At 40.9% G+C, this 57671-nt stretch carries 48 protein-coding genes and 1 pseudogene (1 of these 49 only partly in view); 18 read left to right on the top strand and 31 right to left on the bottom strand.

All coding sequences use genetic code 11. From position 1 onward, the window contains the following. A protein-coding gene (locus tag KV40_RS06475) for an NB-ARC domain-containing protein (protein WP_036479077.1) crosses the window boundary here: on the top strand, window positions 1-242 show its 3' end. 3319 nt of this gene lie to the left of the window's left edge; 242 of the gene's 3561 nt are visible here — the last part of the coding sequence; its start codon lies beyond the left edge, outside the window; the stop codon is at window positions 240-242. Window positions 243-784: 542 nt separating this feature from the next. Here KV40_RS06475 and KV40_RS06470 read toward each other — a convergent pair. After that, the gene (locus KV40_RS06470; protein ID WP_052055423.1) at window positions 785-4432 is read right to left on the bottom strand and encodes a hypothetical protein; all 3648 of its coding nucleotides are present in this window, start codon (window positions 4430-4432) and stop codon (window positions 785-787) included. 344 nt (window positions 4433-4776) lie between these two features. On the opposite strand from KV40_RS06470, the pseudogene KV40_RS36600 reads away from it, so the two are divergent. From KV40_RS36600 to KV40_RS06450, 3 genes and pseudogenes are all read left to right on the top strand, one after another. Further along, window positions 4777-5175 (top strand): annotated as a pseudogene (locus KV40_RS36600) (IS6 family transposase). A 127-nt stretch (window positions 5176-5302) separates the two neighbouring features. Then, entirely contained in the window at window positions 5303-5725 is a 423-nt protein-coding gene (locus KV40_RS06455) for a plasmid pRiA4b ORF-3 family protein (RefSeq protein ID WP_052055421.1), read from the top strand. A gap of 174 nt (window positions 5726-5899) precedes the next feature. Next, complete coding sequence (locus KV40_RS06450; protein ID WP_036479075.1) at window positions 5900-6787, top strand: UTP--glucose-1-phosphate uridylyltransferase; 888 nt, start codon at window positions 5900-5902, stop codon at window positions 6785-6787. A 183-nt stretch (window positions 6788-6970) separates the two neighbouring features. Here KV40_RS06450 and KV40_RS06445 read toward each other — a convergent pair whose 3' ends face one another. From KV40_RS06445 to KV40_RS06435, 3 genes are all read right to left on the bottom strand, one after another. Further along, window positions 6971-8458, bottom strand: coding sequence for an ATP-binding protein (locus tag KV40_RS06445; RefSeq protein WP_036479073.1), 1488 nt, complete (start codon window positions 8456-8458; stop codon window positions 6971-6973). 80 nt (window positions 8459-8538) lie between these two features. Continuing rightward, a complete protein-coding gene (locus KV40_RS06440; RefSeq protein ID WP_036479071.1) occupies window positions 8539-9072 on the bottom strand; it encodes a hypothetical protein in 534 nt (177 codons plus the stop codon). Between the two features lie 22 nt (window positions 9073-9094). Continuing rightward, on the bottom strand, window positions 9095-9925 hold the full coding sequence (locus KV40_RS06435) for a tetratricopeptide repeat protein (protein ID WP_036479069.1): 831 nt from the start codon (window positions 9923-9925) through the stop codon (window positions 9095-9097). A gap of 261 nt (window positions 9926-10186) precedes the next feature. Here KV40_RS06435 and msrP point away from each other — a divergent pair, with 261 nt between their 5' ends. Beyond that, window positions 10187-11185: a protein-methionine-sulfoxide reductase catalytic subunit MsrP gene (gene msrP, locus KV40_RS06430; protein ID WP_036479067.1), complete on the top strand. Its 999-nt coding sequence runs from the start codon at window positions 10187-10189 to the stop codon at window positions 11183-11185. 125 nt (window positions 11186-11310) lie between these two features. On the opposite strand, the gene KV40_RS06425 is transcribed toward msrP, so the two are convergent. Both KV40_RS06425 and KV40_RS06420 read right to left on the bottom strand, forming a co-directional pair. Further along, the gene (locus KV40_RS06425) at window positions 11311-11733 is read right to left on the bottom strand and encodes a hypothetical protein (RefSeq protein WP_052055420.1); all 423 of its coding nucleotides are present in this window, start codon (window positions 11731-11733) and stop codon (window positions 11311-11313) included. Window positions 11734-12222: 489 nt separating this feature from the next. Further along, complete coding sequence (locus KV40_RS06420) at window positions 12223-12630, bottom strand: hypothetical protein (RefSeq protein WP_052055419.1); 408 nt, start codon at window positions 12628-12630, stop codon at window positions 12223-12225. Between the two features lie 525 nt (window positions 12631-13155). On the opposite strand from KV40_RS06420, the gene aroA reads away from it, so the two are divergent. After that, window positions 13156-14499, top strand: a complete 1344-nt coding sequence (gene aroA / locus KV40_RS06415) for a 3-phosphoshikimate 1-carboxyvinyltransferase (protein WP_036479063.1) — start codon at window positions 13156-13158, stop codon at window positions 14497-14499. 12 nt (window positions 14500-14511) lie between these two features. Here the strand turns inward: aroA and KV40_RS06410 are convergent, their stop codons facing one another. Then, the gene (locus KV40_RS06410; protein ID WP_036479061.1) at window positions 14512-15426 is read right to left on the bottom strand and encodes a carbonic anhydrase; all 915 of its coding nucleotides are present in this window, start codon (window positions 15424-15426) and stop codon (window positions 14512-14514) included. 59 nt (window positions 15427-15485) lie between these two features. Then, a complete protein-coding gene (locus KV40_RS06405) occupies window positions 15486-16463 on the bottom strand; it encodes a phosphoribosyltransferase family protein (protein ID WP_081942785.1) in 978 nt (325 codons plus the stop codon). A gap of 913 nt (window positions 16464-17376) precedes the next feature. Between KV40_RS06405 and KV40_RS06400 the strand changes: the two genes are divergently transcribed. Next, window positions 17377-18321 (top strand): diguanylate cyclase, encoded by a 945-nt coding sequence (locus tag KV40_RS06400; RefSeq protein ID WP_036479057.1) that lies wholly within the window; start codon window positions 17377-17379, stop codon window positions 18319-18321. Between the two features lie 104 nt (window positions 18322-18425). Here the strand turns inward: KV40_RS06400 and rpe are convergent, their stop codons facing one another. The 4 genes from rpe to KV40_RS06380 form a co-directional block, all read right to left on the bottom strand. Further along, a complete protein-coding gene (rpe, locus tag KV40_RS06395; protein ID WP_036479056.1) occupies window positions 18426-19121 on the bottom strand; it encodes a ribulose-phosphate 3-epimerase in 696 nt (231 codons plus the stop codon). 153 nt (window positions 19122-19274) lie between these two features. Next, window positions 19275-19955 carry a uracil-DNA glycosylase family protein gene (locus KV40_RS06390; RefSeq protein ID WP_036479145.1) on the bottom strand — a complete coding sequence of 227 codons (681 nt, stop codon included), beginning with the start codon at window positions 19953-19955 and terminating at the stop codon, window positions 19275-19277. A gap of 155 nt (window positions 19956-20110) precedes the next feature. Continuing rightward, complete coding sequence (locus KV40_RS06385; protein ID WP_036479054.1) at window positions 20111-20698, bottom strand: biopolymer transporter ExbD; 588 nt, start codon at window positions 20696-20698, stop codon at window positions 20111-20113. Window positions 20699-20735: 37 nt separating this feature from the next. Continuing rightward, on the bottom strand, window positions 20736-21455 hold the full coding sequence (locus KV40_RS06380; RefSeq protein ID WP_052055418.1) for a MotA/TolQ/ExbB proton channel family protein: 720 nt from the start codon (window positions 21453-21455) through the stop codon (window positions 20736-20738). 116 nt (window positions 21456-21571) lie between these two features. Between KV40_RS06380 and KV40_RS06375 the strand changes: the two genes are divergently transcribed. The 10 genes from KV40_RS06375 (at window position 21572) to KV40_RS06330 (ending at window position 30207) form a co-directional block, all read left to right on the top strand. After that, on the top strand, window positions 21572-22174 hold the full coding sequence (locus KV40_RS06375) for a hypothetical protein (protein WP_052055417.1): 603 nt from the start codon (window positions 21572-21574) through the stop codon (window positions 22172-22174). A gap of 111 nt (window positions 22175-22285) precedes the next feature. Beyond that, window positions 22286-22444 (top strand): hypothetical protein, encoded by a 159-nt coding sequence (locus KV40_RS34700; protein ID WP_156113961.1) that lies wholly within the window; start codon window positions 22286-22288, stop codon window positions 22442-22444. A gap of 190 nt (window positions 22445-22634) precedes the next feature. Further along, on the top strand, window positions 22635-23723 hold the full coding sequence (locus KV40_RS06365; protein WP_036479048.1) for a 3-deoxy-7-phosphoheptulonate synthase: 1089 nt from the start codon (window positions 22635-22637) through the stop codon (window positions 23721-23723). A gap of 203 nt (window positions 23724-23926) precedes the next feature. Further along, on the top strand, window positions 23927-24340 hold the full coding sequence (locus KV40_RS06360; RefSeq protein WP_036479046.1) for a cytidine deaminase: 414 nt from the start codon (window positions 23927-23929) through the stop codon (window positions 24338-24340). Window positions 24341-24436: 96 nt separating this feature from the next. Continuing rightward, a complete protein-coding gene (locus KV40_RS06355) occupies window positions 24437-25255 on the top strand; it encodes a carbon-nitrogen hydrolase family protein (protein WP_036479044.1) in 819 nt (272 codons plus the stop codon). Between the two features lie 45 nt (window positions 25256-25300). Then, window positions 25301-26116, top strand: a complete 816-nt coding sequence (gene rsmA, locus KV40_RS06350; RefSeq protein WP_036479042.1) for a 16S rRNA (adenine(1518)-N(6)/adenine(1519)-N(6))-dimethyltransferase RsmA — start codon at window positions 25301-25303, stop codon at window positions 26114-26116. 357 nt (window positions 26117-26473) lie between these two features. After that, window positions 26474-26815: a cupin domain-containing protein gene (locus KV40_RS06345; RefSeq protein ID WP_036479138.1), complete on the top strand. Its 342-nt coding sequence runs from the start codon at window positions 26474-26476 to the stop codon at window positions 26813-26815. A 55-nt stretch (window positions 26816-26870) separates the two neighbouring features. Beyond that, complete coding sequence (locus KV40_RS06340; protein WP_036479040.1) at window positions 26871-27251, top strand: hypothetical protein; 381 nt, start codon at window positions 26871-26873, stop codon at window positions 27249-27251. 206 nt (window positions 27252-27457) lie between these two features. Continuing rightward, window positions 27458-28180 (top strand): acyltransferase, encoded by a 723-nt coding sequence (locus KV40_RS37100; RefSeq protein ID WP_036479038.1) that lies wholly within the window; start codon window positions 27458-27460, stop codon window positions 28178-28180. Window positions 28181-28659: 479 nt separating this feature from the next. Next, window positions 28660-30207, top strand: coding sequence for a haloacid dehalogenase-like hydrolase (locus KV40_RS06330; protein WP_052055416.1), 1548 nt, complete (start codon window positions 28660-28662; stop codon window positions 30205-30207). A 19-nt stretch (window positions 30208-30226) separates the two neighbouring features. Here KV40_RS06330 and serS read toward each other — a convergent pair whose 3' ends face one another. Continuing rightward, window positions 30227-31510 (bottom strand): serine--tRNA ligase, encoded by a 1284-nt coding sequence (serS, locus tag KV40_RS06325; protein WP_036479036.1) that lies wholly within the window; start codon window positions 31508-31510, stop codon window positions 30227-30229. A 288-nt stretch (window positions 31511-31798) separates the two neighbouring features. On the opposite strand from serS, the gene KV40_RS06320 reads away from it, so the two are divergent. Next, on the top strand, window positions 31799-32854 hold the full coding sequence (locus KV40_RS06320; RefSeq protein WP_036479034.1) for a TrkA family potassium uptake protein: 1056 nt from the start codon (window positions 31799-31801) through the stop codon (window positions 32852-32854). Window positions 32855-32856: 2 nt separating this feature from the next. Here the strand turns inward: KV40_RS06320 and KV40_RS06315 are convergent, their stop codons facing one another. The 18 genes from KV40_RS06315 to rfbF all read right to left on the bottom strand — a co-directional run bounded on the left by KV40_RS06315 (window position 32857) and on the right by rfbF (window position 57650). Beyond that, window positions 32857-33552 (bottom strand): succinate dehydrogenase cytochrome b subunit, encoded by a 696-nt coding sequence (locus tag KV40_RS06315; protein WP_036479032.1) that lies wholly within the window; start codon window positions 33550-33552, stop codon window positions 32857-32859. A gap of 225 nt (window positions 33553-33777) precedes the next feature. Beyond that, window positions 33778-35274 carry a heparin lyase I family protein gene (locus KV40_RS31920; protein WP_052055415.1) on the bottom strand — a complete coding sequence of 499 codons (1497 nt, stop codon included), beginning with the start codon at window positions 35272-35274 and terminating at the stop codon, window positions 33778-33780. 275 nt (window positions 35275-35549) lie between these two features. Continuing rightward, window positions 35550-37712 carry a GDSL-type esterase/lipase family protein gene (locus KV40_RS37095; RefSeq protein ID WP_052055414.1) on the bottom strand — a complete coding sequence of 721 codons (2163 nt, stop codon included), beginning with the start codon at window positions 37710-37712 and terminating at the stop codon, window positions 35550-35552. 302 nt (window positions 37713-38014) lie between these two features. Next, entirely contained in the window at window positions 38015-39322 is a 1308-nt protein-coding gene (locus KV40_RS06295; protein ID WP_036479031.1) for an NAD(P)H-dependent oxidoreductase, read from the bottom strand. Between the two features lie 7 nt (window positions 39323-39329). Next, window positions 39330-39875 carry a dTDP-4-dehydrorhamnose 3,5-epimerase gene (rfbC, locus tag KV40_RS06290; protein ID WP_036479030.1) on the bottom strand — a complete coding sequence of 182 codons (546 nt, stop codon included), beginning with the start codon at window positions 39873-39875 and terminating at the stop codon, window positions 39330-39332. Between the two features lie 156 nt (window positions 39876-40031). Next, window positions 40032-42635, bottom strand: a complete 2604-nt coding sequence (locus KV40_RS31910; RefSeq protein WP_052055413.1) for a condensation domain-containing protein — start codon at window positions 42633-42635, stop codon at window positions 40032-40034. Window positions 42636-42877: 242 nt separating this feature from the next. Beyond that, window positions 42878-43135: an acyl carrier protein gene (locus KV40_RS06280; RefSeq protein ID WP_253274180.1), complete on the bottom strand. Its 258-nt coding sequence runs from the start codon at window positions 43133-43135 to the stop codon at window positions 42878-42880. A 7-nt stretch (window positions 43136-43142) separates the two neighbouring features. After that, window positions 43143-44270 carry a 3-deoxy-7-phosphoheptulonate synthase gene (locus tag KV40_RS06275; protein WP_036479029.1) on the bottom strand — a complete coding sequence of 376 codons (1128 nt, stop codon included), beginning with the start codon at window positions 44268-44270 and terminating at the stop codon, window positions 43143-43145. 39 nt (window positions 44271-44309) lie between these two features. Next, the gene (locus KV40_RS06270; RefSeq protein WP_036479028.1) at window positions 44310-45836 is read right to left on the bottom strand and encodes a class I adenylate-forming enzyme family protein; all 1527 of its coding nucleotides are present in this window, start codon (window positions 45834-45836) and stop codon (window positions 44310-44312) included. Between the two features lie 82 nt (window positions 45837-45918). Then, on the bottom strand, window positions 45919-46515 hold the full coding sequence (locus KV40_RS06265; RefSeq protein ID WP_036479027.1) for a chorismate pyruvate-lyase family protein: 597 nt from the start codon (window positions 46513-46515) through the stop codon (window positions 45919-45921). Between the two features lie 90 nt (window positions 46516-46605). Beyond that, complete coding sequence (locus KV40_RS06260) at window positions 46606-47424, bottom strand: sulfotransferase family 2 domain-containing protein (protein ID WP_052055412.1); 819 nt, start codon at window positions 47422-47424, stop codon at window positions 46606-46608. A gap of 36 nt (window positions 47425-47460) precedes the next feature. Then, window positions 47461-49824 (bottom strand): YCF48-related protein, encoded by a 2364-nt coding sequence (locus tag KV40_RS06255; RefSeq protein WP_052055411.1) that lies wholly within the window; start codon window positions 49822-49824, stop codon window positions 47461-47463. Window positions 49825-49826: 2 nt separating this feature from the next. Next, on the bottom strand, window positions 49827-52133 hold the full coding sequence (locus tag KV40_RS06250) for a YCF48-related protein (protein ID WP_036479026.1): 2307 nt from the start codon (window positions 52131-52133) through the stop codon (window positions 49827-49829). Between the two features lie 35 nt (window positions 52134-52168). Then, complete coding sequence (locus KV40_RS06245) at window positions 52169-53041, bottom strand: heparin lyase I family protein (protein ID WP_036479023.1); 873 nt, start codon at window positions 53039-53041, stop codon at window positions 52169-52171. 10 nt (window positions 53042-53051) lie between these two features. Next, window positions 53052-54338, bottom strand: coding sequence for a glycosyltransferase family 4 protein (locus tag KV40_RS06240; RefSeq protein ID WP_036479020.1), 1287 nt, complete (start codon window positions 54336-54338; stop codon window positions 53052-53054). A gap of 175 nt (window positions 54339-54513) precedes the next feature. After that, the gene (locus tag KV40_RS06235) at window positions 54514-55590 is read right to left on the bottom strand and encodes an NAD(P)-dependent oxidoreductase (protein ID WP_036479018.1); all 1077 of its coding nucleotides are present in this window, start codon (window positions 55588-55590) and stop codon (window positions 54514-54516) included. Between the two features lie 20 nt (window positions 55591-55610). Next, window positions 55611-56840 (bottom strand): L-2-hydroxyglutarate oxidase, encoded by a 1230-nt coding sequence (gene lhgO, locus KV40_RS06230; protein WP_036479015.1) that lies wholly within the window; start codon window positions 56838-56840, stop codon window positions 55611-55613. Between the two features lie 36 nt (window positions 56841-56876). Continuing rightward, entirely contained in the window at window positions 56877-57650 is a 774-nt protein-coding gene (rfbF, locus tag KV40_RS06225; RefSeq protein ID WP_036479012.1) for a glucose-1-phosphate cytidylyltransferase, read from the bottom strand. Window positions 57651-57671 lie beyond the last annotated feature (21 nt).

Raw genomic sequence — 57671 nt, 5'->3', positions numbered from 1 at the left:
AAACCCTTACAGGACATGACAACAAAGTATGTTCGGTAGCATTTAACGAAGGGGAAATCTTAGGCAGCGGTTCTCAAGATCAATCGATTAAACTTTGGGATATCTCCACGGGAAAATGTCTTAAAACTCTTAGGGTTACTAGACTTTATGAAAAATTAAATATTACTAGCGTGACTGGTTTAACTCTCGCACAGCAAGAAACTCTTAAAGTTTTAGGGGCGATCGCTAATATAAAACATTAAAACCTCTTGTAGCTTGTCTTCAAGCTTACAGGGTAAGAGCGCGCAAGAAAAATGAAGCTGTAATATGCTATCAAAATCCATCTCTCTAACGGTACTCAAACAATTTTAAAAGTCAAAATAAGATAAAATACTTTTATTGACTTTAACATTATTCTCAAGCGCGATCTCCATCATGAAAGAAACAACGGGAGCAGCCATGCCTCCCTGTTTCGATAGATGGTGTAAAAAGTTTGATGATTTACTGAGGGTAATCATGTAAAAGTAATGATATAAGCTGAAGTTTAAAATTAAAAACTTTCTACTCAATGCTTCAATACTTCTATAGCATTACCAAGATACAGTCGATTGAATTAAGTACCAAGGTTTATCTGAGTACTTAACCCAAGAACTCAAAAAACCTTCACAAGTTATGAAATTAGTTTAGTTGTACTGCCCCTATATCTGGTGTATCTGCGTAAGTCCTGTGAATAGAATGTGAGTTTCTTGGGCAATTGCATCGTGAGTAAAAAAAGCGTCTATAATTTTGAATTATATAAATACCGTTAACTTTTACGAACACAATTTTTAGCTGTAGATTCCTGACGCGCTTTATTATTATCAAACTTACTCGCATCCAATCCCGCCACAGGTGAAGCGGTAGTCATGATTTTGGTGCGGCTTTGAGACTTCCAGTATTCGTATTTGAGGAACGGAAACGAAGCTACTTTTTTGGCTAACGCCCAGAAAAATAAATAGCTAGCTAACAATCTTTCCAAAGCACCAAAGCAAGATTCTCTCAACTCTTCAATTTGGTCTTTTTGCTCGATGACCTCGGCATTTCTAAAGTAAATTTCATCATTATTGCTGCCCAAAACCATCGCCTCACTAAAGCCTTTTCTGGCGATCGCAGGATTTTGTCCGACGACATAAATTTCTGCCCCAGCCCAAATATTTCTCACGCCATTAGCCTGCTTTCCCGTCATCAACACCGCATTTTCTGCGGCTGAGGCACGAGCGCTACGTCTGCCGTCGGGTATCCCCAACCAGATTAAAGTACCTCTAACGACGCGATGTCCGTAAGCGTGAAGGAGATGATTCTGAGGGTTAGCACTGTGGACTTCTAAACTGGCAATGCCGTAGCTAAGGGAAAATAATTTGCTAACGTAGGCTTGTAAAAACTGGTTGACCCAAGGCACATCACCAATAACCAAGGTTCTCTTACCCATGCGAGCAAATAGCTGTCTACCTTGACAAGCACGTATGAGTAAAGTCCACAGCCAGGCACCGAAAATATAGACGGCGATATCTGCTAGAGTTACCGCAGGTGCGATCGCCGCTTGCCAACTAGAGGGTAAATTAAAAACTGCAAAAATTAATTCCGACAGAATTTTAACTAAAGAAATTGTATGTCCGAAGGGAATTACCCAGCCCACCGTTACTATGATATACAGCGCATGAATTGCCCAGGCTAGAGGAGTTTCGGTGATATGATTGCTCCAATGACGACCGCCACGAACTAGCTTGTGTCTAATGGCAGATTCGATTGGTTTTCCCTGGGTCGTAGTTCCCATAATCTGCGGTACGTTTTTACTGAGAAAATCTTCCTTCATCATTGCCAAAACCTGCAAACTTTCTTGAGTTAAGGTCATGCCGAAAGGATGCGAATTGGGAAACTTGGTTCTCATTTGTTTAGCAAGATAAAGTAGTAATTCAGTAAGGGTTTGCCAACCAGCAGCCGTAGTTACAGTGCTAGGTTCGGCGGTTCTGCGTCCAGAACCGTTGATAAATACGCGCTCGCGGCGATCGCCGATATTGCCTAAAAAGGTAGAGGAAGTAATGGTGGTAAGTCCCCCACTTCCTTTAGTGGCATCGATAAAGCTGCTCAATTCTCCCGTAAGGATAAAGAGTTCGCCGACAACTCCCTGACCGCATAGATAGTTAAAAGTATCGATCGCCTGGACGGTAGAAAAGGTTTGACCCGATTGAGTAATGGCTAATATTAGAGAGTCTTTATTTAAGTAAAGCTGGCTAAAATCTCGCTCTAGTCGCCCTAAAAGCTGATTGGCATCTATCGTTACCACATTTAAAAAGGGAAACACGGTTCTTAAATCTTTGGCAAATCTCTCACCCAACCAGAGGCTATTTTCCTCTCCCGTAATTAACAAATCTACAGTAGTCATCGGTCTGACTCGACTTACCGAGCCCGATTGAAACATCAGTTGTTGTTTTTTCTCAAAGCGTTGCACTTTTTCAGTCAGGAGATAGGCTAGGTAAGCAGCACTTCTACGGCTGAGAGAATTAGGATCTTGCCAGGATTCTTTGATTTCTGCTAACACCGCAGGAATCGAATTAATGTCCTGGGTTACGGGATCTTCGTCGCCAGCAGCAGCAAAACGAATGTAGGGTAAGTAGGGATGATCTTTTAGGGAAACCCATCTAGTTTTTAATTCTTCGCTTAGCAGTAACTTTTGTTGGCTTAGGGAGTAAACAGCAACATCTTTGGCACTGACTAAGGCAACTTCTCCTGCTTGCCGATCGAGATCCAACCGAAAAGACTGAGGATTGCCCAGCAAAACTCGGTCTACGGCTGCGGGTTCGGAAGCATAGACCATATAGCCCTGCTGCCAGTTAAAACCAATGGTTATCGGTTGTCCTTTAGCACTGAGAACTAGTCTTTTTGCCGACAGCGTTGAAACCGTTACCAAACCAAAACTGCCTTTAGCTTTGGACATGAATATTTTAGTGGCATGAAATAGGTTGTTGTTAAAAAAAGCTTTGATGGCGGTTTGCACGAAGGCGGTTCTTTGTAGCTGACTCCACTGCGCGGTAAAACTGTGAGTGTTTATTTTTGCTAAGATACGTTGCGCCAGACTATTTAAAGATTCTGGTGGTATGGCAGAGTTGTTAACTGGGAGAGAAGATTGCATCTCGACAAATACTCGTTCGAGAATTTCTGCCAAACCCGTCAACTCTGCTACAGAAGGAGCAGTATTCGGCGTGTCTGCATAGGGTTCGAGTCCGCCGAAAGTTTCTTCGAGCGAAGTTACGATCGCCATTTGATATGCCAACCGTACCGAAGGATACCACATTCCATTAGTAATTAATAAATCCATTATCCCCGCAATCTTGGGTGAATCTCCCCTAGTGGCATTGGGGGTATGTAAAATTCTCTCTAGCCACAGTCCCAAAGTGGCACTATCGACATCTTTATTAAACAGCGTCCAACTATCAAAGTCGCCGTTGTGGGTGATACGGTGGTTGACATTTTTAGTTTGACAGTTCCATTCACCATCTTTAAATTGCCAGACTTTTTCTGGACGCGCCGCCATCCATTCATGCCAGTGGGTTTCTATTTCTGAAGGGGCAGTGCCACTGGTGGCATAGCGATAGTGCCATGCCCCCATTAATGTCGATGATAGGGGTTCGATCCCAGAGGCAGTTGCCTTTTGTCTGACGGTTGCAAAGGCTGCTTCTAGAGATTTGGTGAGATTAGCTCGTTTGCGATTGACGATCTTTTTGCCAACCAATACGGCGTTATCTTGGTTACGAGCTACTACTAAACCGCCTCCTGCCTGTTCGCCGCGAATTTCGGTTTCTCTACCCATCTGTAACGCAATTTTTACCAATCTTTCGGGCAAAAGTTTATTGCCATCGTCGGCGTTTCTTTCGGCAATAAAGCCAAAGTTACCGCAGTAAAGATACTCTGCTACTCCCGTTACTGTTGCTTCTAGATCTGAAAGAGAAACTAGAGCAATTATTAGATTTGCCGCGAGCGCAATTTCTCCTAAAAAATTATCGGTATACGAACTAAAGATAATGACTGCTAAAAGATTAAATGCAATTCCGCCAGCAGCTTTAAATCTTAACTGAGTAGAGTTTTCTACTGCTATGTATGGTTGGCTGGAAGACAGTAAAGGAATAAATATCTGGTTAAAAGGTAATAATGACTTAAAAATATCTCGAATACTGCGATGTTCGAGAATGTTATTGAGGTTGATATTATTTAGTTGGCGATTGACGAAAGCGATCGCCAGGGTATGACCCAAACCATGTAAAATAATTGCGCTATTCCAAACTAATCTAAGAAAAATAGAGTAGCAAAAGAACAAATAAATACTAGAAATTCCGCTATTGATACTATTGATAATTATGAATAAAATAGAGATCGCTTCGGGAACTATATTTTGAATAATCAAAAACCAAATTAACATTTGTCACTCTCTTGACTAAATATATACCAACGGTCACGACAGGTTCCAGTCTGCGCATCGCGGGGTCGCTGCTACCTTCTGAAGCCCGAGTAATCCGTGACTTAAAGTATCTCTTAGCTAAGCCAACTGAGGTAAGATCGGTTTTGGATCGGCAAAAACTAGGGCTTGTCAATAGCAGGGAGGGTATTGTCAACTTAACAGAAAGGGCGGTGTGAGATAATGGAAGTATGAGTAGCAATCCCTATCATCGTCATCGCTTCACCCCAGAAATCATCAGTTATTGAGTTTGGCAGGCTCCAGCGTGCAACAGTTTCTCTTTGAGCTATCGAGACATAGAAAAATTGATGCTTTACAAAGGAATAGAAGTAACTTACGAAAATATTCGGAATTGGGTGGCCAAATTCAGCTTGTCCGCAGCGAAAAAAATAAGAAACCAGAGAGCCAAAGCCAGTGACAAATGGCATTTAGATGAAATCAAAATCGTCATCAAGGGTGAAATTCATTGGCTTTGGCGAGCCGTAGATGAGAACGGTTTGGTATTAGACATTTTAATTCAGAAACGGCGCAATGCTTAAGCTGCCAAACGATTGATGAAGAAGCTACTGAAGAAACAGGGATTAACTCCCAGAGTTATTGTTACCGATAAGCTTAAAAGCTACGGAGCAGCGATGAAACAAATAGGTTTAAGTGTAGAACACAGACAGCACAAAAGTTTAAATAATCAAGCCGAGAATTCACATTAATGGACGAGATTACGAGAAAAGAAGATGCGAAGGTTTAAGTCTTCTGGTCAGGCGCAGCGATTTTCGGCAACTTCGGAACTAATCGGAGAGCGAAAAAAAGTGGGGGCAATCATAGTAAAATGACCTAATGTCAGAGACTTCAACTCCCGTCACGTACCAGCTAAAAATAGTGTTAGTCGGCATCAGTCCGATGATTTGGCGACGGATAAAAGTGAGTAGCGATCTTACCATTGCCGATCTTCACTACATAATTCAGATTGTCATGGGCTGGAAAGAGGAACATCTACACCAATTCCTGATTCATGGCGTACATTATGGCATCAATTACCCTGGCACGGGTGGATTCATGGGCAATGCTCATGAAATCAAACTATCCAAATTTGGTTTCAGAGAAAGAGAAAAATTCAGCTACGAATACGACTTTTACAGCAATTGGAAACATCAAATTAGAGTAGAAGCTATTTTGCCTGATGAAAGCGAGCGAGTATTACCAATATGTACCGCTGGCAAAGGAAGCTGCCCTCCCGAAAATTGTGATTTAGTCAAGTAGATAAATTCAATTAATTGGAAAATGGTTGTAGCAACTACAGTAGATAACAAAAAGATTATATCCGAATTTACTTTCTAATTTATTTAAACTTGAAATATTCAAATTACATCGCTCGATCGCGTACACATAGTATTTTTATTAATATTTTCTTATAGTTTTATTACAATTTAAATTATGGTTTCGGCTAACAAGGTAACTAAAGCAGTTATACCCGCAGCAGGTTTTGGAACTCGAATGTATCCCATAACTAAAGCGATTAAAAAGGAGTTTTTGCCAATTGTCGATCGCGACGGACGAGCCAAACCAATAATTTTAGCAATAGTAGAAGAAGCCATAAGCGCGGGTATAGAAGAAATTGCAATTATCACTCAAGAAAGCGATCGCGATTTATTTTTAGACTTCTTTCAGTCTCAACCATCACCAGAACTATGGCAGAAGCTATCATCAGAAAACAGAGAATATAGTCAGTATTTACAAAAATTGGGCGATCGCATTACTATTCTTACTCAATCTAAACCAGAGGGATTTGGTCATGCTGTGTTTTGCGCTAAAGATTGGGTAAACAACGAACCGTTTTTATTACTATTAGGCGATCATGTATATATTTCCGAAACCGAAGTTTCTTGTAGTAGGCAGCTAGTTGATGTCTACAAGAGAGTAAATAAAAGCGTTGTTGGAATTACGATAATGTCTGATGAAATTATTCAGAAAGCAGGCTGTATTGGAGGCACTTGGCAAGAAGACAAATCTCTGTTGAACATTACCCAAATATACGAAAAGCCATCTCTAGAATATGCTCGTGAACATTTACACGTGGCAGGCATGAACGAGAAGGAATTTTTGGGCATTTTTGGATTGTATATTTTAGAACCCAAAATATTTGACTTTTTAGCTTCAGAAATTGCTAATAACGAACGATTTAAAGGTGAATTCCAACTAACTACCTGCTTGGATAAACTACAGTCAGAAGTAGGCGCGATCGGCTATTTAGTTAAAGGTCAACCTTATGATACGGGAATGCCGTTATTCTATCGTCAGACAATGATTGATTTTTACAATTGAGTAGTTGTGATGAATAGACTTGTTGGGAATTAAGCTAAAAAAGTAGCTATAACCTATATTCATCATAGGATTTAGCGTTTTTTGATAGACAATATCTGAAAACCTTATATGATAAGCTTTTCAGTCATTTCAAATGTTATTACCCAACAAGTCTAATTTTGATGATTATCAGACTTTTAAATACTAAACCAATGGCAAACTAACGTAAAAAGTGCTGCCTTCACCCAAACGGCTTTCTACCCAAATTTGTCCGTCGTGCCTTTCGACAATGTGACGGCAAATAGCCAATCCCAAACCAGTTCCGCCTTTACCACGAGAATCAGAAGCATCAACCTGTTGAAAACGCTCGAAGATAGAGTGTAACTTATTAGCAGGAATACCTCTACCAGTATCTTTTACCTGTAGCAAACAGCGATCGCCTTCAATAGCTGCTTTTAACCATACTTTTGCCCTTGGTTCGGAAAATTTAATCGCGTTGCTGAGTAAGTTAGTTAGAGTTTGTAAAATGCAGTCTGGATCGATTTTTAGTTTAACTGCAAGAGATTCTAACTGTAATTCTACTCTCGCTCGTTCTGCCATCGGCTGCATGGTTTCTACTGCCTGTACTAACAGCCGATCTAGATGGCAATCTACTGGCTCGATCGCAATTTTGCCAGATTTTATGCGTTCTAAATCTAAGATATCGTTAACCAGGCGAATCAAGCGTTCTATATTACGAATGGCTACTTGCAATATTTGTTTGCCGCGATCGCTCAAAGTTCCCAATTGACCCGTGTTCAACAAGTCTAGTGCACCAATGGTTGAAGTCATGGGAGTTCGCAATTCGTGACTGACTAAAGAAATAAATTCATTTTCTAACCGTTTGCGTTCGGTGATGTCGTTCATAATTTGCAGAGTGCATTGAGTTTCACCCAACTGAATCAATTCTAAAGATAGTAAAACGTTTTTAACTTGACCCGATTTAGACCGAAACTCTAATTCCTGGTTGCGAACAAAACCTCGCGACTGAGATTTTTTTAAAGCGTATTTATATACTTCTAAAGCACAGGAAGAATAAATGCGATCGATCTGTTCTCCTACCACTGCTGCTTCGGAGTAGCCGCTCATGTGCAAAAAACTATCGTTGACTTCTACAAAACGCCCTTCTAAAACGGTGGCGATCGCAATCGGATTGGGACAGGCGCGAAAGGCTTTGGCAAACTTATCTTCGGCAGCGGTTTTTTTAGCTATTTCTTGCTGGAGATGAATATTTTGCGCTTGAAGCTGCAATTGCAAGTTACGAATTGTTAAGTGAGTATCTAATCTGGCTAATACTTCTTCAACCTGAAACGGCTTGGTAATATAGTCTACACCACCAGCCTGAAAAGCTTTGACTTTATCAAAAACATCTCCCAAAGCACTAATAAAGATCACGGGAATATTACGAGTGCGATCGTCGGCTTTAAGCTCCTGGCAGACCTCATAGCCATTCATTTGAGGCATTTTAACATCTAACAAAATCAAGTCTGGGGGTGCGGCTTTAGCTCCCCGTAAGGCTGTAGAACCTTTGGTTACGCTTCTAACTTTGTAACCTTTTTCCGTCAACATTTGAGATAATAAAGCCAAATTTTCTGGCGTATCGTCAATTGCCAGAATATCTGCTTTGTGATTGCTGGTTCGCGCTCTCGTCATCGATTTAGCCGACAAGTATTAATACTATCAAAATAGTACCGTAGCTGAAGCCAAGAATAGCTTTTGACTTCTTCTGGTGTCTAAATTTCGATCGCTTTTATTGCTTTGTAAATTGCCTGTTGTTGTTCGGCATCATAACCCCAACGTTTGAGAAAGCTTTGGTAATTACCTTCACCTTTAGCAATAGTTTGCTCTAATTTGGTTATTTCTGTTTTAACTATATCTAAATTCATCTGCCGAATTAAATTAGCAGTCCTTCTGGCAACTTGCTCCGAACCCAGGGCATTTTCTAGATCCTGATTGCGTTGATGAACCACTGCCATTGCCGTAGACATGGCTAAATTTTTGACTAATAGTTCGCCAACTATTTCGGGAGCGGTTTTTAAAGCTTCAATTACTCCAGATGACGGATTATCTGCCAGGGTCAAATCTCCAGTTAGATAAGGCACAAAAAAGCCTCGCGCTCCTGCTTTAGTATCGATCATCGTGGCGATCGCCCGTTCGATTTCTGACTCCTGAAGTTCGTTTTGGCTCATCTTAACCATCAACGATTGAGTTTCTAAAATTGCCTCTTGAAACGAGAGTGATGGTGTTTGCTGTTGAGAATGGTTCATGACTATATATATGGTTATAGTGTTAATTGAGCTTTAAAAATTTATCTAGTGCTGTTGTCATTGTTGGCGGCCAACGACGAATATTTTGCACCCACTCTAGATCTTGGTAACGATTGTCTAAGCCTACTGTCGCTACCCAGTTACTTTCGGCTTCTCCTTGTTTGCCCTCTACCCAAAGCACTGCTGCTAGAGCCGCACGCATATCGGCAAACATAGGATACTTGCGAACTAAATTACGCATTTGACGAATCGCTTCGGCGCGATCGCCCAATTGATAGGTAACTAAAGCAGCATTAGCGCGAGCCAAAGCAAAATCGGGTGCGAGACTAACCGCCTGGTTATAGTCATCTAAAGCTTCTTGCCATTTTTCCTGTCCTGCTTTGGCGTTACCGCGATTATTGTAAGCCGTTGGATCTCGGTCGTCGATTTCCAGCACGCGATTGTAATCGGCTAAAGCTAGTTGCCAGCGTCTTTGACCTTCATAAGCAATACCACGATTGAGATAGGCATCGGGATATTCGGGGGCGAGTTCGATCGAGCGACTGTAATCGGCGATCGCGGCTGCTAATTTATACTGACCGATGCGAACGTTGCCTCGATTGCTCCAGACGGCAGGATTATCAGGAAATTCATCGATTAGCTGCGTCCAATAATCTTCGGAACGAGCAAAGTCACCATTTTGAGCGGCACGAACTGCTTTTTGGGCGATTTGCTCTCCTCTTTTTATCTGTTGAGTAGTGATATTGATATTGTGATTGGTATCTGCCAGAGCCAGAGTGGGGCTATACAGCCATAGGCAGCAGATCCACAATAAACAGAGCAAGGTGTGAATTAGAGAATTTATTAGAGTCATATTATATGTTTATATTTAGTTTAATATTTTCTCTAAATTGAGCAACGATTGAAGATTACTGACGAATTTACGTGGTTGAGGACGACCGTTTCTCTAGTAATTTTTGAGATAATTAAATTAATTTCTACTCTATCTACAGGCGATTCGCATGATTGCGGTACGCCGAACGTAATCGCACCGATGGTCTAGCGTACTAACTTGACTCTCGATCGAGTATAGATATTGCTTGAATATTCTGTTAACAAACAATCGCCAACTTTAATGACTTTAATTCGCATTCCTCAAGCCTGGGAAATTTCCGAAAATCAGATAACTCCGCCTCGACTGTACTATAATCGCCGTCGCTTTATTAAAACTCTAATTGGGGCAGGCATCGGAGCGAGTGTATTACCTCTAGCTGGTTGCCAAGCAGGAACTGCCGTTGGCAAATCTGCTTCACAAACCGCTTTAGAAGCTAGCCTGGATTTACCGCCTATTGATGTCGCCCAGAATCCTAAATTTGCCAAAGTTAACCGACCGATAACTACAGAAGAAATTGCAGGACAATACAATAATTTTTATGAGTATGGTGGCAATAAGAAAATTTGGCTCGATGCCCAAAAATTACCTACAGAAAATTGGCAGGTTGAAGTAACGGGTTTGGTTAAAAATCCTCGTACCTACGACATTGACGACCTCAAACAACAGTTTCCCCTCGAAGAAAGAATTTATCGCTTTCGTTGCGTTGAAGCCTGGTCTATGGTGCTGCCTTGGATTGGTTTTCCCATGAAAGCTTTAATTGAGGCTGTCGAACCTACTGCTAAAGCTAAGTTTGTTAGCTTCACTTCTTTTTATGACCCCGAAATTACTACAGGTCCTACATTTCATTTGGGTTCGCTTCCCTGGCCATATACAGAAGGACTGCGAATTGAAGAAATGGCAAACGACCTGGCTTTTTTTGCAGTTGGTATTTACGGTCATGACTTGCCCAAACAACATGGCGCACCCTTACGTATGGTTACTCCCTGGAAATACGGGTTTAAAGGAGCTAAATCTATTGTCAAGATTGAATTTATGGCAACTCAGCCAGCCACTTACTGGAATACTCTCGATCCTAACGAATACAAGTTTGAAGCTAATGTAGAACCCGATGTTCCCCATCCTCGATGGTCGCAGGCTACAGAAAAATTTATCAGTACGGGACCTGGCTTATCGTGGGAAATTAAAGAAACACTTCCCTACAATGGCTATGGAGAATATGTAGCTAGTCTGTACGCCTAAAAAATATAGTGTCGGGCAATATCGACCGATTTTCTATAAAAAACTGAGGTAGTTTAATATAACCGCCTCAGTATAAAATTTAGCCTAAAAAAAAGCTGGCTTAAATCGAAGAAAAACTTGGTAGTTTATCTTCCTTTTTTAATATCTCGCGCCATATTACGGAACATATCCATACTGCTGTCGCTTTGACGACGCTGCTCTGGCTTTTTACTATAACTAGCGTTGAGAGAACTAGTTTGAGTGTTAGCTTGATTGACCGCAGAACCAGTAGTAATGCTAGATTGCGGTTTAAAATTACCGCTAGTTTGAGTTACTATAGAGCCGCCAGTAGCTCCCGGCTGACCTTGAGAAGAACTTAGAGTAGGTTTGATTTCATTACCAAAACCTGCATTTCCCATAGAAGAAGTCTCTACGGTTATTTCAAAACCCTCTGTATTTTTTAAAGTTTTAGGAAAAGTTTTTCTAACTTTCTTTGCCTTTCTCATATAGTCGATGTCGCCCAGAGTCTGTGAATCATCTGGACTGAGAAAAAAATCATTTTTTGCCATGAATTGTGTCTCCTGTGATGGTGCCGATGAAAATACGTCTAAATTAAAATTTCGCCTGGCTATAGTTGCGAAAAATAACCAAAAATTAATTTAAGTTAAGTTAAATGTTATTGTACATATAAATAAAACTAATAGTCAAATAAAAAGCGATCTCTCGAAAGGTAATAGCTGTCAAGTTTTTTTTGCTGACGAATAGCAAATTGCCAAGCTAAGTAGCAGCTATTTTTAGCTATTTATAGTTTTAATAACCGTTACAAGATCGAGCGGTTAGTTTTAAAAAATACAAATTTTTCTAATTTAGTTTGAGGTTGACTCTGCACCACTACAAAGTTGCCTAAAAATATTCAAGCATTTACAGCGATCGCAACCCTCAGTTTTCATCTCTTTCAAAATATCGGATTGGAATGAAAATACTGAAGTGGTTTTAAATAACTACTTCAGTAAAAATTTAGCCTTTAAAATAATTGGCTCAAATCAGAAAAACTTTGTTTATCTTCTTTTTTTCATGTCCCGCGCCATGTTACGGAACATATCCATACTGCTGTCGCTTCGACGACGCTGTTTTGAGCTTTTATTAGAACTTGCGTTAGTAAAGCTAGATTGCGGTTTGAAATTGCCACTAGTTTGAGTGACCACAGAACCTCCAGTAGCTCCAGGCTGACCTTGAGAACTAAAATTAGAAGAGCCAAAAGCTCTATTGCTACTTTGGTCTTGCTCGTTTCCAGTATTAGAATTTTTATTTTTTATTGACGCAGTATCTGTGACTACTTCAAAAGCACCTTGATTACTAGCATTTTTGGGAAAAGTTTTTCTTACCTTCTTTGACTTTCTCATAAACTCAATGTCGCCCATACTTTGAGAATCGTCTGGACTGAGAAAAAAATCATTTTTTGGCATGAATCGTATCTCCTGAAGTTTGCTAATGATTATATTTTTAGATTAAAATTTCGCTTGACTATAGTTGCGAAAAATAACCAAAAATTAATATAAGTTAAGTTAAAAGCTATTTTACATATAAACAAAACTAATAGTCAAATAAAAAATAATTGCTTGAAACAAGAGCTATCAGGTTTTCCTACTGAATACTGGAAAATTACAGTGTGAAATAATAGCTATTTATAGCTTTAATAATTAGTGTGACTTTAATTAATTTATTTTACAAAAGTACAAAAAATTATAATTTGTTTTGATATTAGCACAGTAATACTACAATTTTGCCTTAAAATATATTAAGCATTTATAGCGATCGCCACAAAGCAAAAATTTACCTATTAATTTAAGGGAGCTAGCTAGTTTTTAGTCTGCGAACAAAGCAAGATAAGTTACTGCCTGTGACTTTCAAATAAGCCAAATTGAAAACCTACAGCTAGAACAAACTTTGCTAAGATTGGCTACGAATATTATTATTTTTATCGCTCGCTTATGTCTTCTGTGATAACCATTCATAACCGCGCTAATTCTCAGCAATTAGCGATCGCCCCTCCTAGTTCGGGAATAGCAGTACGAGGAGCGATCGCCATACCAGGAGATAAATCAATTTCTCATCGTGCCTTGATGTTGGGAGCAATTGCCTCTGGAGAGACAATTATTGAAGGATTGCTATTAGGAGAAGACCCTCGCAGCACCGCTAACTGTTTTCGGGCGATGGGAGCGCAAATATCCGAACTAAATACCGAGCGAGTTGTGGTTAAAGGAGTCGGTTTGGGCAATTTGCAAGAACCTGCTGGCGTTTTGGATGCGGGTAATTCTGGAACTACGATACGGTTAATGCTGGGCTTATTGGCATCTCATCCCGACAGATTGTTTGTAGTTACGGGAGATAGTTCGTTGCGATCGCGTCCTATGTCTCGCGTGGTTACTCCCTTAGAACGCATGGGTGCAACTATCTGGGGACGCAAGCAAAATTCACTGGCTCCTTTAGCGGTCAAAGGCAGAAAGCTTAAAGCCATAAACTATTTATCTCCTATTGCTTCGGCACAGGTCAAGTCATGTATTTTGCTGGCGGGATTAATGGCAGAAGGCAATACTACAGTTATCGAACCAGCTTTGTCTCGCGACCACAGCGAACGAATGTTAAAGGCTTTTGGTGCCAAACTAACGGTAGACCCGCAAACTAATAGCGTTACTTTAATCGGACAACCTCAACTTACAGGACAAAAGGTCGTCGTTCCAGGTGATATTAGTTCTGCTGCCTTTTGGCTGGTGGCTGCGGCAATTGTGCCTGACTCAGAATTGTTAATTACTAATGTCGGAATTAATCCTACTCGCACTGGAATCTTAGAGGCTCTAGAAATGATGGAGGCAGATATTACTAGAGAAAACGAACGTATTGTAGCAGGCGAACCAGTTGCCGACTTGCGCGTCCGCTACAGCCAACTTAAAGCCTGCACTCTGAAAGGCAGTTTGATTCCCCGTCTCATCGATGAAATTCCAATTATAGCAGTGGCTGCTGCTTTTGCGGAGGGAACTACAGTTATTAAAGATGCAGCAGAGTTACGAGTCAAAGAGAGCGATCGCCTGGCAGTAATGGCATCAGAACTAACTAAAATGGGAGTAAAGATCGGCGAATTGCCCGATGGCTTGGAAATTACTGGCGGCAATTTTCTAAAGGGAACGGATGTCGATAGTTATACAGATCATCGTATTGCTATGAGTCTGGCGATCGCAGGTTTAACTGCCGAGGGGGTTACTACCATTCATCGCGCCGAAGCAGCCTCAATTTCTTATCCCAACTTCGTTAATACTTTACAGCAGGTAACCACCTGAAATTCGCTACTGTCAACGATGTGAATAAGCTTTTCTCGCCCAAGTTTGAATTGGTTCTGAAAATAAAGAATGATAGTTTTGTAGTTCACTGGCAGTCATGCCTAATCTACTGGCGCGAGCGAACAATCTTTCTAATGAGCCTATGGCTCGTTCGGCTTCTTTAGTGGATTTAGGAGAATTAACTGCTAATAGTTTATCTAGTTCGCCTCTAATATTAGTTAAAGAAGAAAATTCTGAATCAGAACGTCGTTTTTTATCGGACGGAGCTAAAGAGCGATCGCCATTTTGGTCTTCATCATCCATTAATTGACTCATAGGAGGCACGTAAGTATGAGTTTCGGCATCATACGCTAAAACCTCTCCCGTTTCAATGCGATAAATCCAGGCATAAATCCGCAGCTTACCCTGATGTATTCTGGCTCTTACTACAGGATATGTTTTAAGATTATCGATCTGGATCAAAACATTTTCCGCTACTAAAGTTTCAATCAACTCCTCTCCAGAGTAATCGGGATAGTTTTCCATAACCAAACGGCGTGTAGATTCGGCATGTCTCAACCAGTCATATACTAAAGGCATATCTTCCTGAAGCTCATTGAGCTTCAGCAATCCTTTCATCCCGCCACAGTGAGAATGTCCGCAAATTACTACCTGTTCGATACCTAAAGCATTGATTGCATACTCAATAGTGCCTCCTTCACCGCCATTAGCCGAACCATAAGGGGGAATAATATTGCCAGCATTACGAATGACAAATAGCTCTCCCATATCGGTATTAGTAATTAAATTTGGAGCTACTCTAGAATCAGAACAGGTAATAAACAAAACTCTAGGCTTCTGTCCGTGAGAAAGCTGCTCTAAAAGCTCCTGGTGAGTATTTACATAATTTTGTCGAAATTCATCGAGACCGCGAATTAACTTTTTCACTATTTTCTAACGTAGACAACAAATAACTAGATATTTTTAATTATCCAACAGATTGACGACTATTTTCGTTGTAGTAGACGAGACATATTACTGCGGAACGGACGCAGTCTTCTTTTGAGCATTTTTAATTTAGAGGCAATTTGCATCTTTCTATACTCAATCTGAGCAAAGCTCTCGTTATCGGGCATAATCAATCTACGAGTTTCTATGCAAAGCACTGGTTTATTACTATATTTGGCAATATCAATAGCTTGTTTTAACTCACTTTCGATAAAAATTATGCTTTTGGTTTGCCGATATATTTTAGATTTGAAAGTAGCATGACAATTCAAAGCTTTACGAGTTTCTCCATCGGGCAAATCTAACATACATAATTTTTGGTACTCTACGCCATATTTTTTAAGCCATGTTTCTGTTTGAGGTCTATATTTTTCCAAACGTGAAGTTACCAAACAGCCAACTGGCAGCGTAGGAAGAAACAATGGCTTGGCATTTTCTAAAAAGTTCAGGTATTTAATCCCATCATCATTTTCCTGAGTAGTAGGATCTTCGCAAAGTACTCCATCTATATCTATACAGGCATTCTCAAGATAGCCATGATGCATGAAGTTCCACTCAAACATTCTAGGAAAAGGACAAATATCAAAGTAAAGATCTACTTTGTCTTTGGTATTAGAAGTTACATAAACTGCCGCATAGATAACTTCTTGAGGTATGTTAGCCTCATCAATTTTTTGCTTGGCCATAGCAATAGTTTCGCCAGTCCATAAGCTATCGTCGATCACCAAAACTTTACGGCAGTCATTTACAGTAACTCTTTGTTTGGTATGAGCGCGAGTTCTGCCTTTACCTAACATTCTTCCCGAGATCAAACCATCTAAATCTGTTAAAGGTAAATTGAGATGCAAAGCCAAGATATTAGCAGGAATTAATCCACTCCGAGGGATACCAACTATTAAATCGATATCTCGTGGAATTAAGTTAAGTTTTTTTGACAAAGCAGAACTCATATCGTCAAAAGTACGAAAGTTCATCATGACTTTGCTCCTATGCTATGAATTAATGCCATTGCAACCTGCAAAAACATTGCAGCAGTTTATCTCTTGTCTGGTTTGCAGCTTTGTCTGTTTTGGCATTTCTTTTGATATATTCCAATAACTCATTTTATTAATAATAATTTTACCTTTCATTAAATTTCTAAGTAAAAACTAATTAATTGTCAATTTTAAAATAATAATGTTCGTATATGATTATAAATAATTTACCGATTTTGTTTCTGCTATATTCATTTAAAGTTGAGAATATTGCTCGTAATAGACAAAGTTAGTGCAATAGTCTATGCTCCGTAGTCAAACAACAGAGTAATTTCTGAGTCAGGAGTGAGATATATAGCGAGCCTTCCTATTTCATTTGTTAAACAATAGAGAAAGTAGAGAAAAGCAATACGCAATAGGCAATAGAATTTTTTTTACGTATCATTTAGGATTGCTATAAACCAAAAATTTGAGCTACTGTCTGTGATTTTATCTTGCTCGATGCCAGCTTTACTACCATTGGAATATTTTTAAGTAACTGGAAAATAGTCGGGGCGATAACATAAGTCACCAAATCTTAGAGTAAGGTTAAATAAGACGAAAACATAGAGAAAAAATATTTCATCATATTTTTATATGCAAACGATAAATGTGTCTTGTGTGTAAAGTGAATACCTACCGATTAAAACATATTTTATGATAATTTGTTAAAGGCTATGTCTATATACATATAGTTTTAACAGCTTAAATTAAGGGTTGTTTTACTTGATTGAGTATTATCACAAAAACATTTAATAGTTTAACATTTACTTTTAGTAAAGTTATTAGTTTTATTATCAAGTATTAATTAAGCAGAGAAATTGTTCAATATAATTGTAGTTAATCATAATAAATATTATTAAAACCTTTAATTAAAATGACCGATCGGCTTGCGTCAATTGAAACTGGAAAAGTTTTGTTAGTTGACGATCGCAATGGCAATTTATCAATTTTATCCTCAGTATTAACTTCGAGAGGATATGAAATCAGGCAGGCTAATAATGGAAGATTAGCCTTAGAAATTGCTAGAGCCGAAGTTCCCGACATTGTTCTACTGGATGTAGCTATACCCGATATGGATGGCTATCAAGTATGCCAGCAACTAAAGGCCGATTCTCGCACCAAAGATATTCCAGTTGTTTTTATCAGTACTTTTAATGAAACTGAAGTTATAGCTAAAGCTTTTGCTAGTGGTGGTAGCGAATATATAACCAGACCCTTTAATACTGAGGAAGTTATTATTCGGATTCAACATCAATTAGCGATCGCTCGTTTGAAAGCGCGATTGAAAGCCACAAATCAGCGTCTCAAGATTTTAGCCAGTAAAGACGATTTAACTAAAGTTGCCAATCGGTATTATTTCAACCGTTATTTTAGACAAGAATGGCGTAGGGCATACCGTGAAAACTATCATCTTGCATTAATTCTTGGCGATATCGATTACTTCAAACAGTACAATGACCGCTTCGGACACCAGGCAGGAGATATTTGCCTGAGAAGAGTAGCTCGCGCTATAGATAGCGCAGTCAAACGTCCCGCAGATTTGGTAGCCAGATATGGCGGCGAAGAATTTGCCGTAATTTTACCTCAGACAGCAGGAGCTAATGCTTTAAATGTCGCTCTAGAGATCCATCGGGCTGTAGAGATGCTGCAAATTTCCCATCCCGACTCTGCGGTAAGTGACTTTGTATCTCTGAGCTTAGGAGTAGCTTCTATGCTTCCAACTATCAGAACTAACCGAACGCAGTTGATATCGGAAGCCGATCGCGCACTTTATCAAGCCAAGACTGAGGGACGTAATCGTGCAGTTTTGTATGATTGAATCATAGAAAATATACCACTATAAAAGAAGGCGATCGCCTGCAAAAAAAAAGTGGTTTTCTTTCCAAACCACCTATAATATTTAAATTTTGAAAATCAAAAAATTTACGCCGTAGCTAGTTCGGGCTGTGGGCGTTTGCTGTTACGAATACCTTCAATTGCTTCTGCATAATCGTCAGCCTTAAACACTGCCGAACCTGCTACGATTGCATTAGCACCCGCTTCTAAAACTTGCCAGGTATTGTGAGTTTTTAAGCCACCGTCTACTTCAATCCAGGGGTCTAAGCCTTTATCATCGCACATTTGACGTAATTTTCTCACTTTATCTACCATTTCGGGAATAAAGCTTTGTCCGCCAAAACCAGGATTGACGCTCATAATTAAAACTAGATCGCACATTGGTAGGGCGTACTCAATTAGTTCTAAAGGCGAAGCAGGATTGATTACTACACCTGCTTGTTTGCCTAATTCCCGAATTTGACCCAGGGTGCGATGCAGGTGGGGTGAAGCGTTATGTTCTGCATGTACGGTAATAATATCCGCACCAGCGTTGGCAAAGTCTTCGACATATTTTTCTGGTTCGACAATCATTAAGTGAACGTCGAGAATTTTCTCAGTCAGAGGACGGATTGCTTTGACGATCATCGGTCCAATAGTAATATTAGGAACGAATCTACCGTCCATAACATCAACGTGAATCCAGTCGGCACCAGCTTTATCTACCGCTTTAATTTCTTCGCCCAAACGGGTAAAATCTGCCGAAAGTATAGAAGGGGAAATAACAGTTTTCTTATTAGTCATAATTGATTTTTAGTGTAAAGATCTTTTGTATCGAGCTTAACAAAAATTTTAGATTTCCCCTTTTACCTTATCATGTTTTTTAGCTGTGAGGATCGCCATTTAAGGCAATCTCTGACCTCAGACAGATTCTAAAAGTCGAAATAGTTAAGTTTTTTAAAATTCAACCTGAGCCAGTCTTTGCTGGAGCATTTTGGGAAATGCCGCATAGTATTTTTGGTTGAGAGGGGAAGGATGGGGCAAAGGTAGCAAAGTTATCGCTTTTTGGTGAGTCATACCCATGTCGTCACTAGCACTCAAATTAACAGTCAGTTTAGCTTCAAAGCGATCGCTCCGTTTGTAAAAACTATCTAGTTCTCCTTTAGGTGCGTAGGTAGCAAACCATTTAAAGGCTTCCGTACCCAAAGTAATAACTTGATTTCCCTGCCAGTGAAACAGCAACAATTGTTCGATAAAGGGACGAAAGCGATTTTTGACTTTCATTAAATACGCTTTATTACCTGGAGGTTTGTAAGGAACGGTATTAGCCAGCAACAGGCGGTCGCAGGTAGTTTCATCGAGTTTGGTTCTAGAAGGAGCTTTTTGCTGGTGAATGGCATAATAAAACCCTTCCCTAACCATAGTCCCCGAAGCGCCAATTAGAGGCTGACGGGCATAAACCTCATCTTTGCCCAAATCTCGTCCAAAAAAACACAAAGGACTATTCAAATTGCCAGCATATAATATTGGTTGAGTTGGTTCGAGGTCGGTTTCTCGGTAAACAGCGACATCAATGGGAAATTCTTCGCGTTCGGCTTCCTGCTTGACTGCAGCAATTAAAGTTTCAAGATCGGACATTGTTTGAGTAAATACATAGGGCATCAAAAATTGCTTGTATTATCTCATTTTTTTAAGTAGCAAGTAGCGAGTAGCGAGTAGCAAGTAAAAAGTTTTTACTCTTGCCTGTTCCCCGTTTCCCGTTCCCTAAAGCCTAAAGTCTAAAGCCTAAATACCTATTGGCTAGGTAGTGCGGGAGGATTGGGCGTGGAATCTGGATTATAGGGATTAATGCCGTTGCGAAGCTCTGGTACAAAAGAAGGTAAAGTACTGGGAGTGCTGGAAGCTGGAGGTTGAGAACCCATAGGCAGAGTAGCTAACGCCACGCGATCGCCACCTACTTCTCGCAGTATATCTAAAACTTCTACTACTTCTCTATAGGTCGAATTTTTGGACGCATACAGAACCATCAAGCCATTAGGGTTAGTTTGATTGTATTTTTTGATTTCCCAGTTTAAATCGCTACGGCTGACCAAATCTTGCTCGACATATAGTTGACCGACATCATCTATGGTCACGATTAAAATATCCTGCATCTGAGGCGTGCCAGTTCTTGCCTGGGGCAGATTTAGGCTGATTGCCTGTTGACGAGAAAAATTAACGGCTGCCAAGAGAAAAAAGGTCAAAATGCAAAAAATAACGTCGATTAAAGGCAAAATTTCGATTCGAGCATCGCTCTCTCTAGCATCATCTTGCCAGAGTCTAAAAGGGCGTACTGGTGAATAGCGATACTTATTACGATTATTTTTCTTATTAGAAGTCATTTTAACTTTGCTGATTTACTGTTGAATCGCTGTAAAATTATTGTTCTCCTGCCGCCCAGGGATCGCTTGTAGGCGGTTTCTTTGGTTCGACGTTCATAAAAGAGTATTCATCAGCTACTACTATTTCATCTTCTTCTCGAAACCACTGTTGACGATATATTACTTCTAGTTGACTGGCAGCTTTACGCAATAGCCTAACCTGATTAGACCAAAAAGCTTGAAACAGACGATAAAACGCCAGACTGACGATCGCTACCAACAACCCAACCGCAGTAGAAATCAAAGATTCGCCAATACCCAGGGTAACTCCAGAAGTAGAAGCCGTACCCAAATCGCCAATCCTAATCGAACTTAAAGACTTAATCAAACCCCAAACAGTTCCAAATAATCCTAACAAAGGGGAAAGAGCGATAACTGCCTCTAAAAGTTTGTCTCCTTTACGCATTCTGGCTAACTGTTCGTCAGCAGCAGACTCTAAAGCCAGGTGTAATATTTCTGGATCGGGATTGGAATATTTAAACGGGGCATAAACAAAATTGCCCATAGGATGATTGATATGTTCTCTGGCAACTTTTTCTACTAAATCCCAATTGCGATTGGCTGCCTCAATAATTCTATTGAGAATTTGTTTTTCTCTAAATAATACTCTCGACCAAAACCAGATTCGTTCTAAAATTGTGGCTAGAGAAAGAATAGATAACAATAACAGCGGCCAAATGGCAATGCCGCCTTTAGCGATAATTTCAGCAAAGTTCATGGTGTTGCTTGTCCTCCAGTAATCCTCGTTGCCAAAACATTTCTTCCACAGTTTAAGTTATTCAAATTGTATTAACGATCGATTTTAATTTTTTATCGGCAAATCAATATTAACCAATGCTAGAAGCAGTTAGGAAAAAGCAAGCAATAAACCAGGTGATAGAGAATACTATAGAATTACGCTGGTTTAAACCAGGCGTACCACCAATAGAAGTAGAAGAATGGTTCGATCGCCATTGTCTACAAAATAAAGTTGGGGCAGAAGTTAGAACCGATTTTTATCTCTATTTGCCAGAATCAACCACCGTCAGCTACAAGTGGCGACAGGAAAATTTAGAACTCAAATGGCGACAAGCTGAATTAGAAGCACAAAAATTTGGCGAAGTTTGGTCGGGAAAAATAGAAAAATGGAGCAAATGGATTGACCGCCAAGAATTACCCCAACAACAGCTAAACAATTTTTTTCCTGCTAAATTTTGGCTTGCAGTTAGTAAACAACGGCGGCAGCGTCAGGAAGCAGGAATAACAGGCGAATTAACTAAACTAAAGATCGACTCCCATCTATGGTGGAGTATTGCTTTTGAAATGGCTGATGATAATTGCCATAATACGAGCGGTATTCTCGATCGCCTTAGTAAAACCTATTGCGGACCTCAACTATCAGTTTCTGACTGTTTTGCTTATCCACGACTACTGGCAGAAATTATTCTCAAGACATAAATTTTACCAGACACAAAATTTTAAGTATCCGCCAAAACTCTAACTTATAAGAGAGGTAATTACACTGCCTTTCTCGTCAAGATCGATTTAGTTATTTACTAAACCGCAGCCATGATTGAAACCCCTCCTACCAAACCTACACCAGAACCGCAGCCAGTTCCTACGCCAGAACCACAGCCAGTTCCCAGTCCCATTCCCCAGCCAGTTCCTACGCCAGAACCACAGCCAGTTCCCACACCAGAACCACAACCGATTCCCCAGCCTGAATAAGCAATGAGCAATAGAAGTTAAACTGTTCATAGTTCTCTGTTCATCGCTCATGGTTAATGCAATCGTAGCTAAACTTAAGATTAAGTTATTACAAAGAATTCGTTAGATGCGATCGCATCTAACGAATTTGTCCGACAATAGTAGTTGGTATTGGATTTTAAAAAAGGTATTGAATATACAAAATCAAAATATGTACATTACTAGCGACCTGCACGTTATCGAAACCAGACCATTGTTAAGTCCTGCATATATTAAAAGCGAATATCCTCTAAAAGAAACAGCCGCTGGCTTGGTGTCGAAAACTCGCGATCGCATCCGTAATATTTTATCGGGTGAAGACCAAAGATTATTGGTCGTTGTCGGTCCTTGTTCGATTCACGATGTCAAGGCAGCGATGGAGTATGGTACCAAGCTAGCCACGCTGCGTGCCGAATTGTCAGATAATCTCGAAATACTAATGCGAGTTTATTTTGAGAAGCCTCGCACTACAGTTGGTTGGAAAGGATTGATTAACGATCCTCACCTCGATAATAGCTATAACATTAATACAGGCTTAAAAACCGCCAGAAAATTACTGCTCGATCTGGCAGAATTAGGTTTGCCAGCAGCCACCGAACTTTTAGATCCGATTACTCCCCAATATATTGCCGACTTGATTTGCTGGACGGCAATTGGTGCCAGAACTACCGAAAGCCAAATTCACCGTCAGATGGCATCTGGTCTGTCTATGCCCGTAGGCTATAAAAACGGTACCGATGGCAGTTTTAAAGCGGCAATTGATGCCATGTTAACCGCTAGAATTACCCATCATTTTTTGGGCATCAACCAAGATGGACTGGCTAGTATTGTCAAAACTACAGGCAATCCCGACGGTCATTTAGTTTTAAGGGGCGGCGCGACCCAACCCAATTACGATAATCAAAGTGTAGAAGCAGCGGTAACAGCTTTAAAAGAAAAAACTTTAAATACGCGCTTGATGATTGATTGCAGTCACGGCAACAGTAGCAAAGACCACAATCGTCAGAGTTTGGTCTTAAATAATGTGGCGCAACAAGTTGAAGATGGTTCGTCTCAGATTATGGGCGTAATGATTGAAAGTCATTTAATCGCAGGAAATCAAACGATTACCACTAACGGCAAACCCATGGTTTACGGACAGAGTATTACCGATGCTTGTGTGGACTGGAATACTACTGTAGAAATGTTGCGATCGCTCTCTAAGACTGTAGCCAGAAGATTTGGGCGAGACAACAGCCATATTTCTCTGACAGCCAATTGATTTTTCTTGAGTTAAGATGTCGAGCGAGTTTGGACAAAAAAAAGACCGTCGTATGTCTAGAGGAAAAAAATGCCGACGGTCGCACACAATTTTTAGTACGAACAAACATAGGTTTTAGATGCAGTATCTTAATAATTGTTTACAAAGCAGTGTTTTTTTAGCTTCTCGATCGAACTAAAATTTTATAAATTTGGAGCAGATATTTGAGCGATAACAACTCAATTAGTCGTACTCAAATAGAATTACTAATTACCAAAGCTACCGAAACTCTCAAATATGCCTATGCACCATACTCTCGCTTTAGAGTCGGTGCGGCTGTTTTAACTAAAGCAGGTAATATTTTTACTGGCTGCAATGTAGAAAACGCCTCTTACGGTTTGAGTATGTGTGCTGAGAGAAATGCGGTTGCCACCGCAGTTGCTGCCGAGGGAGGAGATAGCATGAAAATTGCCGCGATTGCTATAGTCAACGACCGTCAAATACCCTGTTCCCCATGCGGTGCCTGTAGGCAAGTAATTTGGGAATTTGGTAAAGATGCCGCAGTCGTGTTTCAAGGTCAAGGGGAATGGCACTCAAACCTGGCTAGCGAATTATTACCTGCGGGCTTCTCTTTTTAAATGCGCGAGTTCTCATTTCTCTAAAAGTTACTTTCTCGATGTAACTGAAAGTTATATTGTATATAAATTGACGACCCAAAAAAATTCGAGACCGCAATGAAGCCATATCTTGCCGCCGCCATTCAAATGACCAGTAAGCCAGACCTGGAACACAATTTGCTTGAAGCAGAAGAACTGATTGATTTGGCAGTACGCAGAGGTGCAGAACTAGTTAGTTTGCCAGAAAACTTTGCTTTTTTAGGCTTAGAAGTAGATAAACTGTCGCAAGCTAAAAATATTGCCCTCAAATCCCGTGAATTTCTCAAAAAAATGGCGCAGCGTTTTCAAATAACCATCCTGGGAGGTGGTTTTCCCGTGCCAGTGCCAGACAACCCGGCTAAAGCCTATAATACAGCAGTTTTAGTTACCCCCGATGGGAAAGAAGTCTCGCACTATCAAAAAGTACATCTGTTTGATGTTAATGTTCCAGACGGCAATACCTACCAGGAATCCAGTACAGTGATGGCAGGGACTAAGTTGCCCCCAATTTATGTTTCCGAGCATTTAGGAAAAGTGGGACTCTCTATTTGTTATGATGTTCGTTTTCCCGAACTATATCGCTATCTGGCACATCAAGGAGTAGATGTTTTGTTTATACCTGCTGCTTTTACTGCCTATACTGGTAAAGATCACTGGCAGGTGTTGTTACAAGCCAGGGCAATAGAAAATACGGCTTATGTTATCGCACCCGCTCAAACAGGCAACCACTATCAACGTCGCTATTCTCACGGACACGCGATGATTATCGACCCCTGGGGAGTTATTTTAGCCGATGCAGGGGAGCATCCAGGGGTAGCAGTTGCCGAGATCGATCCCAATCGTCTTCAGCAAGTACGCAGACAGATGCCCTCTTTGGAACATCGAGTATTTGTTTAGAGCTGGATTCGATTTTCACAACAAGATTGACTGAGTAATAATTTAATGAGCGATCGACCTCACAAACGTTTTGCCCAACACTGGTTGCGTAGTGAAAAAGCCTTAGAGCAAATTATTGCAGCAGCAGAATTAACCGAGAGCGATTGCGTTTTAGAAATTGGTTCTGGTACGGGAATTCTTACCAACCGTCTATTGTCAGAAACTCAAGCCGTAGTCGCCGTAGAAATCGATCGCAACTTAAGTAAAAAACTACGACAAAAGTTGAGCGATCGAGATAACTTTTTACTTTTGCAGGGAGATTTTTTGACAATAGACTTAGAATCTTTGCTGGCTTCTTTTCCCAAATTTCATAACCCCAACAAAGTAGTTGCTAACATTCCCTACAATATTACGGGTCCTATCATCGAAAAACTGCTGGGAAAAATTTCTCGTCCTGCTGTTAGAACCTATCAATCGATGGTGCTGCTAGTGCAAAAAGAGGTAGCGGAACGCCTGATAGCCACCCCCGGTACTAAAGCTTTTGGTGCTTTATCGCTGCGGGTACAGTATTTGGCAAGTTGCGAAATAATTTGTACCGTTCCTGCCAAAGCATTTTATCCACCGCCAAAAGTAGCTTCGGCAGTAATTAGACTACGTCCGCGAGCAATCTTCCCCCCTGCCAAAAATCCGCGCCAGTTAGAAACTCTAATTAAACTCGGTTTTGCCAACCGCCGTAAAATGTTACGCAATAACTTAAAGAGCATGATATCCAGCGAGGCGACAGAGGAATTATTAACGCGATTAAATCTCAATCCCAAGTGTCGTGCCGAAGACCTCAGTTTACAAAATTGGATTGCTTTATGTAACAGTCTCGATCTTTGACATTAGATAGGGTAGGCAAATAATCATCAGAACCAATTATGATTTACGAGAATAGCTTTTTACCCACCAGTTCGATCGAGCCGCGTTTGACAGGATTGTAATGAATTTAATCTAAATGCTTTTGTAGATCTGCTTCGTCGGCGATCGCATGTATTTTTTACGCAGTAATTTAAACTTTTAATATCGGTCTTTAGTAAGATATTAAGCATCAGCCGATTGTTTTCTTCGCCAGAAACTTATCTGACAACCACATTTTTTATAACTTTGAGTGGAAGCAAATTTTCGGCTGATAAAGCTAAAGTTTTATCTGTGTTTAGAGATAGACATGCAGTAAACTTATTCAGCCAAAAAAAAATTATGAGTGACACCACTGTAAAAAAAGTTAGTTCGGCTCAATCGCCAAAGGGTGAAATGGGTCAAAAATATCTGGCTATGGGTAAAAGCCTATCGATGCGGATGTGGGAAAACGAACAACCCACAGACCCCAAACCAGAACAAGCTAGAGAATACGAGACTGTAGGCTATGTAATTCAAGGCAAAGCAGAATTGCATTTAGAGGGTCAGGTAGTAAAATTGGAAGCTGGTGATTCGTGGATTGTACCCAAGGGTGCCACCCATACATACAAGATTACCGAACCTTTTACTGCTGTAGAAGCTACTAGTCCACCTGCTAGAGTTGACGACCGAGATGAAACTTAAGTCCTGCTTGGCGGTTAATGATTTTAATTTTTTTAACATACCAGTTTAGTAATATATGTCAGTTGCAGACTTACGCAAAAACAAGACAATGGCTAATCTGCTAGATGGATTGGAGGCGAGTAAAGATATCGGACACTATGGTAGATTGGTTTTTACTATAGTCGCTCGCCACTTTCTCAGTGAAGCAGAAGCGATCGCCTATTTGCAAAAAGATCCCGACTTTAGTGAATCTGAGGCCAAAGCACTCTACCAACAAGTAGAAGCCAAAAATTACAATCCTCCTCGCAGAGAAAAAATTTTAGAGTGGCAACAACATCAGGTGTTTACAATCTGTCCCAATGCTGAAGATCCAGATGCGGGCAATATCTACCAGGATTTGCAGTTTCCTAGCGAAATTTACGAACAAATCTCAGAATATCACCAACAACAAGCATAAATTTAGTAGGTTTGTCTTTATCTTTATTCTTCAGCACTTACCGTAAAATCGGCTTCCGACGCTCTTTAATAACAGCAAAACTTTAGTCCTGGTTTGTCGATAAAAAGGAGATTTAGTAAATCTACATTCTTTGGCAAGCAAACGACCGAGACATAACAGTTTTTGCAGTAATCTTCTTTACTCTTATAAGAGTCGCAGAATAACTCATGCAATTATTTTCTTCCTGGTCGCGCTGGCAGACTCAAGCGATGACAGCCTTATTTGGCTGGATTCCTTTACTGCCTGGTTTGGGAATTCGATATTTACTCTATCCCATTATCTTCAAAAAAATGGGACGCTCCGTTAAAATTTATCCCGATGTTAGGTTAAAAGATGGATGGCGAATTAAAGTCGGTTTTGGGGTTGTTTTTCATCGAGGTGTGGAAATAGATATCGATCGCAATAACTATCTGGAAATAGGCGATCGCGTCAATCTTTCTAGAGATGTCGGTATTAGCTGCACGGGGCAGAATAATAAAATTATGTTAGCCGATTTGGTTAGTTTAGATAGAGGTGTCGATCTCAGAACTTTTGAGGGTAGTCAGCTATATATTGGCGATCGCACATATGTTGGTCCTCATACCTGCATTTGGGGATATGGCAAAATTTCTATCGGTAAAGATTGCTTAATTGCTTCTCATTCTTCTTTGTACGCTCACAACTATAGATTTGAAGATACTACTCAAAATATCAGAGAGCAGGGTTTTGACTTTAAAGGAATTGTTATTGAAGACGATTGCTGGCTGGGAAGTGGGGTAAATATAGTAGATGGAGTTACTATTGGCAGGGGTAGCGTCATCGGTGCGGGAGCGGTTGTTACTAAGAATATACCCCCTTATTCAGTGGCTGTCGGCGTGCCTGCTAAAGTTATTAAAAGCCGAAAAAATTAACTAGATTTCGTATTTTTCCTGTTGCGATCGCTTTAAAAAATACTTAGCAAGCATTTTTTAAAGATATTGTGTCTGTGAATACAGACAACACAAAGATACTGTTTTTTTGTCTTGCTTGAGTATAAATAAAGTTTAAATCTAATATAAAAAAATTTCTGTTTTTATTGTCCTTTACTACCTAAAATCTAACTTTTTCGAGATATATTGCCGTTAACAACTCACTGCAATTGTATAGTTCAACAATTCTAAATTTGAGCTAGTATGTAAAAATAAACAAAGGCAAATCAATCAGCAAATACGGTTTTGTGGCATAAGTCACTAGATCGCAATACTAAATACTAATATTTTCATAAATGACATTAATTTAATTAAATTATTAAAGTTTTTAATATTTGCTGCTAAAAATCAACACACAATTTTAGTGAAAATAGTAGCATATAAAAAACTTTGTTTAAAATTATTAATAAGCATTATTGTCAATGATTGAGTTCGAGCCAAGAGATATCGATCGCATTAAAAAAACTGAAGCATTAACATTAGTCGAAACTGCTTCTCACGATACGACAATAATTATAGATTTTGATGAAACCCTGTTTCTGCGTAACTCTACAGCCGAGTATCTTAATAGCCTCAGACCAAAAGCATTAGGACTGCTATTGTTGAAGCTTTTATATTTTATTCGACCTTGGAGTTGGTTGCCTGGCTCTTTTAAAGATTCTAAAATTCGAGATTGGTTTTTAGTTATTGTTTCAACTATTTTACTTCCCTGGACTTGGTTTTTGTGGCAAAACAAAGCCAGACAGTTAGCCAAAAAATATGAAAATAAAGAACTATTGAGGGCGATCGATAAAAATGCTGGTTCGCCAATTGTAGTTGCTACTTTAGGATTTAATTTTATCGTCAATCCCATTCTTAATGCTTTACCAATAACCTGCGATCGCATCGTTGGCTGTCGTTTTTGGCAAGGAATTCGAGATAGAAGTAATGGCAAATTATTAATGTTAAACAAGGTTTTATCGCCAGAAACAATTAAGTCTGCGATCGCTATTACCGACTCTATAGAAGATTTACCTTTATTGCAAGAAGTAGCAAAACCCTGTTTCGTAGTTTGGGATCTGGCAAAATATATTCCGCCACTTAACGATGTTTATTTACCGCTTTTTTATGTAGAAAAAGTCAAACGGGTTGGAGAAAAATATATTTACAAAGTTATTTTGTGGGATGATTTGCCCGTACTGATTTTAGCTTTTTCTTGGCAAGCTAGTAATTCTTTATTGCATAGCGCCAGTATTTTGCTGCTTCTAATTTCTTTTTGGTGTGTTTATGAAATAGGGTATTGCGAAAATGATTTAGTAGCCGAGCAATATGAAGAAAAACCCAAATTGTCGGCTACATATTATAGCTGTAAAAAGGCGATCGATAGTTGGAGTCCTTGGATTTGGTCTTTGATTTTTGGGGTTTTGGGAATTGCTTGTTTGACTAAAGCACAAGAAGTTAACTTACCGTTTAACTATGAATTCATCTCAAATCAATTCAAGGTATTCGATCGAGGTTTATTGCTTTTAGCCTGTTGGATTGTTTTTTTAATAGCAACTCGGTTATGTTTTTGGTTTTACAACTACCTTAATAAAAATACAAGAACTTGGCTGTATATAGTACTTCAGTCTTTTAGATATTATGGATTTTTAGCCGTAACCCCAACTAATCTTGTCGGTACCAGCTTATTGTCCAGTCAGATACTTTCTCGTACGATGCTGTATATTATCTATCGATACTTAGGCGGTAATGCCGAAAATTGGCCCCAACAGGTACCAGAAAAGCTATTGCGCCTGCTAGTATTTATATTTATTTTATCGGCGATCGCAGTTGGTGCTAGAGACTTGTCGCTATGGAAAAATTGGCAAACCTGGGCAATTATGGCTTGGTGTCTCATTCAAGGTCATAGGCAAATTTTTAGAGTTACCAGTCAGTTTAAACCGATTAAAAATTTTCCCGATACTAAGGGTAGGGTAGTTAACAACAGCTAATAGAGTTTTTTAATTACTGCTATAAAACCTCTCGCTTGAGATAGGGTTGCAACACTTCAGGAATTTTAACCGTACCGTCGGACTGCTGATAGTTTTCTAACACTGCCGCCATAGTTCTGCCAACTGCTAAACCAGAACCATTAAGAGTATGAACGTATTGCGTACCTTTTTTCCCAGCTTGTTTGCAGCGAATATCCGCCCGACGCGCCTGAAAATCTTTACAATTAGAACAGCTAGAGATTTCCCGATACATATTAGCTGAGGGTATCCAAACTTCTAGATCGTAACATTTAGCCGCACCAAAACCCAAATCTCCCGTACATAGTTCGATAATTCGATAGGGTAATTTTAAAGCTTGTAAAATAGCTTCGGCGTTTGCAACCAAAGTTTGATGTTCGGCTTCGGAAGTTTCAGGAGCGACAATTTTAACTAGTTCTACTTTATTAAACTGATGCAGCCTGATCAAGCCTCTAGTATCTTTGCCATAACTCCCCGCTTCGCGACGAAAACAAGGGGTGTAAGCGCAGTGATAAATCGGTAATGATGCAGCTTCGATAATTTCCTCACGATAGAGGTTGGTAAGGGGAACTTCAGCAGTAGGTGTCAGCCACAAATCGTCTTCACTACACTTAAAGCTATCTTCGGCAAACTTAGGAAGCTGACTGGTACCTAATAAAGAATCGCTATTAACCAGTACGGGAGGCATAACTTCTAAATAACCAGCCTCAATTTGCGTGTCGAGCATAAAGCTAATTAAAGCTCTTTCCAGTGCCGCACCAGCACCGATAAGATTGACAAAGCGACTCTGAGCAACTTTTACCGCTCGTTTAAATTCTAAAATGCCTAATTGCTCGCCAATTTCCCAATGAGGTAAAATATCGTTGCTTTCTGGTAGATATTCATCACCCCAGCGTTTTACTTCAACATTTTCTGTTTCGTTTTTACCTATAGGTGTAGACTCGTCGGGTAAATTAGGGAATTCTAATAGTAAAGCTTCAATTTTAGTTTTAAGCTCTCTTTCTTGTGGTTCTAATTCGGCAAGCTGCGATTTTATTTCATTACCTTCGTTTTTTAATTGAGCAATTTCTTCTCCCTTGGGATCGCTGCCGTTACGAATCTTTTGTCCGACTTCCTTCCCAATTTCATTACTGCGTGCGCTAAGTTGACTGCGACTGGTTTCTAATTCTCTAGAGGCGCGATCTAAGTTTAAAAGGGGATCTAAATCGTATGTTCCCACACTACGGCGATCGAGCAATTTTTGCACTCGTTCTGGATTTTGTCTGATTAATTTGAGGTCTAACACCGCTTTTGTTCGATACCTGTCGCTAGTCTTTCTTTAAAAGGATATCGCGTTTTGCAGCTATCGCGATCTGGTTTTTAGGCGTGATTGGAATTGATGCGATCGCTCTTTGCAATATGCGAAGTGTAATCGTGCCAACTTTCTCTAATTAAGTCTAATAATTTTGCCTATCGTATGCTCGAACACAATATTGCAGTCAGGTTATAAGATTAGATCGATCTACGTATAGTAGATTTGGCGATTAGCTTACGCTAGTACGCAAAGCGCGATCGCTAACTAATTTAGATCGGGATGTCATCTTTCAAACGAATTTGGATCGGAGCAATCTTTTTTGCAATTACTCTTATAGTCGCAATTTTTGGCTATATTTCATTTGGTTGGGCAGCGATCGACTCTGTTTATATGGTGGTTATCACTATTTTTGGTGTTGGCTATGGCGAAGTCGAACCCCTAGAAACATCGGGCGAAAAAATCTTCACTATGGCAGTGATTTTGGCAGGAACTTCATCAGCAGTATATACAGTAGGAGGTTTTTTACAAATGGTTACAGAGGGAGAAATTCACCGTGCTTTAGACGAACACCGCAGATCGCGAGGAATCGATCGCCTACAGAATCATGCAATTATTTGTGGATTTGGACGTATGGGGCAAATATTAGCCCAACAGTTACAGCAAGCCAGACAAGAATTTGTAATTATCGAACTTAATAGCGAGCGCGTGGCTTTAGCAGAGCAAATGGGCTATTTAACTCAAACTGGCAATGCTGCTGACGAAAATATTTTACAAAGCGTCGGGATCGAAAAAGCCAAAATGCTAGCAACGGTATTACCCGATGATGCGGTAAATGTTTTTATCACTCTTACCGCTCGCGGACTAAATCCTCAATTAATGATTTTGGCGCGGGGAGAGTTACCTACTACCGAAAAAAAATTAAAATTAGCAGGAGCAGATCGAGTAGTATTACCAGCAATTATTGGCGGGATGAGAATGGCGAACCTCATGACTCGCCCTGCTGTAACCAACTATCTCGAACATCGCGACGAACGAGATTATTTAGACGAGTTATTAGGTCAAATAGACATAAAAATCGATGAATTGGCGGTAGCTCAAAATTCTTACCTGGTAGGAAAAACTATAGAACGCTTGGAGGTACGCGGAAAAGGTGCTTTTATTATTATTGCTCTGCGCCGCCATGACGGTACAGTAATCAAAAATCCCGATCGCCATCTGGTTTTAGAAGCGGAAGACAGAGTTATTGTTATGGGACATCAAGCAGATATTCCTCATTTTGCTAGAGCCAATGAGTTGAGAGGTAAAATGCGCTACCGAGGTTCGAGCCTCCACTAGTTTTATAAATAGCCAAAATAAATAGCTAAAGGCAAAGCGATAAAACCGATCGCGATAAAAACGGCTAAAATTAGCGCGATCGCATAAACTAAAGAACTAAGACGAGAATCGAGCAATCCCAAAGACTGAAAACCACTCCAAACGCCGTGACGTAAGTGAAACCCCAAAAATATCATTACACCAGCGTAACCAAAGGCGTAAAGAGGATGTTGAAACTTTTCGATGACTAACTTAGCTAGATCTCGCATTTCTACGCCATTAATAGAAGTAGAGTAGTAAGTGCCAAATTTAAATGTCAGTAGATGAAACACTAAAAATACTAGTAGAACCAATCCCGTAACAATCATCGTACGCGAACTAATCGATTGTTTGCTTGGCGCACCTGCACTTTTAAGCTGACTATAATTAGTACCTCTGGCTTTGTAGCTGTTAAGTCTAATCTCAATTGCTGCCGCTACATGAAAAATAGCTAACCCTAATAAAACAAATTCAACGACATACAGTAATATTCCCAAGCGATCGATAAAATGCGCCAACTGATTATAGGCTTGGTAACTACTCAGCAATACTAAATTGCCCGTCATGTGAAACAAAACAAATAGACTTAATCCCAGTCCCGTAACACCAGTAATAATTTTTTTACCAATTGGAGAGGCATAAAAACTTAGAATTTTGGGGCGATTGTCAGTAACAGTCATCAATATACAGGCTAGTAATTTAGTTTTTCAACACGATTGTATCGATTACCGCCCGTCAAGCGCGACTTATAAAAAAAGTAAATCTTTGGCACGAATGAGTGGAGCGCAGTTACCTCAGAGGAATGCGCTCCGATTTGAGGCTTATATCATTAAGGCATTAAGTTTGAAGAAAATTCCTTTTGCCTTTTGCCTTTTGCCTTTTGCCTTTCGAGGCGGAAGCCTCGGTCAAACTAGTTCAGAAGCCAAGACATCAAGAATATTATTACCATTGAGATTGCCAACTGTCTCAATAAAGCCATTGCCCGCTTGTGAAGCAGAGAAGAAGTTAGATATAGTCAGATCTTCAGCAAGATCGAACACGTTATCTCGATCTATATCCAGTACTAGGTCGTTATTTTGGCGATCGACAGTAGCTAGCTCTACATTTAAACCATCACTAAAATATAGAGTATCGACACCTCCATTGTCCTGAATCCGACTGGCTGAAGCCGTCTGTGCATTAAGTACGTAGAGGTTGTCTTCTGTTCCTCCTTTAAGCAAACTATCTTCTTCAACTGAAAGAACTTTTACATCGTCATAGTAAAGCTCTCGTTTAGTTAGTTCGCTGTTTTGCCACTTTTTGTTATACAAACCAACCTTTAAATAAGGACCGAGTGCATCATTGTAGGCATTAGGACCAGTTTCTCTAATAACTAAATTGTCGTTTTGCCATACCTCAAATAAACCATCAGCTTCATACGACCATTTGACATGGAATGTCCAATCAGTCCAAACTCCAGTTTGATAGTCGCCTAGATTATGGCTTGCCGAACCTTCTGCTTCTAAGCGTCCTCGTTGACCTTTTTCTCTAATAATTTGTCTTGAATCCCATTTTTGACCGACTTTCCACTGTCCATCTTCAGTTAATAAAGACAGTACGGGTCCAGTTCCCGCCCAAGTTTCACCCAAACTAAAGTCGGGTAAAGCGTGCCATTGAGCAACAATTTCAGAAGCTGGATCTGCAACGTAGCTTTCAGGAAGGAAAATACTAAAGTGATAGGTAATTTCGGAATTGTAGGGAACGGGACTTAAATTGATTTCTTCCCGTTTATCACCATCTTCTAAAGTGAATTTTACAGAACTATCGCCAGGCTGACCGTTTGTGTCGGGATTAGCAAAGATTCCCGAAGTTGGATTGTCAAAGCTCGATAGTTTCCATCCATCCAAACCCGAATTAAAATTGCTTTGGAATATGGTCGAACCTGGATAGACAATTTTTACATTATCTGGTGTGTTTACTTCAGGTTTGAGATCTTCTAGACTATCGACGCTAGTTAGTTTGAGATAATCAACTCTGGCACCTTCACCGACATTTTCCGCACCCACAATCGAAATAGTTTGTCCTGGCTTGAGAGCTAACCCTTTAATAATTGGGTCGGCTACTAAAGTTTTGGTACTATCTTTAGTATCTCTTAGCTGGCGATCGAGTTTAATCGTAGCAACTGTCTTATCGTCTACTCGCACCTCTAGCAAAGACACGCCATCGGTTTCATCAAAGTAACCTAGTTCTAAGTCGTACCAGCCAGCAACACCAGAAAACTCCCAGCTTGCAGAACCAATTTCGTTTTCGTCGCCACCGAATAAACTAATCAGGCTGTTGCCCGAAGCATGATTCTTCCCAGACTCGACACGATAATTAGTCAGAGACATATCTTCAGCTTCAACTAACAAAAAATTAGACATAATTATAATTGTTTATTTAGTAAATTTTGAAGTAAAAAATAGGTTTAAAAGTATATTTTTTGAGACAAGCATCAACAATGCTATTGTTATAAAAAAGCAAGACTAATAAACAAAAAAAAGTAAGAGATAAAAAAAAATCTCTTACTCAATTAAGTTATGAAATAGCTTAAAATCTGGCTGTTTTTTTGAGAAAAAAATAATAATTAGTCAATCGCTTAAGTCGTAGCAATTATCTCAAAAGACAAACTTTACAGTTGATGCTTGTAGATTTAAGCTTATGCCACGATCGCAAAATCTAGATTGCTCATTGCCAAATTTGGATTTAAGGTAGCAAATAAAACTTGTGTTTTTTGTCCGATACCATCTGGATCGAAGTAAAGATTACCATTAGCACTGTTATAGATAAAGCGATCGCTAGCATCGAGCGCTGCCGTACCGATAGTAAATTGAGCTTGGGTTAGATTAGTATTTTCGACTAATCCACCCCCAAAACCTTTAGCGGAAATAACGATTTTGTCGCTACCGACGGTAAAATCCTGAATAAAATCATTCCCCTGTTGTTTGTTTTCAAAAACAAAGTAATCTTTTCCCGAACCGCCAATAAGAGTATCGTTACCCACACCACCAATAAGAGTATCGTTACCGTTATTCCCTGCTAAGTAATCGTTTCCTCCTTGCCCTAAAAATTTATTACCAAATTCGTTACCAAAAAAACTATCGGCAAAAGCCGTTCCTTCTACATTTTTAATGTTTACTAAGATATCTTTTTTACCAGTTTTATTATAAATTGCCTGGTGCCAGATACCCGCTATTTTTTCGTAGCCTTTAGCATTGGGATGTACCCCATTATCTAGACTTGGATCTGTTGAGGAAGTTAGATCATTGAGATTGAGACTGCCAAAATCAACAAAATCAATTTGTTTTCCCTGAGATTTTTTAGAATTAACCAGTTCTGGTATAGCCCGACTAATATCATTACCTTTATCAATCTGACTTTGAGGGCGTACGTCTGGATCTATAGGTGGCAGAGAAGAAACTAATAATTTAGTATTCGGAGAATGAGCGGTAATGCGATCGATTAGTTGGCTATATTCTTGAATAATTGTTTGGCTAGAAACTAGTCTTCTAAAAGTGTCGTTGGTGCCAATTGTCATTAGAACTACATCTGGTACAGAGCTAGATAACCACTGTTCGACGTTTCTATTAATGTCGGCAATTTTCCAGCCTGGATGACCTTCGTGATCGCGATCGCTCAAATCACTCTTAGTCGCTCCATCAGTTTGTGAACCGACAAAATCAAAACTAAAGCGATCGCTTGCTAATTTGTTCCCTAAAAAGGCACGATAGCCACCGCTTTCCCAATCGATATAACCACTGACACCATAAGTAATCGAGTCACCAAGAGGCATAACTTTTAGTGGCGTATTGTTAGTGGCGGTGTAAACAAAACCTGCATCTAATTTGGCAATAATGCCACCCTGAGCATCTTTATAGCTAGCCGTTTCCGAATCTATACTGGTATCGGGATTATTTCCACCGCCATCCGTAGTTGGTTCGGCGACGCTAGTAAGTTTGAGATAATCGACTCTGGCACCTTCACCGCGATGTTCGGCACCGACGATAGTAACAGTTTGCCCTGGCTGTAAGGCAATGCCTCTAGCAACGGTATCGGCAACAAAAGTTTTAGCACTATCTTTGTTATCTCCTAGTCTGCGATCGAGTCGAACAGTAGCAACTGTCTTATTGTCAACTCGCACTTCTAAGGAAGATACGCCATCGGTTTCATCAAAATAACCTAATTCCAAATCGTACCAGCCAGCAACACCAGAAAATTTCCAGGATGCAGAACCAATCTCGTTTTCATCACCGCCAAGTAAGCTCACATTGCCACCACCCGAAGCATGAGTTTTGCCAGTTTCAATACGATAATTAGTCAGAGTCATATTTTCGGCTTCGACGACGATCGCACTATTGCCTACACTAGTAGTAGGTTCGGGTTCGGTGGGAGTTGGTTCGGCGACGCTAGTAAGTTTGAAATAATCGACTCTAGCACCTTCACCGCGATGTTCGGCACCGACAATAGTAATAGTTTGCCCTGGCTGTAAGGCAATGCCTCTAGCAACTGTATCGGCAACAAAAGTTTTGGCACTGTCTTTGTTATCTCCTAGTCTGCGATCGAGTCGAACAGTAGCAACTGTCTTATTGTCAACTCGCACTTCTAAGGAAGATACGCCATCGGTTTCATCAAAATAACCTAATTCCAAATCGTACCAGCCAGCAACACCAGAAAATTCCCAGGAAGCAGAACCAATCTCGTTTTCATCACCGCCAAGCAAGCTTACGTTGCCACCACCAGAAGCATGTGCCTTGCCAGTTTCGATACGATAGTTTGTCAAAGCCATTTTTTCGGCTTCAACTAAAAGAACAGTAGATGACATAGTTAATAAAAGTAAATGGAATAATTTCTTGCGTGTAAAATTTGCTTTTAAGCCATAACTTCAAGTCATATGAGTTGTATAGAATTTATTAATTATATAGTATTTTTGATTTATTTAATAATACATAAATTTGGTGTCAAAGAGCGATTTCACCACCACAGGATTGAAATTGTCAATACTGTAACGATTGAAACCATAAAAAAATAAGTCACTAGCTAAATAAAGCTAGCGACTTAAAACCAAATCATGTAGCTTGGTTTGCCTACCTACAAGCTACCGAATTGCTATTGATAGCTATTTACTCAAACAGTTGCTGTTTTCTTTTCGGCAAAGTAAGCATTTTGTTCGGCTCTCAGGCGATCGCACAATCTACCTTCGGGTAGTTCCACATCATCGTAGGTAAGAACGCTATCTTTAGGTAAGTCGCGTTTGAGACGACAGCCTTCTGCCAATCCCATCGGCAAGAGATTTTCTTTTTGGACTACGTCAGCATTTTCACACTGTCCGTAGGTCATGTAGTAGCCAATACCGTCTAGAGTCGCACCAGCTTGCAGATTGGTTTTAGCAGTAGCCACTACCTCTACCTGGGGCGCGCCAAGGGGAGTCAACACGGGGTCTTGGAATAAGACGACACGGGCGACTGAGAGAGGTACCTCAAAGTGACAGAGGTGATAGGGAGTATAGAAGCTATATAACGGTCCTTCACCTAGCTTATAGAGATTGAGATAGTGTTGCTGTTTGGGATCGTCGTGGGTAGCAAAGACAAATACCCCAGGTCCTGGTTTGGTGCCGACTACATAATCGACAATACCGCCTAGTTCTTTGAGGCGATCGATATCGTACATCGAAGTCATTTCATCGACATGACCCTTATATTCGTAGCCAAGCATTCCCCGTTGGGCGACTTTCATACCAGTAGCATTTGCCACAATTGCCTGCTCGAAAGAAATTTTACTACCATCGGCAAAGCTCGTGACCATGTGAGGTTTTTGTCCCCACTGTTTGGCAAAAGCTTCTTGAGTGGTAGGGTTGCGATAGGGGTCTTGTAAACCTTTGATATTGCCACATAGCAAAGGAGTCAAACCAATGCTTTTAACAAAGCGATAGAGATTCATCTCTACTCCAGGCTGATCGCCATCACAGGCAGTCAGAATTACTCCAGCGCGATCGGCATAAACCTTAAGAATTGCACCTATAGTACCGTCTAATTCGGCATTCATTAAAATGATGTGCTTGCGGTGAGCGATCGCTTCTAAAACTAAACCTGCGGCATATTCAATAGTTCCCGTTACTTCAATTACGGCATCGATTCCTGCTGCCTGACACAACAGCATTGCATCTTCAGTAACGACATATTTGCCTCTGGCGATCGCTTCTTCCAAACCAGAAGTAGTTTTTACGGTTTGGACATCGGTAACACCAGCTTCGCTGTAGGCACGTTGGGCACCTGCCAGATTGCGGTTGGCGATCGCCACTAACTCCATGCCAGGTACGGAGTTAACAATTTGATTGGCAATGCCTCTGCCCATAAAACCAGCACCAATCATCGCTACTCTAACTGGGTTGTTGGCTTCGGCACGGGCTTGTAATGCTCTATCAATAATAATCATAGTTAATTTATGCTCCTACAGTAGTTTTTTCTAATAAAGGCCAATTCATATCTTTCTCGGAAATTTCGCTTACTGGCTCTGGCCATTCGATTTCAAAGGTAGGATCGTCATAGCGCAGTCCGCGTTCGACACCAGGAGTATAAAATTCTGTTACCTGATAGACTACCTCGCTATCGTCGGTAAGAGCCTGATAGCCGTGAGCAAACATATCTGGCACGTAAAGAGCGCGGCGATTTTCCGCAGTTAACTCCACCCCAATATGCTGAAGATAGGTAGGAGAATTGGGGCGCATATCGATAATGACATCGTAAATGGCACCGCGAATGCAGCGGACGAGTTTTGCTTCGGTAGCGGGATATGCTTGATAGTGCATACCGCGTAGAGTTCCACGCTTGTAGTTAAACGACATGTTACACTGCGCGACTACTGGTTTTAAACCGTGTTCCTGAAATTCTTCAGCACAGTAAGTACGGGCAAAAAAGCCACGATGATCGCTGAGACGTTCTATATCGATAATGAAGGCATCTTTGAGTTTGGTTTCGGTAAATTTCATAGTTTTATTACTGGAAAAAAATAAATAGAATTAGAAGAAAATGGCAGAAATACTTTATAGTCTCTAGAAGTTTTAGCGATTTCTATCCGCTCTATATTTGTACTTAACTGATATGAAAACCGCTGTGATATCTCTCTGCCTGGATAAAAATTGAACTTACGAATTGCCACTTTCAGACAAATTGGACGAGCTGGCAAACATACTTTGAGCTTTATCCATAGACTCTCTGAGCTTGGCTGCCAGAACCCTAACGTGTGGTTCACGATCGATGGTGTCGTGTCTACCGCCGATAAAGTGGTATTCAACTCCGCCATCAACCAGTTTGTTCCACTCGTCTTGCTGGTCAATTCTCAAAGTCTCACTGGCATAAATATCGATTTTGCCCGAAAAAGTACCTTGGGGTAAGTAGTCTGCTCTTGCCTGTAAATGACTGCGAAAAACTTTTTTAACGTTTTTGAGTGCAGGATCTGGAGCTTGCTGCTGCTTAGCTTTTTGCTTGCGAATTCTTTTAACTAACTTGGTATATTTGTAGCCCAAAATCGTCAGCAGTTGTCCGCTTCGACAGAAAAAGACAAAGCTTCGCCAGAGATCGGCTAGAGATTTGGATTTAATACTGCCATCGCGATTTCTCATCTCTAAATAAACATGGGGAGGCAATGCACCATCGATTAAAGCCAATAGGGCAACTTTTTGACCCTGCCGCGATAGCTGTAATGCCATTTCAAAAGCGACAATACCACCAAAACATCTTCCTCCTAGAAGATAGGGACCTTCTGGTTGAATGGCACGTATTTCTTTGATGTAATGAGCCGCCATGTCTTCAACGCTGTTATGGGGTTCGGTTTCACCCTCCAAACCCAATGCTTGTGGAACATAAAAGGGTTGGTCGTCACCCAAATGCAGCACGATGGGTGCAAAGCCCATACCGCTATTACCAGCAGGGGCAATACAGAAAAATGGTAGCCGCGAACTATCTGGCTTTTGGGGAGTTAGCCAGGAAGAAGAGATAGGATCGCTTCCCTGACGTAGAACCTCGGCTAATTGCTCGATAGTTGGTGCCTGGATAAGTGTAGTTAGAGGCAACTTTTTGCCAAAAGTCTGCTCTATTTCGGCTATCAAACGGAACGCTAATAAAGAACTACCGCCAACTTCAAAAAAGTTGTCCGTAACGCCGAGGCGATCGCTTCCGAGAATCTGTTCCCAAACTCGCATTAGCTGAAGTTCGAGAGGGTTGCGAGGTTTTACCTTTACTCCCTCAACTTCTGGCTTCAAGCGATAGTTGGCTCGCTTAGCTCTCAGTTCTTGAAGTTCGTCTTCGGTTAAAACCAGCAATGAAGCAAGAGATTGAGTGGGATCGGCAGCAATTTGCTCTAGTAAAAGCTGAAAATGCTCGTCCATTTTGGTAATTGTGGATTCGGCAAACAAATCGGTGTTGTATTTCCAAACTCCGATTAAAGTTCCTTCAGACTCAGACATCGACAGAGACAGATCGAAATCTGCCGTACCGCTATCTACCTGGCGCGATCGCACTTCTAAATTGGCTAATTTTGGGGTTTGCTGAACCGTGTTTTGCAGTACGAACATTACCTGAGACAGAGGTGACTGTCCCAAATCGAGGCTATTGATCAACTGTTGTACGGGCAGATCTTGGTGAGCGTAAGCACCAGACACGGTTTGTCTTACCTGCCCTAACAATTCGGAAAAGCCCATCTTATCTGAAAGATCGCTCCGCAAAATTAAAAGATTGACAAAGTAACCGATAAGATTTTTAAGTTCTTTACGGTTGCGGTTGGCGATGGGACTGCATACAAACAGGTTGTCCTGTTCGGTATAGCGGTATAAAAGTACCTTAAAGGCAGCCAATAGCAAGGCAAACAAAGTTGCACCTTCTTGACGACTCAAAGTTTTGAGTTTTTCGGTTAGAGTTGCAGGTAAAGTCTGTTGGTAACTAGCACTAGGTCGAGTCGATTTGGCAGTTTTGGGGCGGTCGATCGGTAACTCCAATTCTGGAAGATTGTTACCTAACTGTCCTCGCCAATAATCTAACAGATGGTCTAATATTTCCCCTTCCAACCACTGACGCTGCCAGACAGCAAAATCGGCATACTGTACGGGTAAAGCAGTTAGAGGAGAGGTTTGACCGTTACCAAAAGCTCGATATAGTTCGGCTAATTCGCGCCAAAAGACTCCTTCCGACCAGCCATCAAAGACAATGTGATGGACGGTGACTAGTAGTAAATATTCGCTGTTATCTAGCTCTACTAAAGTCGCTCGCAACAAGGCATCGCAACTGAGATCGAAAGGTGTTTGAGCTTCTTCGACACAAAGTTTTTGAATTTCGGCTTCGCGTTCGGAAGGAGGCAACTGGGGTAACTGCCGTACTGTTAAACTCCAATTCTGTGACTTATCGGGGTCGACCGACTGTACGGGATTATCCTCTACCGAAGTAAAGTTAGTCTGTAAAGCCTCATGACGGCAAATGATTTCTTTAAAACTCCGTTCGAGAGCCTTAATGTCGAGATCGCCTTTAATCTGTAAAGCAAAGGGAATATTATAAGCCGCATTGCTTCCCGTCAGGCGATCGAGAAACCACAGTCTTTCTTGAGTAAAAGAAAGCGGTAGTGCTTCGTCTCTGCTGACAGAAACTAAAGGCGGTGCTTGGTTTTGCAAGCTAACGATAGTTTTGATTGCTTCCCAAAGTTCCGCTGGACCTTTAGCCGTTGGCGAACTTTTGGAAATTGTTGTAGTAGGTTGGTTCATTTAATTCGTAATAATTGCTATTGGTGCGAGTGTGTCGCGCAGACATAGATATTGCAGATATATGAAGCGGAAAAGAGAAAGGAGCATCGCTTTGCTTGGGAACAGGGTGTAACGGCGCAGAGAAGATCGAGTCTAATTTTAACTCTCTCCCTTGCCCCCTGTCTTGGTCAGCATGCCCTTGCGTCTTACGCCGACGCGGGGTCTGACCGCTGCTCCCTGCTCCTCTGCTATAAATGCCTTTTCTATTTCTTTTTCATAATTAGTTCGGTAATATCGGCAACGGTACGAAAGTTATCAACATTAATTTCTTGAGTGTCGAACTTGATATCAAAGCTCTCTTGCAAACCAAAAACCAGATTCATAGCATTGATTGAATCTAGACCGAGACTGAAAATATCGCTTTCATCTCCAAGATCTTCACGTTCTAGATGGGGTAGTAATTCCAAAACAACATCTGTGGTTTTAGATTTTACTTCTTCAACTGTCATTGTTTGTAACATAATTAATCTATCCTTTTGTAGTTAGTAAATTACGGACGGGGATTCCCGACACTACCAGCCCGCAAGTATAAAAAGTAACTTGTCTATCGGCACCGAGTTTTTCATAAGCAGACATAATCATTACTTCTGTTTCTTGCCAACCGATACATTTATCGGTTACAGAAACGCCGTATTTTAATTCCTCTAAATTTTGAGGAATAGACTGATTGCCTTCAGATAAATTTGATTCGAGCATCATGCCCGCGATGGAGCGATTGCCATCGGCAATTTGTTTCAGAATGTTGTCTAATACTGCTGCCTGAAGCTGATGGTTTTTATGAGAGTTACCGTGACTGCAATCGATAACGATTTTTTGAGGTAGGTTTAAGCTCTCTAATTGCTTTTCTACCCTCGTCACTGACGCAGCATCGTGATTAGGTTGGCGATCGCCACCGCGCAGGATCAAATGTCCGTAGGCATTACCCCTGGTTTTAAAAGTGCTAATTTCACCTCGGCGATCGAGTCCCAGAAAATTGTGGGGTACTCTAGAAGATTGAATGGCATTTAACGCCACTTTTACATTGCCATCGGTACTGTTTTTAAAACCGACAGGCATCGACAGCCCACTTGCCATTTCTCGATGGGTTTGAGACTCGATGGTTCTCGCACCAATTGCCGCCCAGGATATTAACTCTGCTAAATACTGAGGCGTTATCGGGTCTAAAGCTTCGGTAGCTACGGGCAGACCAATTTCGGCAATCTTTAGCAATAAGCTACGAGCGGTAAACAAGCCTTTTTGAACATCAAAAGAACCGTCGAGATTGGGGTCGTTAATTAGTCCCTTCCAGCCGACTGTGGTTCGGGGTTTTTCAAAGTAAACCCGCATGACGATTAGCAATCGCTCTCGAACACACTCTGCCAAAGCTTTGAGCCTTATAGCATAGTCTTCGGCAGCTAGAGAATCGTGTATGGAACAAGGACCGACAATAATAAATTTTCTAGAATCTTTGCCGTCGAGTATATTTTGAATTTCCTGCCTACCTTGTAAGACCGTTTGAGCGGCAGTTTTAGTTAGAGGCAATTGCTCCTTTAACTGCATCGGACTCATTAAAGTTTGGGAAGATTCGATATTGATATCGAGTATTTCTTCATACATATTGTTTGGTTGGTTAACTTTATTTAGCCCAGGATTTGTTTAAACTAGTGCTTTGCGGAGAATCTTGCCCAAAGGACTTTTAGGAATTTCCTCACGAAATTCAATAATTTTAGGCACTTTAAACTCCGCCAAGTGCTGTCTACAGTAAGCAGAAATTTCTGACTCTTGGCATTCACCTCCTTTAGGAACAATAACTGCCTTGACAATTTCCCCTGCAAAATAGCCTTTTACTCCTACTACTACCGCTTCGGCAATTTGAGAATGGGAAATCAGTACATCCTCAATTTCAATAGGATCTACTTTGCGTCCACCAGTATCGATTAAAATTTTCTTTCTGCCTGTGATGTAAAGACAACCGTTTTCATCAAGTTTGCCTAAATCTCCCGTAAAATAAGCTCCGTTTCTAAAGGCTTGCTGATTGAGTTCGGGCAAATTGTGATAGCCGCTAGTTAATGCCAGACTGGTAATTGTGACTTCGCCAATTTCGCCTACAGGTAATTCCCTGCCTTCGTCATCGACAATTTTTATCTCGACGTTGTTTAAAGGACGACCGACAGAAGCCTGAGTTGCTGTTACGTCTTCATCTAGGTTGAGCGCGATCGAACCTGCTTCGGTGCAACCATAAAGCTGTCTGACGGGAATGCCAAACTTGGCAGAGAATTTATCAAAAATTTCTTGAGGAAGGAAGTTACCTGCCGAAAAACACAGTCTTAAGTTAGATAAATCGGCTTTAGCATTACCTGGAGCTTGTGCCAGAGCATTAAAGATATACGGTACGGCTGGCAGAATACTTATCTTTTCTGTTTCTAGTAGTTCTAAAACTCTCAAACTTCTAAACACAAAAGGAACTTCTACAGTTACTCCTTGTTGCCAAACTTGCTCTAAGATAACCAAAGTCGCTCCCGTACAAATAGCAGCCATCATACAGTTCCCCAAACCGTGAGCGTGATACAAGGGAACGATACAGAGAATATTGTCTGCTGGAGTTACTGCCGCAGTTTGGGTAAAGTTGCTTACCTCGTGATATAGATTTTTTTGAGTTCTGCCTACTCTTTTAGGTCTACCTGTAGAACCAGAGGAGTACTGATATAAAAAGTCACTAGAACCAGATGTATCTTCCTTGCTTTCTGAGTCTTTAGATAAAACTAAGTCCTCAAAATAAGTAGTCTCAGAACTAGCTTTATCTACAGTGATGATAGTAATTTGACATTCTGTTTCAGAAATGACTTGGCGGCAAAGCTCCGCTCTTTTGGTATCGGTAATAACTACCTTGGCATTACTGTCATTGAGATAGTAGCCAATTTCTTCTTCTTTGTATAGGTGATTTAGGGGTAAAAAGATGGCATTGAGTTTGGCAGCAGCAAAAAAACTAACCACAAATTCGGGACAGTTGGGCAAAACGACCGCAATACAGTCAGATTTACCAATGCCAATCGATCTTAGACCTTGACTAAAGCCGCTAACTTTAGCCTCAAGCTCTCGATAGGTAATTCTCAATTGGTCATAAACAATGGCAGCTTTTTCGGGATATTGGCGAGCCACTTCAGCCAAAATTTGCTCTAACACAAGAAAACCTCATTAACAATAAAAATTAAACAATAAACAAGCTACTAGCTGCGTGACCCCTATAGCGTCACGCAGCTTTTAATTAAAAGTTAGAAAGAAAATAACTGGCGGGAAATTTCTCAGTAATAGTCATAATTGGTTTGCGCTGAGAAAAGACTCGATAAGTACGAGAAAGAATCTTATCTTCTGGTTTAATTGGGAAATAAGTAGCTAATTTTTCTGCTGTTTCTTCGGCAGTATCTACTATTTCTTTGAAAGTTTCCAGCTTATATTCCAACCAAAGTCTACCTAGTGGAGTGCTAGAATGCAGTAGTTCGTTTTTGAACTTTTCTTCTAGTCTGTCAGTTACTAAAATTGATTCGGCATAAATAAAGTTTTTGCGGCTAATTTTGCCTTGAAGTAAAATTTTTCTTTCGATTACTTCAGTGCCGCGTTTTACTTCTAACAAGGGAATATCTTGAGTAACAGCAACTAAGGCTTCAGACAGTTTGACCATGCCAATTTTTTCATATAAATAGGCTTCTAGTATTTCTGTTAGTGTGCCATTAGTCGTTAAGATGATGCGTTGAAAAGTACTGAGGTTGGCAGGATTGATATGACTGCGAAGCAAAGATTTTTCTAAATCTTGACGCATCATGCTGTTTGGGTTAGTTAGTTCGTTAATTGTTTGTGCCTGCATTTTTTGTTTTGGTTAAGTTTGTTTTTTTACGATTTGCGCGATGTTTTTTCGCGTTAAAACAGTTGAATATCGATCGCGCTTGTGTTTTATCTAGTAAATAACAGCTTTAGAAGTTTCTTTGTTGGAAGACAGATCGGAGGCAAAACTATAGCCGAATCTTGCTAATTCTTTAGTTAATTCTCGCTCGACAATTGCTCTAGCTTCTGGAGAATATTGTTCCCGATAAGATTTTTTTCCCGGGGTTTTATTAGTGTGAGGTATAGCAATATATTTATCTACACCTGCTTTGTTTAAAATTTTATTGAAATCGCTTTCTAAATGTTCAAAACGAATCACTTCATCGACACCTGCAATTAGTGGGTAGGCAAGATTCATTCTGACAGCCTCTTTAGCAAACAAAGGAGACTGTTTTTTCAACAAGCGTTTGCAGCCAACTTTGACTCGTCTGTCAAAACGTTGGGGTAAGACAATTTTTCTCTGCAACCAGTTTTCAAAACCTTCTCCTCGCGCTAGCTCGATTTGCTTTTGAAAGTTTTTAACATATCTTTCGCGGTAAGCAGTTCCCGAACGGTTAGCGGGGCAATCAGGGATGTCGCTTTCGATCATTGTTTCCCACCAGGAACTGACGTATCTTTGGTAGGCAGTAGCGAAGCGATCGAAGGGATTGCGTACTGTAGCAAAGGTTAAATAAGATTTTAATTCCGAGGAGGAAATAAGATTGTATCTAACCAGCTGTTCTAAAGAATTGTGTTTTTCTCCAACTAGTTTGTATTTTCCTGCCAGCATCAAATCTTGTTGGGGTAGTTTTTCTCCTCCAAGCTGTTCTTTAAGTACTTTACTGACAGAAGAACAGCCAGTCCCTGGTACCTGGATAAATAGAAGTTTGTAATCGCGACAAATAATAGCCATTTTTGACCTCGTAATTTGAGAAATTAATCTAAGGATTTAATAGGCAGATAAGAGCATTAACATAGCGACAAAAGTTATAAATACACCCCCCGCTCTAATCTGAATTCGTCTAAAGGGTAATTTTTTTTCTAAGCGCAAGCGTCCCAAAACTAGATATCCCAGTAAAGCCACTATGGCAGCAGCTAAAAATTTGAATGCGGGAGAGACAGTCAAACGAAAATAGTTATAGGTTAGAGAATCGATCGCGCTACTTGCTTGCGGTTGGGGTAGTGGTAAATCTGTCCAGGTATTACCACCGTCTGTCGATCTGAATAGTTTGGCTTCCGCTACGCCATAAATCGTGCGATCGCGTTCGTAGTTAGGTGAAAATTGAATTGGTACTACGGGGGGCCAAAAACCATCCATATTTGCCAGTGAACGATTGCCTCGCGCTAAATCTGCGCCTACTCGCTCGAAAGTCGTTCCTCCGTCTGCGGTTTTAAATAATCCCTTACCTCTGACGTTGATAATTAAAGTGCGATCGCGCCCGTAATTGGGCGAGATGGCTACTGCTTCTATGTAATCTTGGCTGCCATCAGTAAGTGGTAATTGAGTCCAGCTAGTTGCCCCGTCTTTGGTGATAAAAAGACCTTCAGTCGTACCAGCAACAACAGTGCGATCGCTTTGGTAATTGGGAGAGATAGCGAGCTTGATAATATCCTGACTTGAGGGAATACCTTGGCTTACTAATTGCCAGTTAGAACCAGTATCTACAGTTTTGTAGACACCATTTACAGTACCTGCATACAAAGTTTTATCTGTAGCAAAATCGGGTGAGATAACCAAATAAGCTACTGGTTTGCCTTCGATATTTCCTACTACAGAGAAGCTACGACCGCCATCGGTAGAGCGCAGAATTGCATCTTGTCCCGAACCCTGCATCGAACCGAGGTAAATAGTTCGGTCGGCAGCGAAGTTAGGAGAAACAGCAACTGAATATTTGGTCGGTCGATTAAAGGGTTTTGGTTTATTAGGTTGGGTCAGTTTTTGCCAGTTTTCTCCCCGATCTGTAGACTTTAAGAAGTAAGTCCAGGATGGTGAAAATAAAGTTTTGTCTTGACTATAGTTGGGAGAAAATTCTAAACCGAACAATCTCGCTACATAGTTATCTCCAGCAATTCTTTTAGCAGTTCGTTTGAGATAACTATCTTTTTCCAAACCTTTGTTGATAGTCGTCCAGGTATCGCCGCGATCGCCACTAAGGTAAGCTCCTCCTAAATAGGTAGTTACAGCAATGGTAGAGTCATGTTGGTAGTCGGGGGAGATATCCAACCCGACGATAATATTTGGCGACAAGGTACTTAGCTCTTGCCATACTCGCCCGCCATCGGTCGATTTAAATAAACCATCAAAACCAGCAGCGAAAACGGTTCGATCTTGGTTAAAGGTTTGAGAAACACTCAGGTCGCTAAAGTGAGGGCGATTAAAACCAGGGCGGTCTGCTTGAGCGTCGGTAGTCAAACCCTTACTAGATTGTTGCCAACTCTTACCACCATCATTAGAGCGAAACACCCCTTGATGCCAGGTAGAAGCCAGCAGAGTCGTTTCGGAGTCAGGAGCGACCGCCAAAGACATAATCGTACTATCTTTAAGACCTTGATTGGCTGGCGTAAAGAAAACACCGCCATCGACTGTCTTAAAAATTCCCCGATCTTCGGTTCCCAACCAAAAAATACCATCTGTAGCAAAATTGGGGGAAATGGCTATAGTGTTAATTGCGCCACTATCTTTTAAGCTGGTAAGTTGCTGCCAGTTTTCCCCGCTATCTTTAGAAAGGTAGAGTTGTCCTAGTTCGTCACCGACGATGACACTCTCTGACTGGTGGGGGGCAAAAGCTAGAGCGGTAATTTTATTCTGATTACCTACTGTTAAAGATTCCCAACTCGCGCCGCCATTGTCAGTTTTGTAAAGTCCCCTTTCCGTTCCTGTGGCTAAGACGAGATCGACAGCATCAGGCGCGATCGCAACTAACTCAATATTTAGGTTGTCCAAACCTCGATCGACTTTAAACCAGGAATTACCTTCATCTTCAGATTTGTAGATCCCGTCGCCTGAAGTAGATAAAAACAAAACTTTGGGTGAGGAAGTAGCAATAGCTAGAGAAGACAATTGATGTCGATAATCTAAACCGTTGACTATTGTTTGCCAGCTATCGCCCCCATCTTGTGACTTCAATAAGTTGCCGCGCACATTAGTAAATAAAGTGCGGTCTTGCTGATAGTTAGGAGATATTTCTACAGCAAAAATATCATCGTGGGGATAGTGTGCCAGAGCAGTTCGGACATTAAAGCCAAAAGTTGCCACAGTTAAAAGCAAACTTAAAATAGTAACTTTTAACCAATTAAATTGCGGTAAAAACATAATCAGTAGATAGATAGGAAAATAAATACTCCCATAAACACGGCAAGGGTACTAGCCGATCTAACTAGCCCCTTTCTCATCCGCAATCTTTTTTCTAAGCGGAAATATCCCAAGAGTAGATAACTAACTAAAGCTGCTAAAACAGCAGCAATAAATTTTAGTAGGGGTGATTCGCTCAGACGCAGATATATATAGGTGAGATAGTTGATAACAAAATTGTTTTGTCTGGTTGGAATTTCAATTGCGTTCCAGGTTCGACCGCTATCGGTAGATTGAAAGAGTTGATTTTCCGAAGAGGTATAGATAGTGCGATCGCTGGCATAGTTGGGGGAAAATTCCAACGGTCCTGTAACATAGTCATCGATTTGAGTAAAAGTTTCACCGCCATCTTCGGTTATAAACAGTCCTTTACCTCTGACGCTAGCGATCGCCGTTGCATCGTGTTGATAATCGGACGAGATAGCAATTTCATCGATGTAGCCATCTCCACCGTAGGCAGTTCCTGCTAATTTTTCCCAGCTTTGGGCAGCATCGGTAGTTTTAAAGATGCCCTCGCTCGTACCTGCTAAAATGGTGCGATCTACCTGGTAATTTGGTGAAATGGCTAGGGCGAGGTAAGCTTCTTTAGCTTCAATGCCGTCGCTAGCAAGATTCCAAGTACTGCCGCCATCGGTAGTTTTATATACCCCACCAGGAAAGCCACCGACATAAATCGTGCGATCGCTAGCAAAATCTGGCGAGATCGCTAAAGAAGGAATATATGCCGCGGGATTGCCTATGTTACCAATTTCTGAGAAGCTTTCGCCGCCGTCAGTAGACCTTAAAACACCGCCTCTGATATTAAACAGATAAATGGTGCGATCGCTCGCATAATTGGGTGAGACAACCATGTACTGGTCGGCATTCAAAGTTTGAGGTAACTTTAGATGTTGCCAGTGTTTACCGCGATCGGTCGATTTGTAAAAGCTACCCGTAGCACAAACAAAGATCGTGTTGTCATTACTATAGTTGGGAGAAAAGCTTAAAGTCAGAACGTTGGTGAGTAAATTTTCTTTGAGTAGGGAAGGCTCTTTAAGACCGCCATCGATCGCCGTCCAGTTGTTACCTCGATCCTGACTGAGATAGGCTCCTTGATAATAGGTTGCTACCGCCACAGTAGAGTCAACTTCGTAGTTGGGCGATATTGCCAGCTTTTTAATTTTATTAACTCCAGAGTCCGCAACACGTACATCTTGCCAATTGCTCCCGCCATCAGTAGTTTTAAACAGTCCGTCAAAGCCACTAACAAAAATCGTGCTATCTCTCTCGAAGGTAGGGGAAATGCTTAGCTGTTGAAAGTTGGGTTCGTGATATTTATCTGCCTGAGGAGTTTTCTTCAGACCACTGCTGGTTTTCTTCCAGGTGTTACCGCCATCATTAGAAGTAAATACACCTTCGTACCAGGTAGCAGCTACCAAAGTAGAATCTGTGCCGAAGTTAGGCGAAAGGTTGAGAGAGACAACGGAAAGGTCGGATAAACCTCGATTTACCGCAGCAAAAGAGTTGCCACCGTCGCTGGTTTTAAACACCCCTTGGCGTTCGGTGCCGACAAACAAAGTGCTGTCGGTAGCAAAGTTAGGAGAAAAAGTAATCGCCGTAACCATTCCCGCATCTTGCAGGGTATATTTTAGTTGCCAAGTTTCACCTCCATCGCCAGAAAGATAGATATTACCTCGACTGTCAGCAATGGCAATGTTGTCTTGACTGTTGGTAGCAAAAGCAATTGCTAAAATTGGGCTATCGCCATCTAGTACTTGATGCCAACTCTCTCCGCCATCGCTAGTTTTGTATAATCCTGCTTTAGTACCAGCCGCCAAAACTAGGTCGGGAGAATGAGGCGAAACTTCTACTAAGTTGAGGTTAGTAGTTTTAAGTCCCTGATTGACTTTGAACCAAGAATTTCCACCGTCTTCTGACTTATAAATTCCATCGCCCATAGTGGATAGATAGAGGGTGTTGCTAGAGCTAGCCGCAATATCCAAAGAAGATAATAAATGTTTGTTATCCAAACCGCGCTCGATTCTCTGCCAGCTAGAACCGCCATCTTCTGACTTAAACACATTGCCCCAGATTTTGTTGCCGCTATCAATTAAGTGATATACGGTGCGATCGCGCTGGTAATTAGGCGAGACTTCTACATCAAAGACGACATCGTGAGGAACGTGGGTCAACCCAGCTTCTACGTTAACCAACGTAAAAGTTAGAATTGACAGTGCTAAAACACCAATACCTTTACCCACACGCAAAATAGGTAAATTTTTCCAGTTCATAGATTTATATATAAAAATTAGTTATATAGCGATAATTAATAATCTTTAGGAGAGACTTTCTTAAAAGAAGAATTTTTGTTTCCTACCCGTAGCTCATCTGTATATAAAAGACGTTCGCCATGTCCTGGATCTCCCACATAAATACCAATTTTCCAGGCACCCATAATGTTTACGCCAGGACGAAGTAGTGCTACCTTCTCGTCAACATAAAGCTTGCCATTTTGCCAAATTTTGACAAATCCTTCCTGGGGATCGGAGGAAGGCTTGATGTGCATGACAAAGTCTTCCCATTCATTGAGTCTGGCTGGAATGGCAATATTTTTACAGCCAAAAATATATCTTCCCTGACTATCTCTGCCTTTGTAGAAAGTTAGACCATACTCAAAGCGATCGCCTTGAGGGGAAATGCTCATGTGGCTTCCAGGTGAGCCTCTAGTGGTCAGTTTGCCATTTCTGGTAGATTTTTGATTGCATTCAAATAACGTTTCCCCACTACGCTGATCGCGAAAGGAGGCTCCGTAAAACATTTGGTGGACGATGGTATAGTCTGGTTTACCCGATCGCGACTGATTAAAGTTTTCGGGAATAAAGTAACTCCAACCGATCCAATATTCTTCTCCTGCTTTTAGTAAACCTGGATTAATTCCTAGTTCGCTGCGTTCGTCACAGTTTTTGGTATTGTGCTGCATTGCCAACTTGCCACCACGAACGGGATAAGAGACAAACTTAAACAAACTGTTATTTAAATACTCTGGATCTTGGCTGCATTGATGATTTTGATACTGTCTGTAAATAGACTCGTATTTTCCCTCATCAAATGTCTGATTCAAGATTAAATCGGTCGAGGAATTTCCTACAGGTAATAAAGCAATAGCTAGAGGAAACAGCAGAAATTTAGAGATGCGCATAGATAATACCTCAAGCTTGTCCCAAAATCATCTCTTGAGTTTTGAGGTTTGAATTTTGAGTAGCTAGTAACTGTTCGTATAGGTTGATGTGTCTTTGGGCATATAGCGGTAGAGAATATTCTCGTTCGGCGATCGCCCGACATTGTTGACTCATCTGCTGGCGTAAAGCATCATCTTCTAGCAGTTCGACAATTCCCTTACTGAAATCTTTAGCGTCTTCTGGTGGTGCTAAGTAACCTGTAATCTTAGGACGAACGTGATCGGGAACGCCACCAACGTTAAAAGATATTACTGGAGTTCCACAAGCCTGACTTTCTAAAGAAACCAAGCCAAACACGTCAGCACGGGTAGGAAAGAGAAATAAATCGGCTGCCGAATAGGCTACTACTTTGGCGCGATCTTCGTTGATATAGCCCAAGTCGTAGGTGGCAATACCGACGGTAGAAGCCAGAGCTTTAGCATCTTTACCAAAAACCAAGAGTACGGTTTCGGCTTTAAGAGATGGCGGTAAATTTTGCAGTGCTTTAATTAATAAGTCCCCGCCTTTGCGCTCGTCACTAAGCTGAACCGAGGCAAACATCAACACTTTTTTATCTAAAGGTAGATTGAGTTCCAAACGGCACTGTTCGACATTCAGGGGATGAAATACTTCAGTATTGATACCGTGAGGAATATGGTGAATAGGGAACCGATTGGTTAGAGGACTTTGAGCGGCAAGATCTGCGATCCACTTGCTAGGACAAACCAGAGTTAGATTTAGTCGGTCGTAAATCCAATCTTTCAGCTTCCACTCTAGGGCAGTAGCATCTCTGGTTACTTCTGGCGGAGTTTCTAAATAGGGACAATTACCACAACCCGTTTGCCAGCGATCGCAATCAAAGGCATAACCACAGTGTCCCGTAAGCATCCACATATCTTTGAGAGTAAAGACAGCGGGTTTATCTGCCGTTAGTGCTGGCAGAGCTAGATAGTTGATAAAGCCACCGTGAATCCCATGAAAGTGTACTAAATCTGCATTGGCAAAAGTAGGATTCTGTTTAATCTGGAAAGAGCTTAATTGATGAACATCATTTAAACCCAATCTAGAAGTAAACTGTTCGAGTAATTTATCTGTAACTCTAGCCAGAGAACCTTTTTGCAGGACTTCAACATTAGGAGATTGAGTAGTTTTAATCTTACATAATATTTTGGAATCAATGCCTGCGGTTCTCAAACCAGAATGGAGACGGTGCATCGAAATTGCTCCGCCACCACCCCGAAAACTAGAGTCACTTTTCCAAAGGTGAACGACTTTCATGGGCAGTGTAATTTTTTTATTGTGAAAACTTTTACTTGAATTGCAAAGTAGTTAGTAGCGAGTTTTTTTGGGTAATAAGTAATGAGTAATGGGTATTTTGTAGGTACCGAGCAACTCTCTATCGAGCTTACCGCTCTTTCTTCAAGAGATTACCTATTACCCATTACCTATTTTTTTAAACAACCGCTGGTTCTTTTTGAACTTCGGCTGTTTTTGCTACTGGCGATGGCTGACTCCAGAAGAAGTTGCGATCGATCTGATTGGTGCGAATTAAATACTCTAGCTGTTTTAAGCGAGTAAAGCCTCTAGAAGTAAAAGTTTCTGCCGTCATGTCTATTTGAGTAAACACGTTATACAACTGCTCGGCACCGAGTCGTGCATTCCAGTCACATTTAAAGCCAGGTAGTTGGCTATTAATTTTTTCAAAGGAAACGCGGTAGCTACGGTTGTCGCCATCGCTTTGACCAAAGCTGAGTTGACATCCGACAAAGACTTCAGCAATTGTCTCGGCAACTTCTTTGATTTGGTAGTTGTGAGAGGTGTCTCCCACGTTGAAAACCTGATTGTGAACTAAATCTCTTGGTGCTTCCAAGGTGCATAAAATCGCTTTGCAGATATCCAAGCCGTGAACCAAGGGTCGCCAGGGAGTACCGTCGCTGGTCATCTTGATTTGTTTGGTCGTCCAAGCCAATCCCGATAGGTTATTTAAGACGATATCAAAACGCATCCGAGGTGAAGCACCATAAGCGGTAGCATTACGCATAAAGGTAGGTGAAAAGTTATCGTCGGCTAGAGGTTTGACATCTCGTTCGACTAAAGTTTTGCATTTAGCATAGTCGGTTTGGGGGTTGAGAGATGATTCTTCGGTAACGTAATCTTCGGTAGCAACGCCGTAAACGCTACAGGAAGACATATAGACAAAGCGTTCTATTCCTACCTCTTTGGCAAGTTCAGCCAGTCTTACGGAGCCTTTGTGATTGATTTCGTAGGTAATATGAGGAGCTAGTTGACCTGCGGGGTCGTTAGAAAGTTCTGCCATGTGAACTACCGCATCAACACCCTGTAAGTCTTCCGCAGTAATATGACGGATATCTTTATTCAAAGTTTTGGGGGTTAGTTGAGAGCCGTTATACAGCCAGCCAACTTTATAAAATCCAGTATCGACCCCAACAACTTCGTGTCCTTGCTTCATTAATAGGGGAGCTAAAAGAGAGCCAAGATATCCTTCTGTTCCAGTAACTAATATTTTCATGATGATACTCTAAATAAACTTTATACTTTTAATGAGGTTTGTAGATTGGTTTGTAAATGGGAAAATGCGGGCATTTGGTTGACAATTGCTTTGCCAATTTCTATAGAAGAAGTGGCAGCAGGAGAAGGGGCATTACAAACGTGAATAGAGTTATCGCTTTGAACGATAGAAAAATCATCGACGAGTTTGCCATCGTTCATCAGTGCTTGGGCGCGAACCCCTGCATGGGTAGGAACTAAGTCTTCTGCTTGCACTTCGGGAATTAATCTTTGCAAACTACGAACAAATGCCGCTTTGCTAAAAGAGCGAATAATTTCCTGAATGCCATCTTCACTGTACTTGGCGGCTAATTTCCAGAAGCCTGGATAGGTCATTACTTCGGCAAAGTCGCGCAGATTGAAATCGGTTTTGTGATAGCCTTCCCGTTTGAGACTCAAGACTGCATTTGGTCCTGCGTGAACGGTACCGTCGATCATCTTGGTAAAGTGAACTCCCAGGAAAGGAAAAGCGGGATTGGGTACGGGATAAATTAGGGTTTTAACTAAGTAGCGTTTTTCTGGGGTGAGTTCGTAGTATTCCCCACGAAAAGGAACAATTTTAGCTTGAGGTTTGGCTTTAGCTAGTTTGGCGATGCGATCGCTATACAAGCCAGCACAGTTAATAGTAAATCGAGTTTCAAAATTTCCTTGTGTGGTTTCGATTACTTGAGTATCGTTGTTAGTATTGACGATCTTAACGACTTTGGTATTGAGATGAAGTTCTCCTCCTTGAAGTTCGATCAGTTCGGCATACTTTTGAGCGACTTTTTGATAGTCAACGATACCCGTACTGGGTACGCGCAAACCAGCAAGACAGCGTACATGAGGTTCGATTTCTCTTACTTCCTCAGCACTAATCTTGCTGACCTTCATACCGTTTTGCAAACCCCGTTGGTAGAGGTTTTCTAGTAAAGGTAACTCTGATTCTTCTACAGCTACGATAACTTTGCCGCAAATATTGTAATTAATGTCATGTTTCTGGCAAAATCCCACCATCGATTGATTACCCGCACGGCAAAACCGAGCCTTAAATCCACCTGGTTTGTAGTAAATCCCCGAATGAATTACTCCACTGTTATGTCCTGTTTGGTGAAATGCCCACTGTGACTCTTTTTCTAAAACAGCAATTTTTGCTTGAGGATAGGTTTCGCCCAAAGCCATTGCCGTAGAAAGACCGACGATGCCGCCACCAACAATTACAAAATCATACATAAATCTAAATTAGTCTATTGTTCGATTAATAATTAATTACCAAATTTTCCAGGGTGCATTACCGCTTTGCCACATTTTTTCCAGGTTGCGTTTATCTCGCAAAGTGTCCATTGGCTGCCAGAAACCATCGTGTTTAAAAGCAGATAGTTGTTCTAGATGAGCGAGTTTCTTTAAGGGTTCTTGTTCCCAAACCGTAGAATCATTTTCAATAAAGTCAATTACTTCTGGTTCGAGGACAAAATAACCGCCGTTGATCCAGGCACCATCGCCTTCGGGTTTTTCCTGAAAGCTGGTAATTTTGGTTTGTTCTTGCCCTAGCAAAATCGCTCCAAAGCGTCCTGGTGGTTGGGTTGCGGTAAGAGTTGCCATAGTTCCCTGCTGATTGTGGAAAGCAATAAGCTTGGTAATGTCAACATTACCGACTCCGTCTCCATAGGTAAAGCAGAAAGTTTCAGTACCAACGTGTTCTCTAACTCTTTTTAAACGTCCCCCAGTCATAGTATGCTCTCCCGTATCGACAAGGGTAACTCGCCAGGGTTCGGCATTACCATTGTGTACGTTCATCTGATTGAACCGCATATCAAAGGTAACATCAGAACGATGCAGAAAATAATTGGCAAAATATTCTTTAATTACATAGCCTTTATAGCCACAGCAGATAATAAAATCATTGATTCCGTGAGTGGAATAGATTTTCATAATGTGCCAGAGAATTGGCATACCGCCAATTTCTACCATTGGTTTGGGTCGAACGCTAGTTTCTTCACTCAAACGAGTTCCCAATCCACCAGCTAGTATTACTGCTTTCATTAGTATTACTCCTAATAAATT

Origin of the sequence: Myxosarcina sp. GI1 (genome assembly GCF_000756305.1) — a bacterium.
Taxonomy (GTDB): Bacteria; Cyanobacteriota; Cyanobacteriia; order Cyanobacteriales; family Xenococcaceae; genus Myxosarcina.
This window is presented reverse-complemented; position numbering and strand designations above follow the sequence as displayed.

Bases quoted from the DNA above. Each gene is read 5' to 3' on its own strand.
- KV40_RS06470 (WP_052055423.1), bottom strand. From the start codon at position 4,432: ATGTTAATTTGGTTTTTGATTATTCAAAATATAGTTCCCGAAGCGATC.
- KV40_RS06455 (WP_052055421.1), top strand. From the start codon at position 5,303: ATGTCAGAGACTTCAACTCCCGTCACGTACCAGCTAAAAATAGTGTTA.
- KV40_RS06450 (WP_036479075.1), top strand. From the start codon at position 5,900: ATGGTTTCGGCTAACAAGGTAACTAAAGCAGTTATACCCGCAGCAGGT.
- KV40_RS06445 (WP_036479073.1), bottom strand. From the start codon at position 8,458: ATGACGAGAGCGCGAACCAGCAATCACAAAGCAGATATTCTGGCAATT.
- KV40_RS06440 (WP_036479071.1), bottom strand. From the start codon at position 9,072: ATGAACCATTCTCAACAGCAAACACCATCACTCTCGTTTCAAGAGGCA.
- KV40_RS06435 (WP_036479069.1), bottom strand. From the start codon at position 9,925: ATGACTCTAATAAATTCTCTAATTCACACCTTGCTCTGTTTATTGTGG.
- msrP (WP_036479067.1), top strand. From the start codon at position 10,187: ATGACTTTAATTCGCATTCCTCAAGCCTGGGAAATTTCCGAAAATCAG.
- KV40_RS06425 (WP_052055420.1), bottom strand. From the start codon at position 11,733: ATGGCAAAAAATGATTTTTTTCTCAGTCCAGATGATTCACAGACTCTG.
- KV40_RS06420 (WP_052055419.1), bottom strand. From the start codon at position 12,630: ATGCCAAAAAATGATTTTTTTCTCAGTCCAGACGATTCTCAAAGTATG.
- aroA (WP_036479063.1), top strand. From the start codon at position 13,156: ATGTCTTCTGTGATAACCATTCATAACCGCGCTAATTCTCAGCAATTA.
- KV40_RS06405 (WP_081942785.1), bottom strand. From the start codon at position 16,463: ATGATGAACTTTCGTACTTTTGACGATATGAGTTCTGCTTTGTCAAAA.
- KV40_RS06400 (WP_036479057.1), top strand. From the start codon at position 17,377: ATGACCGATCGGCTTGCGTCAATTGAAACTGGAAAAGTTTTGTTAGTT.
- rpe (WP_036479056.1), bottom strand. From the start codon at position 19,121: ATGACTAATAAGAAAACTGTTATTTCCCCTTCTATACTTTCGGCAGAT.
- KV40_RS06390 (WP_036479145.1), bottom strand. From the start codon at position 19,955: ATGTCCGATCTTGAAACTTTAATTGCTGCAGTCAAGCAGGAAGCCGAA.
- KV40_RS06385 (WP_036479054.1), bottom strand. From the start codon at position 20,698: ATGACTTCTAATAAGAAAAATAATCGTAATAAGTATCGCTATTCACCA.
- KV40_RS06380 (WP_052055418.1), bottom strand. From the start codon at position 21,455: ATGAACTTTGCTGAAATTATCGCTAAAGGCGGCATTGCCATTTGGCCG.
- KV40_RS06375 (WP_052055417.1), top strand. From the start codon at position 21,572: ATGCTAGAAGCAGTTAGGAAAAAGCAAGCAATAAACCAGGTGATAGAG.
- KV40_RS34700 (WP_156113961.1), top strand. From the start codon at position 22,286: ATGATTGAAACCCCTCCTACCAAACCTACACCAGAACCGCAGCCAGTT.
- KV40_RS06365 (WP_036479048.1), top strand. From the start codon at position 22,635: ATGTACATTACTAGCGACCTGCACGTTATCGAAACCAGACCATTGTTA.
- KV40_RS06355 (WP_036479044.1), top strand. From the start codon at position 24,437: ATGAAGCCATATCTTGCCGCCGCCATTCAAATGACCAGTAAGCCAGAC.
- rsmA (WP_036479042.1), top strand. From the start codon at position 25,301: ATGAGCGATCGACCTCACAAACGTTTTGCCCAACACTGGTTGCGTAGT.
- KV40_RS06345 (WP_036479138.1), top strand. From the start codon at position 26,474: ATGAGTGACACCACTGTAAAAAAAGTTAGTTCGGCTCAATCGCCAAAG.
- KV40_RS06340 (WP_036479040.1), top strand. From the start codon at position 26,871: ATGTCAGTTGCAGACTTACGCAAAAACAAGACAATGGCTAATCTGCTA.
- KV40_RS37100 (WP_036479038.1), top strand. From the start codon at position 27,458: ATGCAATTATTTTCTTCCTGGTCGCGCTGGCAGACTCAAGCGATGACA.
- KV40_RS06330 (WP_052055416.1), top strand. From the start codon at position 28,660: ATGATTGAGTTCGAGCCAAGAGATATCGATCGCATTAAAAAAACTGAA.
- KV40_RS06320 (WP_036479034.1), top strand. From the start codon at position 31,799: ATGTCATCTTTCAAACGAATTTGGATCGGAGCAATCTTTTTTGCAATT.
- KV40_RS06315 (WP_036479032.1), bottom strand. From the start codon at position 33,552: ATGACTGTTACTGACAATCGCCCCAAAATTCTAAGTTTTTATGCCTCT.
- KV40_RS31920 (WP_052055415.1), bottom strand. From the start codon at position 35,274: ATGTCTAATTTTTTGTTAGTTGAAGCTGAAGATATGTCTCTGACTAAT.
- KV40_RS37095 (WP_052055414.1), bottom strand. From the start codon at position 37,712: ATGTCATCTACTGTTCTTTTAGTTGAAGCCGAAAAAATGGCTTTGACA.
- KV40_RS06295 (WP_036479031.1), bottom strand. From the start codon at position 39,322: ATGATTATTATTGATAGAGCATTACAAGCCCGTGCCGAAGCCAACAAC.
- rfbC (WP_036479030.1), bottom strand. From the start codon at position 39,875: ATGAAATTTACCGAAACCAAACTCAAAGATGCCTTCATTATCGATATA.
- KV40_RS31910 (WP_052055413.1), bottom strand. From the start codon at position 42,635: ATGAACCAACCTACTACAACAATTTCCAAAAGTTCGCCAACGGCTAAA.
- KV40_RS06280 (WP_253274180.1), bottom strand. From the start codon at position 43,135: ATGTTACAAACAATGACAGTTGAAGAAGTAAAATCTAAAACCACAGAT.
- KV40_RS06275 (WP_036479029.1), bottom strand. From the start codon at position 44,270: ATGTATGAAGAAATACTCGATATCAATATCGAATCTTCCCAAACTTTA.
- KV40_RS06265 (WP_036479027.1), bottom strand. From the start codon at position 46,515: ATGCAGGCACAAACAATTAACGAACTAACTAACCCAAACAGCATGATG.
- KV40_RS06260 (WP_052055412.1), bottom strand. From the start codon at position 47,424: ATGGCTATTATTTGTCGCGATTACAAACTTCTATTTATCCAGGTACCA.
- KV40_RS06255 (WP_052055411.1), bottom strand. From the start codon at position 49,824: ATGTTTTTACCGCAATTTAATTGGTTAAAAGTTACTATTTTAAGTTTG.
- KV40_RS06250 (WP_036479026.1), bottom strand. From the start codon at position 52,133: ATGAACTGGAAAAATTTACCTATTTTGCGTGTGGGTAAAGGTATTGGT.
- KV40_RS06245 (WP_036479023.1), bottom strand. From the start codon at position 53,041: ATGCGCATCTCTAAATTTCTGCTGTTTCCTCTAGCTATTGCTTTATTA.
- KV40_RS06240 (WP_036479020.1), bottom strand. From the start codon at position 54,338: ATGAAAGTCGTTCACCTTTGGAAAAGTGACTCTAGTTTTCGGGGTGGT.
- KV40_RS06235 (WP_036479018.1), bottom strand. From the start codon at position 55,590: ATGAAAATATTAGTTACTGGAACAGAAGGATATCTTGGCTCTCTTTTA.
- lhgO (WP_036479015.1), bottom strand. From the start codon at position 56,840: ATGTATGATTTTGTAATTGTTGGTGGCGGCATCGTCGGTCTTTCTACG.
- rfbF (WP_036479012.1), bottom strand. From the start codon at position 57,650: ATGAAAGCAGTAATACTAGCTGGTGGATTGGGAACTCGTTTGAGTGAA.